The following is a 53,625-nucleotide window of genomic DNA, read 5'->3' as shown; positions in this document are numbered from 1 at the left end:
GCGGGGCAAGTCACGTAGCCGGCGCCGCGATTCATCGACACCGCCGCCGCTGATCAAGGTGAACGGCACGGCTTCCAGTACCTTCTGCAAGATGGCGTCAATCGGTGGTTTATCGGCGGATTCGGCCATGGGTCCACGGTACGCAGGGACCCCTCGAGCGGTGCGAGCGTGGTGGGCCGCCGGTGCGCTGGCCGCGGTCGGATACGGGCTGTTCCTGGTGGTCACCGCGCTCCGCCTTCCGGCCGGGGCCAATCTCACCGGTCAGTTCTACGCCCAACCTGCGGTCAAGGCGTCGATGGCTGTTCTACTGGCTGTCGCAGCCCTGTTTCACCCGATAGCGCGGGAGCGGCGCTGGCTGGTCGCCGCCCTGCTGCTATCTGCGGCGGGCGACTTCTTTCTGGCCATCCCGTGGTGGAAGCCGGCGTTCGTCTGCGGGCTGGGTTCATTTCTGCTGGCACATCTGTGCTTCGTCGGTGCGCTGTGGCCGCTGCGAAGCAGACCCGGCTGGGGGAAGCTGCTGCTGATCGGGGCGCTCGGGATCGGGTTCATCGGCATGCTGATCCGGTTCTGGCCCACATTGGTGACCGAGGGCATGACGGTCCCGGTCATCACCTATATGTCGGTGCTGGCCGCGATGGTTTCGATGGCGCTGCTGGCGCAGCTGCCGACGGTATGGACGGCGGTCGGTGCACTGCTCTTCGCGGTGTCCGACGGCATGATCGGGGTGGGCCGTTTCATCCTGGAATCCGAGGCTTTGGAACTACCGATCTGGTGGGCATACGCCGCCGCCGTGGTTCTGATCACCGCCGGGCTGTTTTTCGGCCGCAACGGCGACTCTCGGGCTGTCCGACCAGCGACTTCGGCCGGCTGACGGTTTTTGTCAGACACCCCGGATAGCGTCGAGACAACGACAACCTACGGGGGAATTGAATTGACCGACAACACCAAGACTCTGATCGCCGCACTGCTGGACCGGTCCGGGTCGATGCAGGACATCGCCGGCGACATGCGCGGCGGTTTCGACTCGTTCATCGCCAAGGAGACCGGACAGCCCGGCACCACCTTGGTGACACTGGCGCAGTTCGACGATCGCTACGACGTCGTCTACACCGACCGGCCCATCGCCGCGGTGCCGGCGTTGAGCCTGGAGCCACGGGGGATGACCGCCCTGCTCGACGCGATCGGGCGGTTCATCACCGAGGTGGGTGCAGGCCTGGCTGCACTGCCCGAAGAGGATCGGCCCGCAGCGGTCACGGTACTGGTGATGACCGACGGGCACGAGAACGCCAGCCGCGAGTGGACTGGTGATGCGGTGCGGGCCCTGATCGCGCAGCAGGAATCGGTGTACGGCTGGGACTTCGTGTTCCTGGGCGCCAACATGGACGCCGTTGAGGTCGGCACAAATCTCGGCTTCGCCCCTGGCAAGTCCCTGACCTACGACGCTGACGGCGACGCCGTGGGCGGCGCCTGGGATGCCGTGGCCAGTTACAGCGCCCGCAAGCGGTCCGCCGGTGTGGCAGCAGCGCCGTCGATAGTCTTCGAGGACGCCGAGCGCCGCGGGGCGCGTAAGAAGCGGTAAACACATCGGGCGGGAGCAGGTGAGCACAGCGGGCCGGCGGGCTGCCGAACACGAACCAATCGCCCGGGTGCTGCCCATGCTCTCGGTGCCGCACCTGGACCGGGAGTTCGACTACCTGGTGCCTGCGGAGTTGTCCGACGACGCCCAGCCCGGCGTTCGCGTCCGGGTCCGCTTCCACGGTCGGCTCGTCGATGCGTTCCTGCTGGAGCGTCGCTCCGATACCGACCATGTGGGCCAGCTGGGCTGGCTGGACCGGGTCATCTCCGCGCAACCGGTCCTGACTTCCGAGGTTCGCCGATTGGTCGACGCGGTTGCGGCCCGCTACGCCGGTACCCGTCCGGACGTGTTGCGACTGGCCATCCCGCCCCGGCATGCCGGGGCCGAGAAGGCTCCACCTGCTGTCCCGTTGCTGCCGGTGGTCACCCCTGTCGACCCGGCGGGCTGGGCCCGGTACGGCTGGGGTGAGGCCTTCCTGGATGCGCTGCGCGATGGCCGCGCCGCCCGCGCGGTGTGGCAGGCGCTTCCCGGGGAGAACTGGTGTATGCGACTCGCCGAAGCGGCTGCGGCAGCGATTACCGGTGGGCATGGGGTGCTCGTGGTCGTGCCCGACCAACGCGATGTCGACGCGCTGTCGCGGGCTGCGGTGGGGCTTATCGACGAGTCCGCTGTTGTGGCACTGGCTGCCGGGCTGGGCCCCTCGGCCCGGTACCGGCGCTGGCTGTCGGTGCTGCGGGGGCAAGCCCGGCTGGTGATCGGAACCCGCAGCGCGGTATTCGCCCCGGTGGACCGACTCGGCCTGGTGATGGTGTGGGACGACGGCGACGACACCCTCGCCGAACCCCGCGCCCCCTACCCGCACGCCCGTGAGGTGGCCATGCTGCGGGCGCATCAGGTGCGCTGCGGCGCAGTTATCGGGGGATACGCCCGGACCGCGGAGGGTCAGGCCCTGGTGTCGGGCGGGTGGGCTCACGACCTGGTGGCGCCCCGCCCGGTGGTGCGGGCGCGGGCTCCGCGGGTGATGGCCCTCGAAGACGGCGGACATGCCCAGGAGCGGGATCCGGCCGCACGCACCGCGCGGCTACCGTCGATGGCAATGCGTGCTGCTCGCTCGGCGTTGGAGCGTGACACCCCCGTACTCGTCCAGGTACCGCGCCGCGGCTACCTGCCGTCGGTGGCATGTGCCCGGTGCCGCACCATCGCGCGATGCCGGCACTGTATGGGACCGCTATCGCTGTCGGACCGCAACGCTGACGGTGCGGTCTGCCGGTGGTGCGCCCGGATCGACGCGGCGCTACGGTGCCGACGCTGCGGCGCCGACGCGATCCGCGCCGTCGTCGTCGGAGCCCGACGCACCGCCGAAGAGTTGGGCCGGGCCTTCCCCGGCACACCGGTGATCACCTCCGCGGGCGACTCGGTTCACGACGAAATCGGCCCCGGCCCGGCTCTGGTGGTGGCCACCCCGGGTGCCGAGCCGCGAGCACCCGCCGGGTATGGGGCGGCGCTGCTGCTCGACGGGTGGTCGCTGCTCGGCCGTCAAGACCTCCGGGCCGGCGAGGATGCGTTGCGCCGCTGGATGGCCGCTGCCGCCCAGGTGCACTGCCGCGCCGAGGGCGGCGTGGTCGCCGTGGTGGCCGAATCGAGCATCCCCACCGTGCAGGCTCTCATCAAATGGGATCCGGTGGGCCATGCCGAAGCTGAACTCTCCGGGCGCAGCGCCGTCGGTCTTCCGCCCGCGGTGCACATGGCAGCCGTCGACGGGGCCTCCGATGCCGTCGCCGCGCTGATCGCCCAGGCCGCCCTGCCCGAAAACGCCGAGGTGCTCGGCCCGGTGGACCTGCCGCCCGGAGTGCGCCGCCCACCGGCCACCGCGGCCAGCGACCCCGCCATCCGGATGCTCATCAGGGTGCCCCGCGACGAGGGTCTGGTCCTGGCCGGCGCGCTGCGCGACGCGACCGCCGTGCACAGCGCCCGGCACGACCATGAGGCGGTTCGGGTGCAGATCGACCCATTGCACATCGGATGATGCATCGGCTTAGGCTCACAGCACCGGGTCTGTACGCGGGGTGGGAGGTCTGATGAGAAGGTTCGGGCGCATGCTCGCGCGGATTCTCCCGGTCTTCCTCGTCGCTCTCGGGCTGCTGTGGCCGGCGCTGTTCGCCGGTGGATCCCAGGGTGCGCCGGTCGACGACCCGGTCACCATCACTTCACTGCGCGCCGACTTCACCGTCGACCGCGCCGGGCTGATGCAGGCAACCGAGACGGTGACCGCCGAGTTTCCCAGTGGCCGTCACGGTATCTTCCGGTTCTGGGACATCAGCAACCCCAACGACACCCGTATCCGGCAGATACCGGACATCATCGACATCTCGCTGGACGGGCAGTTGGTGCCCTACGAACTGCTGACCCGGGAAGAAGGCCGAATTGTCGTCGCCAAGATCGGCGATCCGGCCAGCTATCTGATCCCGGGCAGCCATGTCTACCGCATCCGCTACACCGTTCCCGGCGTGCTGGATCCGGGCCGGACCGGTGACACCAAAACCTTCGCCTCCGGCATCGGCGAGAGCGCCCGCGAGACCCCGTCGGCTTTCTTCTGGAATGTGATTGCCCGCTGGAACAACCGCATCGATCAGGCTGACATCAGCGTCACTTTGCCCGGCGCCGTGCCGGGAGCGCAGTGCTCGATCGGCACCGGCGTGGGACAACTCTGCCCCGGCCTGTCGGTCGACGGCAATACCGTGCGGATATCGGCCGCCGACCTGCCGCCGGGCACCCCGGTGACCGTCCGCGCCGGCGTGGACGTTCCGACCCCGCCGCGCGCAACACTGCCGTGGTCGGCGCGCTGGGACCCCGTCCTCGGCCGCTCGGTGCCGGTGGCGCTGTGGCTGCTCGGCCTGACCGCGGCCGCCGGACTCGGCGCCGTGCTGTGGTGGCGCACCACGGTCGAACCCTCACCGGGCTTCCCGTTGCAGTTCGCGCCTCCCGAAGGGCTCGGGCCGGTTCAGTCCGAGTACATCCGAACCGAGGAGGTCCCCACGCACGGCCTGACCGCGACGTTGTTCTACCTCGCCGACCGACGGCTGCTCTCGCTGCACCAGGACAGCCCCGAAAAGTGGACGGTGCGCAGCGTCGGCGAGACAGGTACCTGGGCCGACGTCGACCCGGTGAGCGTGGCCGTGGGGTCCGCCCTGGACCTGACCTATCCCGGGGAGGTGTTCCATGCCAACGGCAGCGTGTCGGCAGGGCGCAAACTCAGCCAGGCCAGACAGGACATGACCACTGCCGTCAAACAGTGGGCCACGGATGGCGGGTTGGTCGTCAAACGCCGTAAGGAACTGCTGCTGCGGTTGTTCAACATCGCCGCGCTGACCCTGGCCGTGGGTGGTTTTGTCCGGTGGTTTTTCCCAATCACTCTGTGGGGCCTACCGTTTGCGGTTTTTTTCTTGTTTTCGGCGGCTGCCTGGAAGTCCGGGGTCGGGGTCCGTCGAACCGCCGCCGGTCGCAAACTCTGGTCGGAGGCCGGCGGATTCCATCGCATGCTGGCCACCGACTCTGCGGAGTCGCGCTTCGACTTCTCCGCCCGTAAGGACCTCTACACCGCCTACATCCCCTTTGCGGTGGCCGGTGGCGCGGCCGCGCTGTGGGCGGCGAAGTACCAGGCGGCCACCGGACAGCCGCCGCCCGACCCCGGGTGGTACCAGTCGTCATCGCGCGGCAACTGGACGTCCTCATCCTCCGGGGGTGCTAGTTTCGACAGCTTCGATTCGGCATTGTCGTCGTCCATCGGCGCCTACACCGCCTCCCAGTCCTCATCGTCGAGCAGCAGCGGCGGCGGCGGAGGTGGCGGTGGCGGCGGCGGCGGAGGTGGAGGAGGCGGTTCATGGTGACCTGGGTGTTGATCCTGGCGCTGCTGCTTGCGGTCGCGGTACTGAGTGGTTTCGTCCTGGGATACAACAAACTTCGCGCCGCCGACGTGCGAGCCGACGAGGCACTCGGCGGGATCGACGTCCAACTCAGCCGCCGGGCCGCCCTAATTCCGAGCCTGGTCAACACCGTCGGCGGATATGCCGCTCACGAGAAGTCGGTGCTGAGTCATATCGCTGACGCGCAAGCCGCCCTGACCGCGGCCACTGCCGGGAAGTCGGTCGCCCGGCGCAGTTCGGCGGAACAGCAGTTCGACTCGGCGGTTGGTCAGGTGCTGGCCCTCGGGCAGACCTACCCGCAGCTGAATTCCTCCACAAACTTCCTCAACCTGCAGCAGAATCTCGCCGACACCGAGGACAAGCTCGCCTTCGCCCGGCAGTACTACAACGACGCCGCGGCCAGCGTGAACCGGTTGCGCAGCACCATCCCGTGGATGTTCGTCGCTGGGATGGCCGGTGTTCAGGAGCGCGAGTTCTATCAGGTGGCCCGGTGAACCGTGGTGGCCCAGTGAATCGGGTGGCCGGTGAACCGGTTGGCCCAGTGACCGGTTGGCCCAGTGAACCTGTTGGCGGGTAGCTGATGCGAATCGTCTTCGCCGGAACCCCCGCTCCGGCGCTGCCATCCCTGCGGCGTCTGATCGACTCGCCGCGCCATGACGTGATCGCCGTGCTCACCCGACCCGACGCCGCGGCCGGCCGGCGGGGTAAGCCGGCGCCCTCCCCGGTGGCGCAACTCGCCCTTGAGGCCGGCATCCCGGTGTTGCGGCCCGCCCGTCCCAATTCCACCGAGTTCGTCGCCGAACTGGCGGAACTTGCCCCGGACTGCGCCGCGGTGGTGGCCTACGGGGCGTTGTTGAGCCCCCAACTGCTGTCCGTCCCGCCGCATGGCTGGGTGAACCTGCACTTCTCCCTGCTGCCGGCGTGGCGCGGCGCTGCGCCCGTTCAGGCGGCGATCGCTGCCGGTGACACCGTCACCGGCGCAACGACTTTCCGTATCGAACCCGCGCTGGACTCCGGACCGGTCTTCGGGGTGCTGACCGAGAGCATCCGCCCCTCCGACACTGCGGCCACCCTCCTTGAGCGGCTGGCGATGGCAGGTGCAGGCCTGTTGGAGGCCACCATGGACGGCATCGCCGATGGGTCGCTGAACGCTGTTCCGCAGTCCGGCGACGGCGTCAGTGCGGCACCGAAAATCACCGTCGAGCAGGCCCGGGTGCGCTGGGATTTACCGGCGCAGGTCATCGAACGCCGAATCCGGGCTAACACCCCCGCACCGGGTGCCTGGACGATGATCGGCGATATGCGCGTCAAACTCGGCCCGGTCAGCATCGCCCCCGATCCCGATCCGCTGGCGCCCGGGGTACTCCACATAGGGCGGACCTCGATTCGGGTGGGTACCGGTTCGCAGCCGATTGTGCTGAATCAGGTCCAACCGCCCGGGAAAAAAGCGATGGCGGCTGCGGACTGGGCTCGCGGTGCGCGGCTACCGGACCAGGTGCGTGCCTTATGAGCAAGCCTCCCCCCGCCGGCAGCGCAGGTCGCGGACAGGACCGGTCCCGGCCGCGGGCGGCACCCGCGCCGCAGGGTCGACGGCGTCCGCCGCGGTCTGAACTCGACCCGGCGCGGCGGGCCGCGTTTGACGTGTTGCGGGCGGTCACCGAGCGGGACGCCTACGCCAACCTGGCGCTGCCCGCGCTGCTGGCCGAACGTGGGATCACGGGCCGGGACGCCGCATTCGCGACCGAACTGACCTACGGCACCTGCCGCTGCCGCGGCTTGCTCGACGCGGTTATCGCCGCCGCAGCCGGTCGATCGGTGGACGAGATCGACCCTGTGCTGCTGGATCTGCTGCGGCTGGGCGCCTATCAGCTGTTGCGGACCAATGTCGCCGAGCATGCCGCGGTGTCGACGACCGTGGAACAGGCGGGAGTCGAATTCGATTCGGCCCGTGCCGGATTCGTCAATGCGGTGCTGCGGGCAATTGCCCGCCGAGACGAGGATTCCTGGGTTGCCGAACTGGCGCCGCCGGCTGCGAGCGACCCCGTGGGTCACGCCGCACTCGTGCACGCCCACCCCCGGTGGATCGCGCAGGCCTTCGCCGACGCGCTCGGTGCCGACGCCGGTGAACTCGACGCCGCCCTGGCCGCCGACGACGCCCGCCCCGGCGTGCACCTCGCCGCCCGGCCCGGGGTGCTGACCGCCGCGGCGCTAGCCGAGTCGGCGGGCGGGCAGGTGGGCCGCTACTCGCCCTACGCGGTGTATCTCAGCGGCGGTGACCCCGGGCAACTGGCCGCGGTGCGCGACGGGCAGGCCCTCGTCCAGGACGAGGGCAGCCAACTGGTGGCCCGGGCGCTCACCACGGCGCCGGTGAGCGGCGAGGACGGCGGCCGCTGGCTGGATCTGTGCGCCGGCCCCGGCGGCAAGACTGCACTCATCGCGGCCATCGCCGCTCAACGGGATGCCACTGTCGTCGCGGTCGAGCCGAATCCACGCCGTGCCGAACTGGTCGAGCGGAACACCGCCGGCCTGCCGGTGCAGGTGCTGCGGGCAGATGGTCGCGAATCCAGCCTTCCCGCAGAGTCTTTCGATCGGGTACTCGTCGACGCGCCGTGCACCGGCCTGGGTGCGTTGCGGCGCAGGCCGGAAGCCCGCTGGCGCCGAACCCCGGCTGACGTGCCGGCACTGACCAAACTGCAGCGCGAACTACTGGCCGCCGCGATCAGGCTGACCCGCCCGGGCGGGGTGGTGTTGTATGCGACCTGCTCTCCGCATCTGGCCGAGACCCTCGGAGTGGTGTCCGACGCGTTGCGGCGGCATCCGGTGACCGCGCTGGACACCCGCCCCCTGTTCAGCCCGGCCGATACTCTCGGCGTCGGTCCGCACGTGCAGTTGTGGCCGCACCGGCACGGCACCGACGCGATGTTCGCCGCCGCGCTGCGTAAGGATCGATAGCACCAAGCTCAGGAGTAGCGGCCGCGCCAGGCGTTCTTTCGGACTTGCCAGATGTCGCCGAGGAACGGCTTGAGGTGCCGCGAGACATCGAAGGTCGACTCATCCCGGAAATCGACCTCGACCGGCATCTCGACGATGCGGGCTCCCATCCGCCGGGCCAGAAAGAGCACCTCGACATCGAAGGCGAATCCGTCGACCGTGGTCTTAGCGAAGACCTTCCGCGCCCAGGTCGCCGTGAAACCCTTGAATCCGCATTGGGTGTCGCGGATGACCGGCAGCAGCAGGCTACGGCGGGTCGCCTGCACCGCTGCGCCGGCCGCCAGCCGGGATACGCTGCGCTCGGTCTCGGCGTAGGCGGTCAGGCTGCGCTTTCCGGTCACCACGTCGGCCACGCCGGCACGCAGCATCGCCAAGGCGGGCTCGACGTGCGACGGGGCGATGTTCATGTCGGCGTCGACGTAGAACCGGTAGTCGCCGGCGGCGGCGAGCATTCCGGAGCGTACGGCCCCGCCTTTGCCCTGGTTTTGCGGCAGCCGGTTGAGCCTGATGCGCGGGTTGCGCGCCGCAGCGGCTTCCACCAGATCCGCGGTGCCGTCGCGGCTGCCGTCGTCGGACACCACCAGTTCCACCGACCCGTCGAACCCGTCCATCCAGACCGACCAGCCCACCAGGGTCGGCGTCAGACGTCGCTCCTCGTTGTAAGCCGGTATCACGATGGACAAGTCCATGGATAGATGGTTCCAGAACTGGTTGCGGCGCATGGGGCGAATCATCACGAGGCTTTACAGTGACAGCCATGGCAACACCGACCAGGCCGATGATCGCCCCGTCGATCCTGTCCGCCGACTTCGCCCGCCTTGCCGAGGAGGTCGCGGCCATCGAAGGCGCGGACTGGGTGCACGTCGATGTGATGGACGCCCACTTCGTACCCAATCTGACCCTCGGCCTGCCCGTGGTGGAAAGCCTGCTGCGGGTCACCGACATTCCGATGGACTGCCACCTGATGATCGACGATCCCGGCCGCTGGGCGCCCGGTTACGCCGAAGCCGGCGCGTACAACGTCACCTTCCACGCCGAAGCCACCGACAACCCCATCGCGGTGGCCCGCGACATCCGCGCCGCCGGTGCCAAGGCGGGCCTGTCGATCAAACCCGGCACTCCGCTGGAGCCCTATCTGGAGGTTCTGCGTGACTTCGACACCTTGCTGGTGATGTCGGTGGAGCCGGGTTTCGGTGGGCAGAGCTTCATCCCGGAGGTGCTCTCGAAGGTCGCCACGGCTCGGCGACTCGTCGACACCGGCGAACTGACGATCCTCATCGAGATCGACGGCGGCATCAACGCCGACACCATCGAGCAGGCCGCCGAGGCCGGGGTGGACTGTTTTGTGGCGGGTTCGTCGGTCTACGGCGCCGGCGACCCTGCCGCCGCGGTGGAGGCACTGCGCCGTCAGGCCGGTGCGGCTTCACCGCATCTGCGGGTATGACCGCACCGGCGCAGATCGCCGCTGCCATGGCACTGGCGGTCGAGCAGGCGCAGACGGTGAAGGGCGGCACCTATCCCAACCCCCCGGTGGGAGCTGTGATTCTGACCCCCGAGGGCGATATCGCCGCAGTGGGAGCGACCGAACCTGCCGGGGGAGCCCACGCCGAGTTGGTGGCGTTGCGGGCGGCCGGCGACCGGGCCGCCGGCGGGACCGCCGTGGTCACCCTCGAGCCGTGCAACCACCATGGGCGCACCCCGCCGTGTGTCGACGCCCTGTTGGGCGCCGGGGTGGCGGCCGTGGTGTACGCGGTGGCCGATCCGAATCCGATCGCCGCCGGGGGAGCACGCCGTCTGCACGCCGCCGGGGTCGCCGTGACTGCGGGACTGCACGCCGGGGAGGTGGCCGGCGGAGTGTTGCGGGAGTGGCTGCACAAACAGCAGACCGGTCTGCCGCACGTCACCTGGAAATTCGCCTCCAGCGTCGACGGGCGCAGCGCTGCGGCGGATGGTTCCTCGAAGTGGATCACCAGTGCGGCTGCTCGCCTGGATCTGCACCGGCGCAGGGCTGCAGCGGATGCCATCGTCGTCGGCACCGGGACGGTGTTCGCAGACAACCCGACGCTGACGGCCCGGCTTGCGGGCGGGGAACCGGCACCCCAGCAGCCACTGCGGGTGGTCGTCGGCCAGCGTGAGGTTCCGCCGGAATCCAATGTGCGCAATGCCGATTCGCCCACCGTCATGCTGCGCACCCGGGACCCCCACGAAGTCATCCACGCCCTAGCCGAGCGCACCGATGTCCTGCTCGAGGGCGGCCCGACCCTGGCCGGGGCTTTCCTGCGCGCCGGGGTGGTGCACCGCATCCTGGCCTACGTCGCCCCGATCCTGCTCGGCGGACCGGTGACGGCGGTTGACGACGTCGGGGTGGCCAGCATCGCCAACGCCTTACGCTGGAGGTACGACGGCGTCGAGCAGATCGGTCCGGACCTTCTGCTGAGCCTGATCCCGGACGGCTGACGCGCTCAGGACTTACCGGAGTGCAGAGACTTGTGCTCGATGATGTCGCGGGAGCCGCCGCCGGCGCCGAGCATCTCCCGGAATGCCTGGACGGTGTAGCCGACGACCGTCGCGTCGGTGCCGGCCCGGGCGGTGGCCGAGCGGGGCAGCGCGAAGAGCGGGCCCATCTCGCCGAAATAGTCCCCGGCCTTTGCGACTTTCAGAATTTCCTCACCGCCGCTTGCCAATTCGCGGACCAGTTCGATCTCGCCCTCGGAAACCATGTAGATCGAATCACCCATGGTGCCCTGTTCGAAGAGGGTCTCGCCGGCACGCAGCGCGACCGTCTCCGGCTCGTGTTCGGTCGCGGACATGTTCGGCACCAGTTCCACCACCCGGTCGGCCAGCGGCAGCATCCTGGTGTCATGGGTGGCCACCACCACCACCCGCTCGCCGGAGGCCAGTTCGCGTATCAGTCGAAGCACCTCCTCGACCTGGATGTAGTCCAGATGGGCGGTCGGCTCGTCGGCGATCAGCAGAGGAGGGTCCAAGGCGATGGCGCGGGCCACCGCCACCCGTTGCTGCTGCCCGCCGCTCATATCGCCGGGGCGGTGGTGCATCCGCGCGGCCAGTCCGACCCGGGACAGCAGTCCCGCGGCGCGGTCCCGGGACTCCTCACGCCCGATGCCGGCAGCGCGAAGCGGCACCATCACGTTCTCGATCGCATTCAGGCTGGGCACCAGGTTGAATGCCTGGAAGACGATGCCGACAGTGTTTCGCCGATATTCCGACAGCCGCTTAGGGTCGAGCCTGGTCAAGTCGATGTCGCCGAACTCGATCTTTCCGGCGGTCGGCTTGAGGATGCCGCCCAGGCAGGACAGCAGCGTCGTCTTCCCGCACCCGCTGGGCCCCAACAGGATTGCCAGCGATCCCTCCGCCACGTCGAGGCTCAACCCGTCGATGGGCCGAACGGTGTCCTCGCCGCTGGCGTATTCCACCACAAGGTCCTTGATTCGAAGATCAGCCACGTCAGGGTCCTCCGAATGCGACTGCCGGGTCAACGACGACGGCGCGCCGCAACCCGGCGAGGCTGGCGAGCACCCCGATGGTAACCGCGACGACGGGGAGCAGGACGAAGGCCATGGTCGGAATGTCGACGCGCATCGGGAACAGCGGTCCCAGCAGCACCGACAGCACTCCGCCCAGCAGTGCTGAGAGCACGGCCACGATGATCGCCTGCATCGCCAGCCCCGCCATGATCGAGCGGGTCGGGACGCCGACGGCCTTGAACACCGCGAAGTCGCGGGTACGTTCGAGCGCGGACATGTAGATCATCGAGCCCACGATCATTCCGGCCACCACCCACAGCAGTCCGGCCATCAGGCTCATCGCCTGCCGGGCCCCGGTCAGCGCGCGCAGCAGGTCGTCGACGGCACCGGTTCGGCCGACCAGCCGGTAACCGCTCGGCGCACGCTCGGGCAACCCGACCACGCCGATCGACGAGATCAGCGACTGGCCGGAGAACAGCAGCGTCTGGGCTCCGCTGACGGTGAGAAAGATATTGGCCTGCCCGGCGAGGGCAGTCGAATCGTCCACCAGACCCACGATCTGCAGATTGCGCGAGCCGATCTCGACGGTGGCGCCGATGGGTTTGCGCATGGTGTCAGACACCGCGGCCTCATGTGTCTCCGACGGCGGACGGCCCTCTTTCACGGCCGGCATACCGGGGCCCTTCTCCGGGGCGCCGAACACGTTCACACTGCGTGCAGAGCCCTTGTTGTCCGGCATGGTGGCGCTGCCGTACACCAGCGGGACGGTGGTTTCGACCCCGGGAAGCTGAAGCTTGGTGGCGGGGAACGCCGCCGAACCCAGGAACGGGCCGGTGGCACCGGACTTGACCAGAAAGCCGTCCAGCCCCAGGGAATCCACGGTCCGGGTGGCCTCAACTCGGAATCCGTTGGCGAGTCCGGTCAAAACCAGTGTCATGGCGAAAACCAACCCGGTGCCGACGATGGCGATCACGAATCGGCGTTTGCGCCACTGCAGGTCGCGCAGCGCCGCGGTCAGCACGTCGTTCCCAGCATGGGGGCGAGGGTACCGACCCGATGAGCTGCTCGCCGTTGGCTTTCACCAATTGGGCGGCGGGCGGTCAACGGCGTGCCGCGTGGCGGGGCTGGGTCGCAAGGTCAACGTCGTCGACGGCCTGCGCGCTGCGGCTACCGAGAAAGAGAGCGATTGCCGCGCCGACCAGACACACGATCATCGTGATGTAGAAGATCGCGCCGTACTGCATGGCGAACGCGGTGCGGTAACGCTCCGCTTCAGCAGCGACTCGGGCCGCCAGGTTGTCCCCGCCCGCCTTCGGCAGCGTGGCCAGAATCTGGTTGAACCGGTACAGACCCCAGGCAGTCAAGGCGGCGACACCGATCAGCATCCCGGTCATGCGGGCCACCACCACCAGCGAGGAGGCGATACCGTGCTGGGCGGCCGGCACGACCCGAAGAGCAGTCGAGGTCAGCGGCCCGATCACCAGTCCGAGGCCGAACCCGGCCAGGGCCAGATCGGTACCGAAGGTCGGCAGCGACAGCGGACCGATCTGGTGGCGGGTGGAGAGCACATCGACTCCCCAGTGAGACACCAGCCAGTAAGCGAACGCGGCGATGAGCATGCCCGCCACCGTCACCGCCCGGTCGCCGATCCGGGTGGCCAGCCAGCCACCGGCGAGGGCGCCGACCGGCAGCGCGATCAGGAAGTGCAACAGCAGAAATGCCGCGCCGGTCTGATCCCTGCCCAGAACACCCTGGCCGAACAATTCGACGTTGACCAGGGTGACCATCAGCGCCGCCCCGGCGCACATCGAGGTGCCCAGCGAGGACAGAAAGGGGCCGAACTTGACTCCGCTGGGCTCGATGAGGCGGGTGCGGGCGAAGCGCTCCCACAGCGCGAACGCGATCGCGGCCACCACGGCGCCGACCACCAGCGGCACCCCGTAACTGGGCAGAATTTGCTTACCGTCCGGGGCGGGGTTGTACAACCCCCAGACAGCCAGGCCCAACGCCAGGGCCAGCAGTAGACCGCCGACGACGTCGACGCGTTCCGGTTCCGCGCTGCGTTCGTGGGCCGGCAGGCTGAAGTGGATCAGCACCATCGCGATGAGGGCCAGCGGCACATTGATCCAGAACACGTCGCGCCAGGTATTGAGCAACCAGACCACGCCGATGCCGTAGAGCGGGCCGAGCACGCTGCCGAGTTCCTGCGCCGCTCCGATACCACCGAGCACCTGCGCCCGGTTGCGCGCCGACCACAGGTCGGCGGCCAAGGCCAGGGTTACCGGCAGTAGCGCGCCGCTGGCGACGCCTTGAATGAACCGGCCGATCACCAGCACCGTGAGGTCGTCTGCCAGTGCGGTGATGACCGAGCCGAGCGCGAAGCCAGCCAGGCTGGCCTGCAGCACCAACTTGCGGCCCAAGCGGTCGGAGAGCCTGCCCAGCAGGGGCATCGCCGCGATATAGCCCAGCAGATACCAGGTGATGATGGGCGTGACCTGCTGGATCTTGTTGATCGGAATACCGACCGACTTCATGATGTCGACCATGATCGTGACGACGACGTAGGTGTCGAGCGCCCCGAGTAGGACCGCAAGGCTGCCGGCGCCGATTGCGATCCGGCGGCTGCGTCGGGCCCGCGGCTCGGAATCGACGGCGGTGGTCCCGGTGCTGGCGTGAGCCGGCGGCATCACACCGCCGGCTTGGTTACGGTGACCGGCTTGTCCCACTCGGACAGCGCCAGCGCCACGGAGTTACCGGCGCTCTGCTCCACCTGAGCCTGCACCAACTGGTGGGGGGCGTCCTTCTCGATCCACACCGTCGCCGGAAGCGGGCCGCCGGCCTTCAACTGGGGGATCAGTTTGTTGACCGCATCAGGACTGGCCTTCCCGGTGATCCGGACGGCCGGCACCCCGCCGATGGTCTCGAAGCTCTCGGCCTTGGCCTCGGCCAGACCGGCCAGCATATTGGCCAGGCCGGTGTCGGGGTTGAGGATCACCGACGGGTCGTAGACGTCGGCGGCCGGGCCCATGTCCAGCCAGTTGTCCGGGGTCAGCGCGGCGTAGAGGGTGCCGTCGACGACCACCAGATCGGCGTCGATATCCGAGCCGCCCATGGTGATCTTGGCGTTGCCCTGCACCGCGGTGCTGGGCACGTTGGTCAGATCCGCGGACAGTGTCTTGATCGGCAGGCCCTCGACCTTGCCGGTCACCGCGATCTCCAAATGGGCGCTTTTGAGGCCCTTGGTCGCGGCCACGGACTGCTCAATCAGCCCGGCGGCCTCCGGCAGCGGCTCGGTGGCCTTCTTGGAGCAGCCTGCGGCGGAGATGGTGAAGACCGCAGCAGCAATCAGGGCTGTGAGAACGGCAATCATTCGGCGCAACGTCGACATGCCTGCATCGTAGAGGGTCGCCCGGGCCGCTCGGCGGTCGCGACGCGGGGGTTGTGTCGTTGTGACGCGGTCGGTATTACTGGGCGCATGAACGCCCACCTGGAATTTCGGGCCGTGCCGGCGGGGACCGGCGACGCGGCTGAGCTGGTGGCTGCCATGGTCGCCGAGATGAGGGAGCTCTACGAGGGCCTCGACCTCGACGCGCCTGACATGCCGAAGGCGGGTCCGGCCGAACTGGGGCCGCCCGGTGGCACGTACCTGGTCGGCTACCGCGACGGCGTCCCGGTGTGCGGCGGCGGCCTCAAACGTCTCCCGGACGGCGCCTGCGAGATCAAGCGAATGTACGTGGTGCCGCAAGCCAGACGATCCGGGGTGGCACGAGCGCTGCTGGCCGCCCTGGAGGACGTAGCCCGCGGGCTGGGCTACCGCATCGCCCGGCTGGACACCGGTTCCCGTCAGCCGCACGCCCAGGCGTTCTACGAGGCCTCCGGCTACCGGCGGGTCGGCAACTTCAACGACAACCCGGCCGCGGCGTTCCACGGCGAGAAGTGGCTGGATTAGGCGCGGAATCAGCCCGTACATTTAGACGCATGTTCACCGGCATCGTGGAGGAACTGGGCGAGGTCGTCGGTACCGAGGACCTCGGTGATTCCGCACGGCTGACCATCCGCGGGCCGGTCGTGACCGGGGATGCGCGCCATGGCGATTCGATCGCCGTCAACGGGGTCTGCCTGACGGTGGTCGACCTGCTTGCCGACGGCCGGTTCACCGCCGACGTGATGGCCGAGACGCTGAGACGATCCAGCCTGGCGGCGCTGTCGGCCGGCAGCGCTGTGAATCTTGAGCGAGCGGCGGCGGTGAACAGCCGATTGGGCGGGCATATCGTCCAGGGCCACGTCGACGGCACCGGGACGGTGATTTCCCGCAACCCGTCGCAGCACTGGGAGGTGGTTCGGATCGCGTTGCCCGCCGCGCTGTCCCGCTACGTGGTGGAGAAGGGGTCGATCACCGTCGACGGTGTGTCACTGACGGTGTCGACGATCGGTGCGGACTGGTTCGAGGTTTCCCTGATCCCCACCACGCTGGCGACGACCAACCTGGGCCATGCTGCGGTGGGCACGCCGGTGAACCTGGAAGTCGACGTCATCGCCAAATATGTGGAGCGGCTGCTGTCGCAGTCCCCTTCGACGGACTAGGACTTTTTCGTCCTGCACTACGACCAGTCGAGGCTGTTGACGGTAGGTCCAGTTCCCCTGAAACCGGTGTCGGTCCCCGACAGGGTCGCCACAGCCGTAGCAGCGGCCGGCACCGGCCGGTATGACCGGGCTGTGGGCGGGTAGCGCGTCACGGTGACCGCGGAGTCATCGCCCCGGGTCGTGCGGTGGCAGCGGTGTCTGCCGCGCCGGTGTCGGCTGGTGCGATACCCGCCGCGGGCAGTCCAGCGATGGACAGGGCGACGAGGACTGCCGCCGCGCCGAGGTGCCGGGAGCACGTTGAGCATCGTCACCGCCTGACTAGGAATCTCGAGCCGGAATGTCCTCCAAAATCACTGCGACGGTGCGGCAGTGGGCTCTGTTTGGATAACCGCCTGCCTGGCGGATAAGGGCCGGTGAAAACGGGTGGTTCATACTGTGGGCAGCACTATGGAACTCCCTGTGGGCCCAGCGGCCCGGCGGGGCAACGGGCAGGCGGCACACGATGACGAGACTGGACACCGTCGAACGCGCGGTTGCCGATATCGCGGCGGGTAAGGCCGTCGTCGTCATCGACGATGAGGATCGCGAGAACGAGGGCGATCTGATCTTCGCCGCCGAAAAGGCCACCCCGGAACTGGTGGCTTTCATGGTTCGCTACACCTCCGGCTATCTGTGCGTGCCCCTCGACGGCGCGATCTGCGACCGGCTCGGCCTGCTGCCGATGTACGCGGTCAACCAGGACAAGCACGGAACCGCCTACACCGTCACCGTGGACGCCAAAGTCGGTGTGGGAACGGGTATCTCGGCATCGGATCGGGCCACCACGATGCGTCTACTGGCCGATCCGTCCAGCATCGCCGAGGATTTCACCAAACCCGGCCACGTGGTGCCGCTGCGGGCCAAGGACGGCGGGGTGCTGCGCCGCCCCGGCCACACCGAGGCCGCCGTCGACCTGGCCCGGATGGCGGGCCTGCAGCCTGCCGGCGCGATCTGCGAGATCGTCAGCCAGAAGGACGAGGGCGCGATGGCCCAGACCGACGAGTTGCGGATCTTCGCCGACGAGCACGCTCTGGCGCTGATTTCGATCGCCGACCTCATCGAGTACCGCCGCAAACACGAGAAGCTTGTCGAGCGAATCGCCGAGGCCCGCATCCCGACCCGACACGGCGAGTTCCGGGCCGTCGGCTACACCAACGTCTACGACAACGTCGAGCACGTCGCACTGGTCCGCGGCGACATCGCCGGTCCCGATAACGATGGCCGCGACGTGTTGGTGCGGGTGCACTCGGAATGCCTGACCGGGGACGTGTTCGGATCCCGCCGCTGCGACTGCGGACCGCAACTGGACGCCGCGATCGAGATGGTTGCCCGGGAGGGCCGTGGAGTGGTTCTCTACATGCGCGGGCACGAAGGCCGTGGCATCGGGTTGATGCACAAACTTCAGGCCTATCAGTTGCAGGACGCCGGCGCGGACACCGTGGACGCCAACCTTGAACTCGGCTTGCCCGCCGACGCCCGCGACTACGGAATCGGCGCGCAGATACTCGTCGACCTCGGGGTGCGGACCATGCGGCTGCTCACCAATAACCCCGCCAAACGGGTCGGGCTGGACGGCTACGGGCTGCAGGTGGTCGAACGGGTGCCGCTGCCGGTGCGGGCCAACGCCGAGAACATCCGCTACCTCAAGACCAAACGCGACCGGATGGGTCACGACCTGTCCGGTCTGGAGGACCTCGATGATCTCGGCGACGCCTTGGGCCTGCCCGGAGACATCGGGGGCGCGCTGTGAGGGGCTCCGGTATCCCCGAGGTGCCCGACATGGATGCCTCCGACGTCCGCCTTGCCATCGTCGCCAGCACCTGGCATCCCCGGATCTGCGACGCCCTGCTGGACGGGGCGTGCCGGGTCGCGCAGGACTGCGGAGTCCCCGCACCCACGGTGATCCGCGTGCACGGTGCCATCGAGATCCCCGTGGTGGCCCAGGAACTGACCCGCAATCACGATGCGGTGGTCGCGCTGGGCGTGGTCATTCGCGGTGAGACACCGCATTTCGACTATGTCTGCGATGCCGTCACGCAGGGACTGACCCGGGTGTCGTTGGACTCGGCCACCCCGGTCGCCAACGGCGTGCTCACCACCGAGAACGAGCAGCAGGCCCTGGACCGGGCCGGTCTGCCCGACTCCGCGGAGGACAAAGGCGCTCAGGCATGCGCCGCGGCGCTGTCCACCGCGCTGACCTTGGGACAGCTCCGCGCATGACGCCGGGCCGGGACAGCGCTGGCCCTGACGGGCGGGGCTCACAACCTGGGGAGTGGGACGCCGAATTCCGGCCGCGGGTGGTACCGCGGGCGGCGATCGCGGTCGCCGGGCTTATCGCGGTCTCCGGAATTGTCCTGTCGGCGTTCAACGACCGCTCATCGGGAGCATTCATGCGCGTTGCCGATCAGGTTGCCTGGGGCGGACTGGCCGTCATTGTGGCCGCAGCCATCGTGGTGGTACTCACCCGGCCGCGGCTGCGGGTCGGCCCGGCCGGCCTCTCGGTTCGAAACGTGCTCGAAGACAGATTGATTCCGTGGCCGGATGTAGTCGATATCTACTTCCCCCGGGGTAAGCGCTGGCCGCGGGTGGAACTGCAGGCCTACGAGTACGTGCCTGTGTTGGCCATCCAGTCCGCCGACGGCGACCGTGCAGTGGACGCGATGGACACCCTGCGTGAACTGATGGCCCGCTACCTGGGCCAACAGCCCCGCGGCGAGGGTGCCTAAACCGCACGTCCTGCGGGTGTGTCGGCGAATCGACACGCACGGTCGCCGGGATGGCACCCGGTACTAACCTGGGACCGTGCCCGATCCCGCGACGTACCGACCCGCGCCGGGATCCATCCCCAACGAGCCCGGGGTCTACCGGTTCTCCGATCCCCACGGCCGGGTCATCTACGTCGGCAAAGCCAAGAACCTGCGCAGTCGGCTGACGTCTTACTTCGCCGATGTGGCCGGCCTGCACCCCCGCACGCGTCAGATGGTCACCACTGCCGCCAAGGTCGAATGGACCGTGGTGACCACCGAGGTGGAGGCACTGCAACTCGAATACAACTGGATCAAGGAGTTCGATCCGCGGTTCAACGTCCGCTACCGCGACGACAAGTCCTACCCGGTGCTCGCGGTGACTCTCAACGAGGAGTTCCCGCGGCTGATGGTCTACCGCGGGCCGCGCCGCAAGGGTGTGCGCTATTTCGGCCCGTACTCCCACGCCTGGGCCATCCGCGAAACCCTCGACCTGCTGACCCGAGTCTTCCCGGCCCGCACGTGTTCGGCGGGAGTGTTCAAGCGGCACAGCCAAATCGAGCGGCCCTGCCTGTTGGGTTACATCGACAAATGTTCGGCCCCTTGCGTGGGCCGGGTGAGCGCGCAACGGCACCGTGAGATCGTCGATGATTTCTGCGACTTTCTCTCCGGCAAGACCGACCGGTTCGCCCGTGGTCTGGAACGTCAGATGACAGCGGCGGCTGGTGAACTCGACTTTGAGCGGGCGGCACGACTGCGTGACGATCTCGGTGCGCTCAAGAGAGCCCTCGAGAAACAGGCCGTGGTGCTCGGCGACGGCACCAACGCCGACGTGGTTGCATTTGCCGACGACGATCTGGAGGCTGCGGTTCAAGTCTTCCACGTCCGGGGCGGACGTGTTCGCGGACAACGCGGTTGGGTCGTCGAAAAGCCGGGTGATCCGGGGGAGTCCACCGAAGCCGCCCTCGTCGAACAGTTCCTCACCCAGTTTTACGGCGCTGAAGCTGAATTGGGCGGACCGCCCGGGACCGAATCGGACGGCGCTGCTGACGAATCCATCAACCCGGTACCTAAGGAAGTGCTGGTGCCATGCTTGCCGCCCAACGCCGAGGAACTGGCCACCTGGCTATCCGCGCTGCGAGGATCGCGGGTAGTGCTGCGGGTGCCGCGCCGTGGTGATAAGCGCGCCCTGGCTGACACAGTGCACCGCAACGCCCGAGAGGCGTTGCAGCTGCACAAGCTGAAGCGGGCCGGCGACTTCACAGCCAGATCAGCTGCGCTGCAAAATATTCAGGAGTCGCTGGGCCTGGCTGAGGCACCCCTGCGTGTCGAGTGCGTCGATATCAGCCATGTGCAGGGCACCGACGTCGTCGGTTCGCTGGTGGTGTTCGAGGACGGACTGCCGCGTAAGTCCGACTACCGGCACTTCGCGATCCGGGAGGCCGCCGGTGCAGGTCGCTCGGACGATGTGGCATCCATCGCCGAGGTAACCCGGCGACGTTTCCTGCGTCATGTCCGCGACTTGAGCGGCGATGGTGACAACGTCGAGGCAGGCAGACGCCGGTTCGCCTACCCACCGAACCTTTTCGTGGTCGACGGCGGTGTGCCGCAGGTGAATGCGGCCCAGTCAGTACTTGATGAACTCGGCGTCACCGACGTCGCGGTGATCGGACTGGCCAAGAGATTGGAGGAGGTGTGGGTGCCGGGCGAACCCGACCCGGTGATCTTGCCACGTAACAGTGAGGGGCTGTATCTGCTGCAGCGTGTACGTGACGAAGCGCACCGGTTTGCGATCTCCTATCACCGCAGCAAGCGGTCCAAACGGATGACCGCCTCGGCGTTGGACACCGTGCGGGGCCTGGGGGAAACCAGGCGTAAGGCTCTGGTGACTCACTTCGGCTCGGTGGCCCGGCTTCGCCAGGCCAGCGTGGCCGAGATCACCGAGGTGCCCGGCATCGGCGCGGCGACTGCCGCCGCGGTTCTCGAGGCGCTGGGCAGTCTGCAAACATCCAGCGCTGAAACCGATCCCGCTGGTTGGGATACGTCAGCGGACTCGGTGGACAATGATGCTCAGCAGGCCCTCCCACCGACAGTCCAGCGACCGACAACCCCATGACAGGCCACCCGATGACAGCCCCCGGCCCAGCCGACGATGTGCCGGCCACCGATGCCTCCGACATCGACGTGCTGTTGGTGACGGGCCTGTCCGGAGCCGGTCGTGGCACCGCCGCGAAGGTGTTGGAAGACCTGGGCTGGTATGTCGCCGACAATCTTCCCCCCGAATTGATTGCCCGCATGGTCGATCTCGGCCTGGCGGCCGGCTCACGGATCACCCAGCTGGCGGTGGTGATGGACGTCCGATCCCGAGGATTCACCGGCGACCTGGACGCGGTCCGCAAAGATCTCGCCGACCGCAACATCACCCCGCTGGTGTTGTTCATGGAGGCCTCCGATGAAATCCTGGTCCGCCGCTACGAGAACAACCGGCGCAGCCACCCGCTGCAGGGCAACCAGACCCTGGCCGAGGGAATCGCCGCCGAACGGGCGATGCTGGCTCCGGTGCGCGCCGGCGCCGATCTGATCATCGACACCTCCACGCTGTCGGTGCCGTCGCTGCGGGCCAGCATCGAAAACGCCTTCGGCGCAGAGACCATCGCGCAGACCGCCGTCACGGTCGAATCCTTCGGCTTCAAATACGGCCTGCCGATGGATGCCGACATGGTGATGGATGTCCGTTTCCTACCCAACCCGCACTGGGTGGACGAACTGCGGCCCCAAACCGGGCAATCCCCGGCAGTACGGGACTACGTTCTGGCACAGCCCGGGGCCACGGAATTCCTGCAGACCTACCATCAGCTGTTGAAGTTGGTGGCTGACGGCTACTTGCGCGAGGGGAAGCGGTATATGACGGTGGCGATCGGATGCACCGGCGGCAAGCACCGCAGCGTCGCCATCGCCGAGGCGTTGGCCGGCTTGCTGAGCGCGAACCGGCAACTCACCGTCCGGGTGTTGCACCGCGATCTGGGGCGCGAGTGAGTGTGAATCCGGAGGGCAGCAGCGCACGCATCGTCGCACTCGGCGGTGGCCACGGGCTGTACGCGACGCTGTCGGCCGCACGCCGTCTGACCCCACATGTGACCGCAGTGGTGACTGTGGCCGACGACGGCGGCTCATCAGGTCGGCTGCGTTCCGAGCTTGACATCATCCCGCCCGGCGATTTGCGAATGGCGTTGGCTGCCTTGGCATCCGATAGCCCGCACGGCCGGTTGTGGGCCACGATCATCCAACACCGGTTCGGCGGCAGCGGCGCCTTGGCCGGCCACCCGATCGGCAACCTGATGTTGGCCGGACTCAACGAGGTGCTCGCCGATCCGGTGGCCGCGCTGGACGAGTTGGGCCGCATCCTGGGCGTCAAGGGCCGGGTGCTGCCGATGTGTCCGCTGGCCCTGCAGATCGAAGCCGACGTGGCCGGGTTGGAAAGCGACCCCCGGATGAGCCGGGTGATCCGCGGTCAGGTCGCGGTGGCCACCACCCCGGGGAAGGTGCGGCGTGTCCGGTTGCTGCCCGGTGATCCGCCGGCCACCCGCCAGGCGGTGGACGCGGTGATGAACGCCGACCTGGTGGTGCTGGGACCGGGATCGTGGTTCACCAGCGTCATTCCGCATGTCCTTGTCCCTGGTCTGGTCGCCGCCCTCAATTCGACTCCGGCCCGGCGGGCCCTGGTGCTGAATCTGGCTGCCGAACCGGGCGAGACCGCCGGTTTCTCGGCCGAACGGCACGTGCATGTGCTGGCCCAGCACGCGCCGGGGTTCAGTGTCAACGACATCATCGTCGATGCTGGTCGGGTGCCGTCTCAGCGGGAACGCGATCAGCTGCGCCGTACCGCGGCGATGCTGCAGGCCGCGGTTTCGTTTGCTGACGTCTCCCGACCTGGTACACCTTTACATGACCCAGCAAAGCTAGCCGCGGCCCTGGAGGCGGTGCGGTCACGGGGAGCGGATGCCCCGACGGCCACCGTGCCTACCGCCGCTCCGCGTGCGCCGGCGCAGGATTCGGCCGGCCAGCTTCGAGATGGACCGAGAGGTGACGACCTGTGGCGATGACAGCTGAGGTGAAAGACGAGCTGAGCCGCCTCGTCGTCAACTCGGTGACCGCCAGGCGGGCGGAGGTGGCGTCCTTGCTCAGGTTCGCCGGTGGGCTGCACATCGTGTCCGGTCGGGTGGTGATCGAAGCCGAAGTCGATATGGGCAGCACCGCCCGACGCCTCCGCAAAGACATTCACGATCTTTACGGCTACAACTCGGTGGTACATGTGCTGTCCGCCAGCGGTATTCGAAAGAGCACCCGTTATCTGTTGCGGGTCGCCAAGGACGGTGAGGCGCTGGCGCGGCAGACCGGTCTACTGGACGTGCGTGGTCGGCCGGTGCGCGGGCTGCCCGCGCAGGTGGTCGGCGGCAGCATCGCCGATGCCGAGGCGGCCTGGCGCGGCGCGTTCCTGGCCCACGGCTCGCTGACCGAACCGGGCCGCTCGTCCGCGTTGGAGGTGAGCTGCCCGGGTCCGGAGGCGGCGCTGGCTCTGGTGGGTGCCGCCCGGCGGCTGGGGGTGAGCGCCAAGGCCCGCGAGGTGCGCGGAACCGACCGCGTCGTTGTCCGCGATGGCGACGCGATCGGCACTCTGCTCACCCGGATGGGCGCCCAGGACACCCGGCTGGTGTGGGAAGAACGACGGATGCGCCGGGAAGTGCGTGCCACGGCCAACCGGCTGGCCAACTTCGACGATGCCAACCTGCGCCGGTCGGCACGGGCAGCCGTCGCCGCGGCTGCGCGGGTGGCGCGCGCGTTGGAGATCCTGGGCGATACGGTGCCCGACCACCTCTCCGCTGCCGGGCGCCTCCGGGTGGAGCACCGGCAGGCCTCGCTGGAGGAGTTGGGCCGGCTGGCTGACCCGCCGATGACCAAAGACGCGGTCGCCGGGCGGATTCGCCGTCTGCTGTCGATGGCCGATCGTAAAGCCAAACAGGACGGCATTCCCGACACCGAGTCCGCCGTCACGCCGGACCTTCTCGACGACGCCTAACCGGACGACGCCTAACCGGACGACGCCTAACCGGACGACGCCTAACTGGTTGGGGGCTCCGGAAGCGGATTCGCCGACATCGCCCAGCGGATCCCGCCTACCAGCACCCGGCCCGCAGCCCGGATCGCGGTGGCCTCCACCGGGGGCAGGTAGGGCAGCCGCAGCGGCAGCCGCGCCCACGCCGGCAACATCGACACCGACGTCGCGGCGATCACCCCATAGGGTCCGCGTGCCAGCAATGGCAGCGGGGGAGTGACCAACAGGAACCGGGCTGCCTCCCGGGCGGACTCGGTGCCGCGCAGTTCCGGGCGGAACGCCGCGATGCGCTCCTTGAGTTCAGCCTCGGTCCGCGGCGGGTCGATCACCCCCAGAGCGGTGGCGACTCGGGCGGTGTCGGCCACATAGGCGTCGCGTCCGGACTGATCAAGTGGGTTTGCGCCGTAGAGCCGGTGAGCCAGCAGGAAACTGTCGATCTCGGCGATGTGCACCCACTCCAACAGGTGCGGGTCGTCGGCGCGGTAGGGCCGGCCGTCCGTGGCGAGGCCATGGACCCGACGGTGGATGCCGCGCACCTTGTCGACCGCCCGCTGGGCATCGCGGGCCGTGCCGAAGGTGGTTACCGCCAGGAACGCACTGGTGCGCTGCAGTCGCCCCCACGGGTCGCCGCGGTAGTCCGAGTGCTCGGCCACCCCCGCCATCGCCAGCGGATGCAGGGACTGCAGCAGCAGGGCGCGCAGTCCGCCGACGAACATCGACGCATCGGCGTGCACCTCGCGGATCGGGCGGTCGGGGGCGAACCAGCGCGGCCCGGGCGCCCCGTGGATCCGCTCCCGGCGCTGCGGACCTTCCGGCCCGGCGACCATGGCGAACAAACCCTGGCCGATTCGTTCGCGAACTTTGCTCACATCCAGTTCCAACGGCAGCGACAACGTCATAGCACGACGGTACGCCGTGGCTGCTAAGCGGTCGCCCGGTTCTCGCCCGCCTCGCTGACGTCGGCACTAGGCTGACCCGAGGCATCGCATGTGCCACAAGACGGACTTGAGGAGATGAACGTGACGATCCGGGTTGGCATCAACGGTTTTGGCCGCATCGGACGCAACTTCTACCGAGCGCTGGAAACCCAGCAGGCCGAGGGCAAGGCTAAGAACATCGAGATCGTGGCGGTCAATGACCTGACCGACATCAACACGCTGGCCCACTTGCTCAAGTTCGACTCCATCCTCGGCCGGTTGCCCAAGGACGTCACGGTCGATGGCGAGAACATCGTCATCGGCGGCGAGAAGGTCAAGGCCATGGCCAACCGGGAGGGCCCGGCTGCCCTCGGGTGGGGAGACCTCGGCGTCGACGTCGTCGTGGAATCCACCGGCCTTTTCACCGACGCAGCCAAAGCCAAGGGCCATCTGGAGGCCGGCGCCAAAAAGGTGATCATCTCCGCCCCGGCCTCCGGCGAGGACATCACCATCGTGATGGGTGTCAACGACGACAAGTACGACGGCAGCCAGAACATCATCTCGAATGCCTCCTGCACTACGAACTGCCTTGGGCCGCTTGCCAAAGTGGTCAACGACGAGTTCGGTATCGTTCAGGGTCTGATGACGACGGTGCACGCCTACACCCAGGATCAGAACCTCCAGGACGCCCCGCACAAAGACCTGCGTCGCGCCCGTGCCGCCGCACTGAACATCGTCCCCACCTCGACCGGCGCCGCCAAAGCCATCGGACTGGTGCTGCCCGAGTTGAAGGGCAAGCTCGACGGCTACGCGCTGCGGGTGCCGATCCCCACCGGCTCAGTGACCGACCTCACCGTGGAACTGAACAAGACCGCGACCGCCGAGGAGATCAACGCCGCACTCAAAGCCGCGGCCGAGGGGTCGATGAAGGGCATCCTGAAGTACTACGACGCCCCGATCGTCTCCAGCGACATCGTCACCGACCCGCACAGCTCGCTCTTCGACTCGCTGCTCACCAAGGTGATCGGCAACCAGGCCAAGGTCGTCTCCTGGTATGACAACGAGTGGGGCTACTCCAACCGGCTGGTCGACCTCATCGGCCTGGTCGGCAAGTCCCTGTAGTCCGAGGAAGATCACAGTGCCGGTCAAGAGTCTCGCCGACTTGCTCGCCGAGGGCGTGGCAGGTCGCGGCGTACTGGTGCGCTGCGACCTCAACGTCCCACTCGACGAGAACGGCTCCGTCACCGATACCGGCCGCATCGACGCCTCGGTGCCCACCCTCAAGGCGCTCTCCGAGGCCGGGGCCAGAGTCATCGTCACCGCCCATCTGGGCCGGCCGAAAGGCGGGCCGGAACCGAAGTACTCGCTGGCGCCGGTGGCCACCGTGCTCGCCGAGAAACTGGGACGGCATGTCCAGTTGGCCGGCGATGTGGTCGGCACCGATGCTCTGGCGCGTGCCGAAGGTCTCACCGACGGCGACGTGCTGCTGCTGGAGAACATCCGCTTCGACCCGCGGGAGACCAGCAAGGACGACACCGAACGCCAAGCGCTGGCGGCGGGCTTAGCCGAACTCGTCGGGGAGGACGGCGCTTTCGTCTCCGACGGCTTCGGTGTGGTGCACCGCAAGCAGGCGTCCGTCTACGACGTCGCTAAGCTGCTGCCCCGCTACGCCGGCACCCTGGTGGCCGCTGAGGTCAAAGTGCTCGAGCAACTTGCCAGAGCCGGCGAACGGCCCTACGCGGTGGTGCTCGGCGGCTCGAAGGTCTCCGACAAGCTGGCGGTCATCGAAAACCTTGCCGGCAAAGCCGACAGCCTGATCATCGGCGGCGGCATGTGCTTCACCTTCCTCGCCGCGCAGGGCCTGTCGGTCGGGACCTCGCTGCTTCAGGAGGAGATGATCGACACCTGCCGACGACTGCTGGAGGAGTACGGAGACGTCATCCACCTGCCGATCGACGTCGTCGTCGCCTCGGAGTTCAAAGCCGATTCGACACCGCAAACCGTTCGGGTGAAGGACATTCCGGCCGACAAGATGGGTCTGGACATCGGACCCGAGTCGGTGGCCCGGTTTACCGCACTGCTGTCCAACGCCCGCACCGTCTTCTGGAACGGGCCGATGGGGGTCTTCGAGTTCGCGGCGTTCGCCGCGGGCACCAAGGGTATTGCGGAGGCCATCATCGCCGCCACCGCCAAGGGGGCCTTCAGCGTGGTCGGCGGCGGCGACTCAGCCGCGGCGGTCCGCCAACTCGGCCTCGCCGAGAACGGCTTCTCCCACATCTCCACCGGAGGTGGGGCGTCGTTGGAATACCTGGAGGGCAAGACGCTCCCAGGCATCGAGATTCTCAGTTAGGACTTGAACAATGTCCCGTAGACCGCTGATCGCGGGCAACTGGAAGATGAACCTCAACCACTTCGAGGCGATCGCCCTGGTGCAGAAGATCGCTTTCGCGCTGCCGGAGAAGTACTTCGACAAGGTCGACGTCACGGTCATCCCGCCGTTCACCGACCTACGGAGCGTCCAGACCCTGGTCGACGGCGATAAGTTGCGCTTGACCTACGGCGCCCAGGACCTCTCGCCCCACGATTCCGGCGCCTACACCGGCGACATCAGTGGAGCCCTCCTGGCCAAGCTGGGCTGCACGTTCGTCGTGGTTGGCCACTCTGAGCGGCGCACCTACCACCACGAGGACGATGCGACGGTGGCCGCCAAGGCCGCCGCGGCGTTCCGCCACGGGCTCATCCCGATCGTCTGCATCGGGGAGCACCTGGAGGTGCGTGAGGCCGGCGAGCATGTCGCCTACAACCTCGCCCAACTTGAAGGGTCGCTGGCCGGGCTCAGTCAGGAGCACCTGGCGCAGGTCGTCATCGCCTACGAACCGGTCTGGGCAATTGGGACCGGTCGGGTGGCAAGTTCCGGTGACGCTCAGGAGGTGTGCGGCGCCATCCGCGCCAAACTGGCCGAACTGGCGTCCCCGCAGGTCGCCGAGGGGATCCGGGTACTTTACGGCGGCTCGATGAATGCCAAGAACGTGGCGGAACTCGTCGCTCAACCGGACGTCGACGGCGGCCTGGTCGGTGGGGCATCGCTGGACGGCGAGCAGTTCGCGACGCTATCGGCGATCGCCGCAGGCGGGCCGCTGCCCTGAGCTTGCCGGACTCACCAGTCCCACCCAGCGGCCGTAATCGCGGGTCGGACCCGGTAGGCTGATGGCCATGTTGCTCGCCCTGCAGATCCTGCTGATCATCACCAGCGTCCTGGTGGTGCTGCTGGTCCTGCTGCACCGGGCCAAGGGCGGTGGCCTGTCCACGCTGTTCGGCGGCGGTGTGCAGTCCAGCCTGTCCGGCTCCACTGTCGTCGAGAAGAACCTGGACCGGCTCACCCTGTTCGTCACCGGCATCTGGGTGGTCGCGATCGTCGGCATCGGCCTGATGATCAAATTCGCCTAGGCTCCCACGGTCGGCATCCACCGTCCCCGATACTCCGTGCCGAGACTGGCGATCACGCGGCGGTGCGGTAATGACGGTAGCCCGGTGCATCGGTGACCCTCCTGCCCGATACTTGACCTTATGGCACAGCCCGCCCACGACGCCTCACCGGCCGCATCAGACACCGACCCCATCGGAGCGGTTCACCGGACCCGGGTCGGGCGGGAGGCAACCGAGCCGATGCGTGAGGACATCCGCCTGCTCGGTGCCATCCTCGGCGACACCGTCCGCGAGCAGAGCGGGCAGGAGGTGTTCGCCTTGGTCGAACGCGCCCGGGTGGAGTCCTTCCGGGTGCGCCGATCCGAGATCGACCGGACCGAGCTTGCCGACTTGTTCCGCGGCATCGACGTCCACCACGCCATTCCGGTGATCCGGGCATTCAGCAATTTCGCGTTGCTGGCCAACGTGGCCGAGGACATCCATCGGGAGCGGCGCCGGGAAATCCATCTCGCTGCCGGAGAACCGCCGCGGGACAGCACCTTGGCCGCGACCTATCGGAAACTCGATGCGGCGGGCCTGGGCGCTGCCGAGGTCTCCGACGCGCTGCGCGGCGCGCTGGTATCGCCGGTCATCACCGCCCATCCCACCGAGACCCGGCGCCGCACCATCTTCGACACCCAGAACCGCATCACCAGGCTGATGCGACTCCGGATGCACGGCCGTACCGAGACCGAGGACGGCCGCTGCATCGAGCAGGAGTTGCGCCGCCAGATCCTCACCCTGTGGCAGACGGCGCTGATCCGGCTGTCCCGGTTGAAGGTTGCCGACGAGATCGAATCCGGCCTGCGGTACTACCCGGCCTCGTTTTTCGAGGTGGTCCCGAAAGTCAACGCGTCGATTCGCGACGCGCTGCGCGGCCGTTGGCCGGATGCCACGCTGCTGCAACGACCGATCGTGCGCCCCGGATCCTGGATCGGCGGTGATCGTGACGGCAACCCGAATGTCACCGCCGAGGTGGTGAAACTGGCTACCGGCAGTGCCGCCTACACCGCGCTTGCTTTCTACTTCGACGAACTGGCTCAGCTGGAACAGGAATTGTCGATGTCGGCCCGCCTTGTGCAGATCGACGCCGAACTCGATGCCCTGGGGGCGTCATGCATCGAGGAGGCGCGGGCCGACGAGCCTTATCGCCGTGCGCTGCGGGTGATCCGCGGACGGCTCACCGGCACTGCCGCCGAAATCCTGGACCGGATGCCCGAACATGTGCTCGACGCCGGGCTGGCGCCCTACCGCAGCGCGCAGCAGATGCAGGCCGACCTGGATGTCATCGACGGCTCGCTGCGGCGCCACGGCAGCGCAGTGTTGGCCGACGACCGGTTGGCGAGGTTGCGCGATGCCCTGGACGCCTTCGGTTTCCACCTGTGCGGTCTGGATATGCGGCAGAACTCCGAAACTCATGAGCAGGTGGTAGCCGAACTGCTGGCATGGGCCGGCGTTGTGCCGGATTACGCCGCACTGTCCGAACCGCAGCGGGTGGCGGTGCTAGTGGCTGAGCTGTCCACCCGCCGGCCACTGATCGGCGACCGCGCCGAACTGTCCGAACTGGCCCGCAAGGAACTGGGCATCGTCGCTGCCGCCGCCGAGGCGGTGCGAGCGCTGGGCGAGGAGGCGGTGCCGACCTACATCATCTCGATGTGCCAGTCGGTGTCGGACATGCTCGAGGCCGCGTTGCTGCTGAAAGAATCTGGGCTGTTGGATCTTTCGCATCACGAACCTGGAGGCAGTGGCTACGCCCCGGTGGGGATCGTGCCGCTGTTCGAGACGATCGACGACCTGCAGCACGGTGCCCGGATCCTGGAGGCCGCCCTGGACGTCCCGATCTACCGCGCCATGGTGCGAGGTCGCGGCGAGACCCAGGAGATCATGCTCGGCTACTCCGACTCCAACAAGGACGGGGGCTACCTGGCGGCGAACTGGGCGCTGTACCGAGCCGAACTGGACTTGGTGGAAACCGCCCGCCGCACCGGAATCCGGTTGCGGCTCTTCCACGGTCGAGGCGGAACGATTGGCCGTGGCGGTGGCCCCAGCTACGACGCGATCCTGGCGCAACCTCCCGGTGCGGTCAACGGCTCGCTGCGGCTGACCGAACAGGGTGAGGTTATCGCTGCCAAGTACGCCGAACCGCGCACCGCGCATCGCAACCTGGAAAGCCTCGTCGCGGCGACGCTGGAGTCCACCCTGCTGGATGTGGAAGGTCTCGGCGACGGAGCGGAGCAGGCCTATCAGGTGCTCGACGACCTCGCGGGCCGGGCGCGAGGTTGCTATGCCGAATTAGTCCACCAAACAACCGGTTTCGTGGAGTATTTCGAACAGTCCACCCCGGTCAGTGAGATCGGCTCGCTGAACATCGGCAGCCGGCCCACCAGCCGTAAGGCGACGGCGTCGATCTCGGATCTACGGGCGATTCCGTGGGTGCTGGCTTGGAGCCAGTCCCGAGTGATGCTCCCAGGGTGGTACGGGACCGGGACCGCACTGCGGGAGTGGGTCGCCGACGGCGATCCCCAGAAACGAGTGGAGGTTTTGCGGGATCTCTACAATCGGTGGCCGTTCTTCCGGACAGTGCTGTCCAATATGGCTCAGGTGTTGGCCAAATCCGATATGGGGCTGGCTGCCCGGTATGCCGAGTTGGTCATCGATTCCGAACTGCGGGACCGGGTGTTCGGCATGATCCGCGCCGAGCATGAGCGGACCATCGAGATGCACAAACTGGTCACCGGACACGAGGACCTGCTGGCCGACAACCCGGCCCTGGCCCGTTCGGTGTTCAACCGGTTTCCGTATCTGGAGCCGCTGAACCACCTGCAGGTCGAGTTGCTGCGGCGCTACCGGGGCGGTGATGATGACGAACTGCTCCGGCGCGGCATTCTGCTGACGATGAGCGGGTTGGCGTCGGCGCTGCGAAACAGCGGCTAGCGGATCACTTTCGCCAGATCGCGTTGATCACCCCACGCACGGCCGATTCGGTGGCCACCACCGGCGACATCGCCGATTCGGCGACATCGACCAGACGTTGCACCCGGCCCATCATTCCCTCCAACTGTTCGAGGTTCTCATTGAGCCGGTGCAGTGTCTGGTTGAAATACTGCAGCGAGGCCTCCATGGTGCCCACTGCCTTATTGAGGCCGACGAGGTTCTGTTCGAGGTCGTCGAGGATGTGGTCCATCTGATCGACGGTCTCATCGGCGTTCAGCGCAGCCTGGGCCAGCGTCCTGATTCGCTCGGCAGGACTGCGCGGCCGTGTCTTCTCGTCCATGGCGTCAGTGTGACAGTTTGCTCGCTGCTGCGGAGTCAAGAAGCCAAAGAGTCCTTTCGGCCCCGCGCGCGCCTGCCGCCGGCCAGTCGTCGGGATCGGCGCCGGCCACGGCGGCGGCCACCGCATCGGCTTTGGCCTCGCCGGAGACCAGCAGCCACACCTGCCGGGACCGGCGCACCGCGGGCAGGGTCAGGGTGATCCGCTGCGGTGGAGGCTTGGGGGAGTTGGTCACCGCCACCACCATCCGGTCAGTCTCTCGGACGGCATCGGTGTGCGGGAACAGGGAATTGATGTGTCCCTCGCCCCCCATCCCGAGCAGGTGGACATCGAAAACCGGGGTGGGTTCTCCGTTTTCGGCGTTCGCGGCCAGCACTGCCGCGTAGGCTCGCGCGGCGGCCTCGATGTCGTCGCCGAATTCGCCGTCAGCCGGCGGCATCGGATGGATGTTGCCGGCCGGGATGGCGATGTTGTTCAGCAGTGCCTCGCGTGCCTGCTTCTCATTGCGGTCGTCGTCATCGTGGGGCACGTAGCGGTCATCGCCCCAGAACAGGTGAACTCGCGCCCAATCGACCGGATGGCCGCCGAGGGCTGTGAGCAACCCGATCCCGGTGCCGCCTCCGGTGAGCACGACCATGGCCCGGCCACGGTCGGCGATAGCCTCCGTGATCGCCTCGGCCAGCCGGTCACCGGTGGCCGCCACCAGCGCGTCGGTGTCCGGATAGGTTGCGACGGTGACGTCCGGCCCGTCGCCGGTATCAGCCACGGTCAGGCCGATCCGGAACCCGGGTACTGCACCTTCTCCAGACCCGCGAGCGCCTCGTGGTAGACCTCATCGGCATCGAGTCGACGCATGTCCTCGGCGAGGCATTCGCGGGTTTCCCGGCGCGCCAACGGAAGTTGGGCGTCGGGACGGCCAGTGCGGCTCAGGGTGGCGGTGGCTCCGTCCTGGGGCCGGCTCAGTGTGATGATCTGGGTGGGTTGGGTCAGTTCGACCTTGAGTTCTCCCACCTCGCGGCGTACCGGACCATCGACACAGCTGGCCAGCCAGCCGGCCAGAATGTCCAGCGCCGGCTCGTCGGCCAGCCCGGATACCACCGCGCCGGTGACCGGCTCATACGGCGGCTGGTCCAACGCGGAGGCCAGCAGCGCCCGCCAGTAGGTGATCCGGCTCCACGCCAGATCGGTGTCGCCCTGGGTGTATCCCTTGATCCGGCTGCGTAGTGCGGCCAGCGGGTTCTCAGAGCGGGTGGCGTCGGTGATCCGGCGAATAGCCAACCGGCCCAGTGGATCCCGCGCCGGAACGTCCGGCGCCGTCCCGGGCCACCAGGCCACCACCGGGGTATCGGGCAGCAGGAAGGGCAGCACCACACTGCTGGCGTGGTTGGCCAGCGGCCCGGAGGTTTTCAGGACCACCACCTCGCCGGCGCCGGCGTCACCGCCCACCCGCAGTTGACCGTCCAGGCGCGCCTCGCCGGCAAGCCGGTCGATGGGAACCACAACGATGATCCGGCAGGGATGCTCGCGACTGGCTCCGACAGCCGCCTCGATGGCGTACTCGAGGATCGTGTCGGTTTCCAGCGAGATGACCAGGGTCAGTACCCGTCCCAGGGTGATCGCGCCACCCTCCTCGCGCAGCGAGGTGATGCGCTTATTGATCTCGTTTGTCGTGGTTTCGGGAAGGTCGACAATCATGGCTAGGGCCGCCTCCATTCCCGACCGGAGCGCTGCAACATCTCGAACGCCGAGTCCGGCCCCCATGAACCCGAGTCGTACGGGTCTGGGCCTTCCGATGCCTTGTCGGATTGCGCCCAGTACTCCAGCACCGGATCGAGGATCTGCCAGGACAGTTCCACCTCGGCGTTGACCGGGAACAGCGACGGCTCACCGAGCAGCACGTCGAGGATCAGCCGCTCATAAGCCTCGGGGGAGTCCTCGGCGAAGGCTGAACCATAGGAGAAGTCCATGTTCACGTCGCGCACTTCCATGGTGCTGCCGGGCACCTTGGAACCGAACCGGATGGTGATGCCCTCATCGGGCTGCACCCTGATCACCAGGGCGTTCTGGCCGAGTTCCTCGGTCATGGTGGTGTCGAACGGCAGATGGGGCGCCCGCTTGAACATCAACGCGATCTCAGTGACCCTGCGCCCCAGACGCTTTCCGGTCCGCAGATAGAACGGAACGCCGGCCCAACGCCGGGTGTCGACGTCGAGGGTGATGGCCGCGAAGGTCTCGGTGGTCGAGGTCTTGGAGAACCCTTCCTCCTCGAGCAGGCCGACCACCTTCTCGCCGCCCTGCCAGCCGCCGACGTACTGCCCGCGCGAGCTGGTCAGGTCCAGCGGCCGCGCCAGCCGGGTGGCCGAGAGCACCTTGAGCTTCTCGGCCTTGACCTCCTCGGGGCCGAAGTTCACCGGCTCCTCCATGGCGGTCAACGCCAGAAGCTGGAGCAAGTGATTCTGGATGACGTCTCGGGCCGCGCCGATTCCGTCGTAGTAGCCGGCGCGACCACCCAGGCCGATGTCCTCGGCCATGGTGATCTGCACACTGTCGATGTAGTGGCTGTTCCAGGTGGGCTCGAAGAGTTCGTTGGCGAAGCGCAGCGCCATGATGTTCTGCACCGTCTCCTTGCCGAGATAGTGGTCGATGCGGAACACCGACTCCTCGGGAAAGACGCTGTTGACGACCTTGTTGAGTTCCTGGGCACTGTGCAGGTCGTGGCCGAAGGGCTTTTCGATCACCACCCGGCTCCAGCGGCCGTCCTGGGGATCGGCAAGGCCGGACCTCTTGAGTTGCTCGCAGACGACCGGGAAGGCATTGGGTGGGATCGACAGATAGAACGCGTGATTGCCGCCGGTGCCGCGTTCGACATCGAGCTTGTCCAGCGCTTCGGCCAGCCGGTTGAACGACGCGTCGTCGTCGAAACTGCCTTGAACGAAACGGATTCCATCGGCCAGCCGGTCCCAGACCTCCTGGCGGAACGGGGTGCGTGCGTGTTTTTTGACCGCCTCGTAGACGATCTTGCCGAAATCCTGGTCCACCCAGTCCCGGCGGGCGAAACCCACCAGGGCGAATGACGGCGGTAGCAGGCCCCGGTTGGCCAGGTCGTAGATGGCCGGGATGAGCTTCTTGCGTGACAAGTCGCCGGTGACCCCGAAGATCACCACACTGCAGGGCCCGGCGATGCGGGGCATCCGTTTGTCGCGTTTGTCGCGCAGCGGATTGCGCCAACCCGGCGGACCGGTAGTCGGTGCCACCCCGTTCTGGGTATCGAGGCTCATTTGACCTCGCTCACTTCTGGGCGTCCAGCTGGGCCTGGGTCGCCTCGAGCAGCTCCTCCCAGGACTTCTCAAACTTCAGCACACCGTCCTCCTCGAGGTGGCGGAAGACGTCGGCGAGGTCGACGCCGGCGGCTTGGAGCTTGTCGAAGACCGCCTGGGATTCGGCTGCGGTCCCCTCGATGGTGTTGCCGCGGACGTCGGCGTGGTCGGCGACGGCCTCCAGCGTCTTCTCCGGCATGGTGTTCACCGTGTCCGGGGCGACGAGTTCGTCGACGTACATGGTGTCGGAGTACTCCGGGTTCTTCACCCCCGTCGAGGCCCACAGCGGCCGCTGCACCCAGGCCCCCGCTTCGGCCAGCGTCGTCCAGCGCCCACCCGATCCGAAAACCTCTTCATAGGCGGCGTAGGCCAGTCGGGCGTTGGCGACGCCGGCCAGGCCGCGCAGTTCCAGAGCCTCCCTGGTGCCGATTTTCTCCAGTCGCGCATCGATCTCGGTGTCCACCCGGGACACGAAGAACGAGGCCACCGAGTGGATGTTGTTCAAATCGTGGCCGGCCGGCCGTGCGGCCTCCAGTCCGGCCAGGTAGGCGTCCATCACAGCGCGGTGGCGTTCCACGGAGAAAATCAGCGTCACGTTGACCGAGATGCCCTCGGCGATCACGGCGGTGATGGCAGGCAGCCCGGCCAGGGTGGCCGGAATCTTGATCAGCAGGTTGGGCCGGTCGACGATCTTCCACAGCTCGATGGCCTGCAGGATGGTCTTGTCGGTGTCGTGCGCCAGCCGGGGATCGACCTCGATGGAGACTCGGCCGTCGACGCCGTTGGAGTCATTCCATTGCGGCCGAAGGATATCGCAGGCCTCGCGTACATCGTCGGTGGTGGCCGTCCGGATAACGGCATCAACGTCAGCGCCGCGTTCGGCCAGTTCGGCGACCTGCGCGTCGTAGGCGGTGCCCTTGGACAGCGCGGCCTGGAAGATCGACGGGTTGGTGGTGACGCCGACGATGCTGCGGGTGTCGATCAGTTCCTGCAGATTTCCCGACCGCAGCCGGTCGCGGGACAGGTCGTCGAGCCAGACGGAGACGCCCGCCTCCGACAGCGCCGCAAGGTTTGGGTTCTGGGCCATGAGATCTCCTGGTGGTGTGGAGGGTTCAGTGGGTGGGTTTCAGTTGTCGAATGCTCGCTCCGCGGCGGCGACCACCGCTTCGGGAGTGAACCCGAATTCGCGGAACAAGGTCTTGTCGTCGGCCGACTCGCCATAGCGCTCGATGGAGATGATCTCGCCGGTATCACCGACGTACTTGTACCAACTCTGCGCGACGCCGGCCTCGACTGCGACCCGGGCTGACACGTCCGGCGGCAGCACATGGTCGCGGTACTCCTGCGACTGGGCCTCGAACCACTCGACGCAGGGCATCGAGACGACGCAGGCCTTGATGTCCTTGCCGGCCAACATCTTTGCCGCCTCGACGGCCAGTTGAACCTCGGATCCGGTGGCGATGATGATCACATCGGCGTCGGCCGATCCGCATTCGCCGAGTACATAACCGCCGCGAGCGACCCCCTCGCTGCTGGTGCCTTCCAGCACCGGCACCCCCTGGCGGGTCAGGATCAGACCGGTCGGGCCGTTACCGCCGGTGCGCTCCAGGATCGCCCGCCAAGCGTAGGCGGTTTCATTGGGGTCGGCCGGGCGCACGACCGATAGCCGGGGGATGGTGCGTAGCGCCGCCAGGTGCTCGATCGGCTGGTGGGTCGGACCGTCCTCGCCGAGTCCGATCGAGTCGTGCGTCCATACGTAGATCGCGGGGATGTTCATCAGGGCAGCCAACCGGACCGCCCCGCGCATATAGTCGGCGAACTGCAGGAACGTACCGCCGTAGGCGCGGGTCGGGCCGTGCAGCACGATCCCGGACAGGATCGCGCCCATGGCGTGCTCGCGGATGCCGAAGTGCAGGGTGCGGCCGTACCAGTCGGCGGTCCAGTCCTCGGTCGAGATCGACGGCGGACCAAAGGATTCCGCGCCCTTCATCGTGGTGTTGTTACTACCGGCCAGGTCAGCCGAACCACCCCACAGTTCGGGTAGCACCGGTCCGATCGCCGAAAGCACCTCACCGGAGGCGGCCCGGGTGGCCACCGCTTTGGAGCCGGGCTCCCAGTGCGGAAGAGCGGCGTCCCATCCGTCGGGCAGCTTTCCGGCCAGCAGCCGATCCAGCAGCGCCTTGCGGTCGGGCTCGCGCAGCGCCCAGGCGTCGAAGCCGGTTTGCCACTCCTGATGTGCGGCCCGGCCGCGGTCCACCAACCGGCGGGTGTGGGTGATCACCTCGTCGGAGACCTCGAAGGTCTTGTCCGGGTCGAAGCCGAGCACCTTCTTGGTGGCGGCCACCTCTTCGGCGCCGAGCGCGGAGCCGTGCACACCGCCGGTGTTCATCTTCGTCGGCGCCGGGTAGCCGATGATGGTTCGCAGCGCGATGAACGACGGTTTGTCGGTGACGGCCTTGGCCCGGGCGATGGCATCCTCGATGCCGGCGACGTTCTCGCCGCCCTCCACCCTCTGTACGTGCCAGCCGTAGGCCTCGTAGCGGGCCGCGGTGTCCTCGGTGAAGGCGATCTTGGTGTCGTGCTCGATGGAGATCTCGTTGTCGTCCCAGATCACGATGAGATTGCCGAGTTGCTGGGTGCCGGCCAGCGAGCACGCCTCGCTGGTCACCCCCTCCTGCATGTCGCCATCGGAGGCGATCACATAGATGTAGTGATCAAACGGGCTGGTGCCGGCGGGCGCATCGGGATCAAACAGGCCGCGCTCGTAGCGGGAGGCCATGGCCATCCCGACCGCCGAGGCCAGGCCCTGGCCGAGCGGTCCGGTGGTGATCTCCACACCCTTGGTGTGCCCGAACTCCGGGTGGCCGGGGGTCTTCGAACCCCAGGTGCGCAGCGCCTCGATATCGGCCAGTTCAAGGCCGAATCCGCCCAGGTAGAGCTGCAGGTACAGGGTCAGGCTGGAGTGCCCGCAGGACAGCACGAAGCGGTCCCGGCCCAGCCATGCGGTGTCGCTGGGATCGTGCCGCATCACCCGCTGGAACAGCGTGTAGGCCGCCGGTGCCAGGCTCATCGCCGTACCCGGATGCCCGTTGCCCACCTTCTGCACCGCGTCGGCGGCCAGCACCCGCACGGTGTCGACGGCACGGGTGTCCAGATCGGTCCAGCCCTCGGGGTGATGCGGCTGGGTCAGCTCGGAGATTTGCTCAAGGGTGGTCACGAAAGGCGCTCCTGGGACGTCTGCTCGGCGGGCTAACCGCTGCTGCTGCACACCCTAGTGCCGGGAATCCACCCTGAAGTACCAAATCGGCAGCGTGGCGGTCTACCATCCTCTGTAGTAGACGCGTGGGGCGGCCCCGCCTGGAACGCCGAGCCGTCCGTGAAGGAGTTGACCGCGTGAGAATGCGCGAAACCCGCCTCCTCGGCGAGGCCGCCGATCCGCAGGTCCGGCGCGCTCCGAGTCGGATCCGCACCACCGTGCTGGGCTACCTGTCCCTGACCAAGCCCCGCGTCGTCGAGTTGCTGTTGGTCACCACGATCCCGGCGATGCTGTTGGCTTCCCGTGGCCTTGTCGATCCGGTGCTGATCTTCAACACCCTCTTCGGGGGAATGTTGGCCGCTGGTGGCGCCAACACGCTGAACTGCGTCGCCGACGCCGATATCGACAAGGTCATGAAACGCACCGCCGGACGGCCGCTGGCCCGGGCGACGGTGCCCCGCAGCCACGCCTTCGTGTTCGGCATCGCCCTGTCGGTGGCCTCGTTCTTCTGGCTGTGGTGGACCACCAACCTGCTGTCGGCGCATCTGGCCGCGGCGACGATCGCCTTCTACGTGCTGGTCTACACCCTGTTGCTCAAGCGGCGGACGTCGCAGAACGTGGTGTGGGGCGGCGCGGCCGGCTGCATGCCGGTGATGATCGGCTGGTCGGCGGTGACCGGCACCATCGGCTGGCAGGCCCTGGTGATGTTCGCGATCATCTTCTTCTGGACGCCGCCGCACACCTGGGCGCTGGCGATGAAATACAAGGCCGACTACGCGGCGGCCGGCGTTCCGATGCTGCCCGTGGTGGCCACCGAACGTCAGGTCACCCGTCAGATCATCATCTACACCTGGCTGACCGTGGCCGCGACCCTGGCATTGATCCCGGCCGCCGGTTGGCTGTACGCCGCGGTGGCCGTGCTGGCCGGGGCCTGGTTCCTGAGCCTGGCACACCGGTTGCACGCCGGGGTGCTGCGCGGTGAGGCGGTCAAGCCGTTGCGGCTCTTCCTGCACTCCAACAACTACCTGGCCGCGGTGTTCTGCGCCTTGGCGGTGGATTCGGTGATCCCGCTGCCGCTGCTGTTCGGCTAGCGGCCCCTCCGTTTGCGCCGAGATTGACGACACGCAGGCGCCTTCGTGTAACTTTCCCGCCTCAGCCCAATCTCGGTGGAGCAGTTCAGGGCAGCAGGACGATCGAGCCGGTGGTCCGGCGCCCCTGCAGGTCCTCATGCGCCCGCTGCGCCTCAGCCAGTGGGTAATGCCCGCCGACCGTGATGGTGATCGACCCGTCGGCGATGGCGTCCATCAGTTCACCGGCCCGCCAGGCGAATTCGTCGGGGGTCCTGATGAAGTGGGCGAGGTTGGGGCGGGTCAGGAAGACCGAACCGGCGGCGTTGAGCCGTTGCGGGTCCACCGGTGGTACCGCCCCACTGCTCGCGCCGAACAACGCCAGGGTGCCCCGCACCGCCAGACTGGCCAGGCTGGCCTCGAAGGTCGACTTGCCGACGCCGTCGTACACGGCGGCAACCCCGCGGCCGTCGGTCAGCGACCGCACCCGGTCGGCGAACTCGGCGGCGTCGTCGGGGTAGTCGAGTACCTCCACGGCCCCCGCCTGGCGGGACGACTCGGCCTTTTCCGGTGTGGAGGCGGTGGTGATGACCCGAGCGCCGAGGCTGGTGGCCCACTGGGTCAGGATCAGTCCCACCCCGCCCGCGCCGGCGTGTACCAGCAGCCAGTCCCGGGGCTGTACCTGGTACACCGACTTGATCAGATAGTGAGCCGTCATACCTTTCAGCAGCGCTGAGGCGATGGCATCGGACTGCACGGCGTCAGGCACGTATGCCACGAAATCTGCTGGCGCGATGGAATATTCGGCGTAGGCACCGGCGGCGTTGGCGGTCACCACCCGATCGCCGACGTTGATCGCGACCACGTCCTCACCGATCTCGGCGACGGTACCGCACACTTCCTGGCCGACGACAAAGGGCAGTTCCCTCGGGTACTGCCCGGAGCGGAAGTACGTGTCGATGTAGTTGACCCCGATGGCGTCGGCCTGAATCAGAACCTCACGCGGACCGGGAGCGGGCATCGCCCGCTCGACGTAGCGCAGAACCTCCGGTCCGCCGGTCTCGACGACTTCGACCACATACATGTCACTATCATCCCCGCTGTGAAGCTGGCCCGGCCCAATATCTTCCATCCGCGCATCGTGTTGGCATCGTGCCGGCAACTCACCGGCGGCGACGGCGACGACGACGGACTGGTGGGCGCACTGCGTCAGCGCGGTTTGCACGCGCGCTGGATGCCCTGGGACGACCCGCAGACCGAGAGCGCCGACCTGGTGATTCTGCGTGCTGCGTGGGACTACGCCGACCGGCGCGAGGAGTTCCTGGCCTGGACCTCGCGGGTGCGCAATCTGCTCAACGCCCCGGCCGCGGTCGCCTGGAACAGCGATAAGCACTACCTGGCCGACCTCGCCGCCGCGGGCATCCCGACGGTGCCGTCGGCGTTCATCGAACCGGGCGAGCCGATTTCGATGCCGACCGGTGAAACCGTGGTGAAGCCGGCCGTCGGCGCCGGATCCATTGACACGCTGCGGTTCGCCGACCCGGCGGCGGCAACCGCGCACGCCGCGACGATGCTGGCGGCCGGCCGCAGTGTCCTGGTGCAGCCCTACGACTGCCGCATCGAGAGCGGCGAGACGGCGCTGGTGTTCCTCGGCGGGGAGGAGTCGCACGCGTTCACCAAAGCGCCGATCCTGCCGCCCGACGGTCGCGGGCCGCGCCTGGACCAATCCGGCACCTTCGCCCAGGAGAACCTTCGCCTCGTCGATGCCGACTTCGAACTGTGGGATCTCGGACATGCCGTCCTCGACGCGGCCGCGTCACGGCTCGGCATTCTGCGCAACGAATTCCTTTATGCTCGTGTTGATCTCATCGGAGGCACCGATGAATCGGGCGGGGATCCGGTGCTGCTGGAACTTGAATTGATCGAGCCGTCACTGGGTTGGCGTCAACTCGACGAAGCCAGCCGTGAGCTACGGCAGCGCAGGTTCGCGCTGCAGGTCGAGGCGGCGTGTGAGCGCCTTGGGTTGGGTCCGCTCTCGCATCGAGGCCCATAGCGCCGCGGTGGCGGCGGTGCAGGCCGCCGCGCCCGCCACGTGCAGCGCGACCAGAACGGCGGGGATCCCCGTGTGGTACTGCACCAGCCCGATCAGACCCTGGGCCACAACCACACCGATGAGCATCGTCAGCCCTCGCTTGACCCGCGCTGGTGAGCCAACCGCCAGCAGGCCGGCGCCCAGGCCGATCAGCAGGCTGAGATAGCTCACCAGCAGGGTGGCGTGGACGTGAGCCAGGGTGACGATCTCGATCTGCAGGCGCGGGACGGGGCGATCCGGACTTTTGTCACCCGCGTGCGGGCCGGCGCCGGTGACCAGGGTGCCGCTCACCAGGGTTGCCGAAAGAGCAAGCGCGCTCAGGAAGGTCAACTGCCGCAGCGGTCTGGGCACCTGCTCGGTGGGGATGCCGTCGTCGGGTTCACCGATCTTGACGTAGAGCAGCGTGGCCACCCAGACCATCGCCATCGAGACCAACAGGTGGATCGCCACCGTCCACCACAGCAGGCCGGTCAGCACCGTGATGCCGCCGATCACCGCCTGTAGCACCGTGGATGCCGGCATCAGCCAGGCGTAGCGGCGCACCTCGCGTCGGCGCCGGGCGCGGGTGACCGCCAGGACGACCGCGATCGCGGTGAGTACCACCACGAAGGTCAACAGGCGGTTGCCGAATTCGACGGCCTGATGGATGCCCGGGACCTCGGCGTGCGGGACCGGGGTGAAGCTCCCCGGGAAGCACTGCGGCCAGGTCGGACAGCCCAGGCCGGAGGCGGTGACCCGAACGATGGAGCCGGTGACCGAGATCAGTGCCTGACTGAGCAGGCCGATGGCCGCGATGATGCGCTGGGTGCGCAGGCTTGGCATCGGAAGCAGGTCCACCAGCCTCAGGAAAATCCGGCGTACGCCCACCCCATGATCCTAGCGATCAGGTGAACCGGAACCAGCGCAAGGCCGCGGCCGCGCACACCGCACCCCATACCGCCAGCACCGCAAGACCGAACCAGTCCACCGACACCGACCCGGACGGACTGACGGCCTGGGACAGCGCTTCGGTCAGTGCCCCCGAAGGGGTGAGTCTGGCGACCCACGACAGTGCCTTGGGAACCGTTCCGGACTCCAGCGTGAGTGCACCCAGGCCGGCGAAGACAAACCACAGCAGATTGGCCACCGCCAGCACGATCTCGGCGCGCAGGGTCCCGCCGAGCAGCAGACCCATCGCCACGAAGGTTGCTGTGCCCAGCGCGATGATGGCGGCACCCAACAGCAGGCCCGCCGGCGGAGGGCGCCACCCCAGAGCCAGTCCGATCCCGCCGAGCAGGATCGCCTGCAGGAACACCACGCTCACCACGGCCAGCACTTTGCCTGCGATGACACCCCACACCGGCAGGGCGGTGGCGCCGAGGCGCTTCAAGGCGCCGTAGCGGCGGTCGAAGGCCACCGCGATGGCTTGGCCGGTGAAGGCGGTGGAGATCACCGCCAACGCCATGATCGCCGGGATGAACACAGCGACCCGGGGTTCTCCGAAGGAACCCAGTGGAAGAAGCGTCAACCCAATGAGCAAGGTGACCGGGATGAACATGGTCAGTAGCAGCTGTTCGCCGTTGCGCAGCAACAGTTTCAGGTCCAACGCGTACTGTGCGGCCAGCATCCGGCCTATGCTATTGGGCCGCGGGTCGGGGGTGAAGGTCCCGGCGGGGAACAGATCGGTCATGACCGCAAGTCCCTGCCGGTCAACTCCAGGAACACGTCCTCGAGGCTGCGCTGCTCGACGCGCATGTCGGTGGTCAGGATGTTCATTCGGGCGCACCAGGCCGTCACCGTCGCCAGTACCTGTGGGTCGATGGTTCCTTCCACCAGGTATTCGCCGGGGGAGTGCTCACGGGCCCGGTAGCCCTCGGGCAGCGCCGACAACAGCAGTGAGAGGTCGAGTTTGCGTGGGGCGGAGAACCGGAGTTGATCCTCGGCGCCGCTGCGCATCAACTCCGCGGGTGTCCCGGAGGCCACCGTCGAACCGTGGTCGATGATCACGATCCGGTCGGCGAGTTCCTCGGCTTCCTTGAGTTGGTGGGTGGTCAGCACCACCGTCGCCCCGTCGCGGCGCAGCGCGTCGATGAGTTCCCAGACCACCACCCGTGCGTGGGCGTCCATCCCGGAGGTGGGTTCATCCAGGAACACCAACTCCGGTCGGCCGACGATCGCGCAGGCCAGCGAGAGTCGCTGCTGCTGTCCGCCGGACAGCCGCCGGTAGGTGGTGCGTGCGGCGTCGGTCAAGCCCAGGGTGTCCAACAGCCAGGCCGGATCCAGGGGATTGGCGGAGTAGGAGGCCACCAGATTGAGCATCTCCCCGGCGCGGGCGGCGGGGTAGCCGCCGCCGCCCTGCAGCATCACCCCGATCCGCTCGCGGACCTGCGCATTGTCGGCGACCGGGTCCAGGCCGAGCACTTCGATGCGGCCGGCATCGGGCCGGACGAAACCCTCGCACATCTCGACGGTCGTGGTCTTACCGGCGCCGTTGGGCCCGAGCAGGGCAAGCACTTCGGCGCGCGCGACGTCGAGATCCAGGGCGGAGACCGCCACGGTGGATCCGTAGCGTTTCGACACCCCACGCAACCGCACGGGATTGGGGGAGCCAGGACTCACGGGGAATCAGCGTAGGCGTCGGGTGCCGGGGTGGCCGCCGGTGGTGGGTCCGGCGCCCGGACCGGGCCTTCATCGGGGGTGCGGTCGGGGACCTTCGCGAGGTCCTGTCCGCTGTAGACCTCGTCGGTGCCGGGCACGTAACGCCAGGGCAACCGGTTGCGGGTGAGCCAGATGAGGACGAGCACAATCAACGCGCTGGCCAGTGTGGCGTCAAGAATCTGGAACAGCGCGAAGCGGTCGCCGTTGGCGGTGGGTCCGAAGATCCCCACGATGAGGGTGACGATGATGGCGGCGATCCGGAATCCGGGCCGGGTGACCCAGGCCGCCAGCGGGATGATGGCCCACAGCAGGTACCACGGCTGCACGACCGGGAAGAGCAGCACGGTGGCGCCCAGCGCGACGCCCAGACCGCCGACCGGATGCAACCGCCCGCGCAGCACTGCCAGCAGCAGCCAGCTGACCATGATGGCGATGATCATCACGCCGATGGCGCGGGTCAGTGCGAGCACGGCCGTGGTGTGGTCGCCGAGCCCGAGCAGGATGCCGACCTGGCCGGTGGCCAGGGCCAGCAGGGTGGGCGGCGACATCCAGCTGCGGACGACGTTGGCGGTGCCCAGGGTGAACAGCCATCCGAAGCCCAGACCGCTGGCCCAGCCGATAAAGACCATCACCGCCAGTGACAGCGACGCGGTGAGCACCCCAGCGGACAGGAACGCCGTCACGGTGCTGCCCCAGCGGTGCGCCAGCGCCATCGCGACGAAGCCCAGGGCGAGCAGGCCCGGAAGCTTGACCTGGGAGGCCAATGTGATCAGTACGGTTCCGGCCACCAACAGGCCCAGCGGTGCCCACTGCGCCCACTGCGTGCGCGACCGTGGCCACAGCACCGGCTTCGGCAGCAGCGGGGAAACGTTGTCGATTCCACGCAGCGCCAATTCAGTGCCTGTCAGCATCAGCCCGAGCATCAGCGCTTCGTTGTGGATACCGGCCACCAGATGCATCAGTAGCAGCGGGTTGGCCGCACCCAGCCACAACGCGGCGACCTCTGCGACACCGCAGCGACGCGCCAATCGTGGTGTGGCCCAAACAATGAGGCCGACCCCGACCAGCACGACCAGTCGGTGGCACAACACGGCGCCGACGATGTTCTCCCCGGTCAGCGTGGAGATGCCGCGGCCGATCCACAGGAACAACGGTCCGTAGGGGGCCGGGGTCTCGCGCCACAGGCTCGGCACCGAGAGGGTGAAGACGTGGTCAAGACCCAGCCCCGGCGCGGGACCCACCTGGTAGGGGTTGAGTCCGATCCGGGCTATCTGGCTCTGGGCCAGATAGGAATAGACGTCCTTGCTGTACATCGGCGGTGCGATCAGCAGCGGGACCATCCACACCAGAAGTGTCCGGTCCAGCTGGCTGCGCGACATTCGCCGCGGCCCCAGAACGAAGCGGCCCAGCATCAGCCAGGCCAGTGCCATCATCACCGCGCCGGTGGTCGTCATGGTCAGCGAGACCGTCTGGATGCGCGACGGCAAATTGAGCAGTCGCACCCCGAAGGTGGGGTCCTGCACCACGGGTCGGGCGCCGGCGCCCAGCGCGCCGATCCCCATCAGGACGGTTCCGGTAGCACCGAACAGCCGGGTCCGGTTCATCGCCCGCAGCTCAGCGGCGTTGAGCGGTGAGCCCTCGGTCCGCTCTTCCCCATGCCAGCTGGCGATGGAGGAGTACAGGGAGTGCCGGCGGGCAGCCACAGCTGAACTCTATCCGCCCTGCTGCCGTGTTCTGAGCCGCCGCGACCCCGGGCGCCAACGGCGCGCCGAATAGGTAAGCCTGCCCTTGCTAGACCCGGCTGGGGAATTCCGTAACACTGTTGTTGTGAAAATCTTGCCCGACGAGTCGCCCGTATCCGGGGGTTCGGCGCAGGACGGCCAGACGCGGCGGGAGATCGTGCGACTGCTGTTGGAGTCCGGGTCGATCACCGCTGCCGACGTCGGGCGCAAACTCGGCATCTCCGCCGCCGGCGTCCGCCGCCATCTCGACGTCCTGGTCGACGGCGGCGACGCCGAATCCCAGCCGGCGGCAGCCTGGCAGCATGTCGGACGGGGTCGGCCCGCCAAGCGTTACCGGCTCACCGCGGCCGGGCGGGCGAAACTCGAACACGCCTACGACGATCTGGCGTCGGCGGCCATGCGGCACCTTCGGGAGATCGGTGGCGACCAGGCGGTCCAGACGTTCGCCCGCCGCCGTATCGACAGCATCCTGGCCGGGGTGACACCCGTGGACTCCGACGACGACAAGTCCCTCGAGGATGCCGCCGATCGGCTGGCCGAGGCGCTGACCCAAGCCGGCTACGCCACCACCGCGACGCGGGTGGGGGGGCCGATCAAGGGCATCGAGATCTGCCAGCATCACTGCCCGGTTTCCCACGTGGCAGAGGAGTTCCCGGAATTGTGTGAGGCCGAGAAGCAGGCCATCGCCGAGGTTCTCGGGACTCACGTGCAGCGACTGGCTTCCATCGTCAACGGCGACTGCGCCTGTACAACTCATGTGCCACTGACAACTCATGTGCCACTGGCCCAAAGCATCATCCTCAACCACGACAACCGACAAGGAGCGTCGTCATGACGACTTCACCTGACCTGCAGCCACTCACCCAAGAGGAGACCATCGCCTCGCTGGGCCGGTACGGCTACGGCTGGTCCGACAGCGATGTGGCCGGCGCCAGCGCCAAGCGAGGTCTCTCCGAAGCTGTCGTCCGTGACATCTCGGCGAAGAAGAGCGAGCCGGAGTGGATGCTTGACATCCGCCTCAAGGCGCTGCGCACCTTCGAGAAGAAGCCGATGCCCAACTGGGGTTCGGACCTCGACGGCATCGACTTCGACAACATCAAGTACTTCGTGCGCTCCACCGAAAAGCAGGCCACCACCTGGGAAGAACTCCCGGAGGAGATCAAGAACACCTACGACCGCCTCGGCATCCCGGAGGCCGAGAAGCAGCGCCTGGTCAGTGGTGTGGCAGCACAGTACGAGTCCGAGGTGGTCTACCACCAGATCCGGGAAGATCTGGAGGCTCAGGGGGTCATCTTCCTGGACACCGACACCGGTCTGAAGGAGCATCCGGAGCTTTTCAAGCAGTACTTCGGCACCGTCATTCCGGCTGGGGACAACAAGTTCTCGGCGCTGAACACCGCGGTCTGGTCGGGCGGCTCGTTCATCTACGTGCCACCGGGCGTGCATGTCGATATCCCGTTGCAGGCCTACTTCCGGATCAACACCGAGAACATGGGCCAGTTCGAGCGGACCCTGATCATCGCCGACGAGGGCTCCTACATCCACTACGTGGAAGGCTGCACCGCTCCGATCTACAAGAGCGACTCGTTGCACTCGGCGGTCGTGGAGATCATCGTCAAGCCCGGTGCCCGGGTGCGGTACACGACCATCCAGAACTGGTCGAACAACGTCTACAACCTCGTCACCAAGCGCGCCCGTGCAGAAGCCGGGGCCACCATGGAGTGGGTGGACGGCAACATCGGGTCCAAGGTCACCATGAAGTATCCCGCGGTGTGGATGACCGGTGAGCACGCCAAGGGCGAGGTCCTGTCGATTGCCTTCGCCGGGGAGGGGCAGCACCAGGACACCGGCGCCAAAATGTTGCACCTGGCCCCGAACACCTCGAGCAACATCGTCTCAAAGTCGGTGGCGCGCGGTGGCGGCCGCGCCTCCTACCGCGGACTGGTCCAGGTGAACAAAGGCGCCCACGGATCACGCTCCAGCGTGAAATGTGATGCTCTGCTGGTCGATACGATCAGCCGCAGCGACACCTATCCCTACGTCGACATCCGCGAGGACGACGTCACGATGGGCCATGAAGCGACGGTGTCCAAGGTCAGCGAAGATCAGCTGTTCTACCTCATGAGTCGCGGACTGACCGAGGACGAGGCGATGGCCATGGTGGTGCGCGGGTTCGTCGAGCCGATTGCCAAGGAACTGCCTATGGAGTACGCGCTGGAACTCAATCGGCTGATCGAACTGCAGATGGAAGGCGCGGTCGGCTGATGGGGCGAGCGACGCGACGGGAGATCCGATGACAGTGCTGGCCGTCAATAAGGGCGAGCAGTTCTGCTCGTTCGACGTCAACGCCTTCGAGGTACCCGGCGGCCGCGACGAGTTGTGGCGGTTTACCCCGCTGCGGCGGCTGCGCGGGCTACACGACGGTGGCGCGCCGGCCACTGGGCGGGCGTTGATCGCCGTCTCCGAGCAGGCCGGAGTGACGGTTGAAACCGTCCAGCGTGGCGATGAACGGCTTGGCAATGGTGGGGTGCCGGCCGACCGGGTTGCGGCCCAAGCATTCTCATCGTTCGATGCCGCCACCATCGTCTCCGTCGGCGGCGGCGCGCACACCCAGATGCCGGTCGAGATCACGATCACCGGGCCCGGGGTGGACAAAGTGGCCTACGGCCATCTGCAGATTCGCGCCGAGGAACTCGCCGACGCGGTTGTGGTCATCGACCTGCGCGGTAGCGGAACTTACGCCGACAACGTGGAATTCGTCCTGGCCGACGCCGCTCGGTTGACCGTGGTTTGGATCGCCGACTGGGCCGACGACATGGTGCACGTCAACGCCCAGCACGCCCGCCTCGGCAAGGACGCAGTATTGCGTCACGTCGCGGTCACCCTCGGCGGCGAGGTCGTTCGGATGACCGCCACCGTGCGCTACGAGGCCCCCGGCGGCGATGCTGAACTGCTCGGGCTGTACTTCGCCGACACCGGTCAGCACCTGGAGTCCCGACTCCTCGTCGACCACAGCCAACCCAACTGCCGTTCGAATGTGCTCTACAAGGGTGCGCTGCAAGGGGATCCGGCATCCAAGAAGCCCGACGCACACACCGTTTGGGTGGGCGACGTGCTGATCCGCGCCGAGGCCACCGGTACCGACACCTTCGAGGTGAACCGCAACCTGGTGCTCACCGACGGCGCCCGGGCGGACTCGGTTCCCAACCTGGAGATCGAAACCGGCGAAATCGTCGGCGCCGGGCATGCCAGCGCCACCGGCCGATTCGACGATGAGCAGATGTTCTACCTGCAAGCCCGCGGTATCCCCGAGGAGCAGGCCCGCCGCCTGGTGGTACGCGGATTCTTCGGCGAAATCATCTCAAAGATCGCCGTTCCGGCGATCAGGGACCGGCTGACCGACGCCATCGAACACGAACTGGCCATCACCGAAACGAGAACGGATTCATGAGCAGCATCGGTACATCAGCACTGGAGATCAAAGACCTGCACGTCAGCGTCGACACCCCGGAGGGCGGCGAGAAAGAGATCCTCAAGGGCGTCGACCTCACTGTGAGGTCGGGGGAGACCCATGCCGTCATGGGCCCCAACGGGTCCGGCAAGTCGACTCTGTCCTATGCCATTGCCGGGCACCCGAAATACACCATCACCTCAGGGTCGATCACCCTGGACGGGCAGGACGTCCTGGAGATGACCGTTGATGAACGTGCCCGCGCCGGCCTGTTCCTGGCCATGCAGTACCCGGTCGAGGTTCCCGGTGTCTCGATGTCGAATTTCCTGCGCACCGCAGTGACCGCGGTGCGGGGAGAGGCGCCGAAGTTGCGCCATTGGGTCAAAGAAGTCAAATCCGCGATGGGCGATCTGAACATCGACCCGCAGTTCGCCGAGCGCAGCGTCAACGAAGGCTTCTCCGGTGGAGAGAAGAAGCGCCACGAGATCCTGCAGTTGGGACTGCTCAAACCCAAGATCGCCATCCTCGATGAGACCGACTCCGGCCTCGACGTCGACGCACTGCGCGTCGTCAGCGACGGCGTCAACCGGTTCGCCGAGGCCGAGCACGCCGGTGTGCTGCTCATCACCCACTACACCCGGATCCTGCGTTATATCCACCCGCAGTTCGTGCACGTCTTCGTCGATGGGCGGATCGTGGAGTCCGGCGGCCCAGAACTCGCCGACGAGCTCGAGGAGAATGGCTACGTACGGTTTACCCGCGCTGCGGCATCGTCCTAGGCGATCGTCAATGACGGCGACAGTCGACTTCGGCCTCGATGTCGACCGGGTCAGGGCCGACTTCCCGATCCTGGCTCGGGTCATGCGCGGCGGCCAGCGGCTGGCATACCTGGACTCGGGCGCGACATCGCAGAAGCCGCTGGCTGTGCTCGACGCCGAACGTCACTTCCTGAGCACGTCCAACGGGGCGGTGCACCGGGGGGCCCACCAGCTGATGGAGGAGGCCACCGACGCCTTCGAAGACGGCCGGGCTGACATCGCCGCCTTCGTCGGAGCGGCCCCAGCTCAGTTGGTGTTCACCAAGAACGCGACCGAAGCGCTCAATCTGGTGTCCTACGTGTTGGGCGACAGCCGATTCGACCGAGCGGTCGGTCCGGGGGACGTGATCGTCACCACCGAACTCGAACACCACGCCAATCTGATCCCGTGGCAAGAACTGGCCCGACGGACCGGCGCCACCCTGCGCTGGTACGGCATCACCGACGACGGTCACCTGGACCTCGACTCGCTGGACCTCGACGAGCGGGTCAAAGTGGTTGCCTTCAGCCATCATTCGAACGTGACCGGGACGGCCGGGCCGGTAGCCGAACTGGTGAGGCGCGCCAAGGCGGTGGGGGCGCTGACGGTGTTGGACGCCTGCCAGTCGGTTCCGCATCAGCCCGTTGACTTCCCGGCACTCGACGTCGACTTCGCCGCGTTCTCCGGTCACAAGATGCTCGGCCCGACCGGCATCGGAGCGTTGTACGGTCGATCCGATCTGCTGGCCGTGTTGCCCCCGTTCCTCACCGGCGGGTCCATGATCGAGACGGTGACCATGGAGTCGGCCACCTATGCCCCGCCGCCGCAGCGTTTCGAGGCCGGCACCCAGATGATCTCGCAAGTGGTTGGGTTGGCTGCGGCATCAAGGTATCTCGCCCAGATCGGGATGGCCGCGGTCCAAACCCATGAGCATCGACTGGTGGCCGCCACGCTGGCGGGTCTGGCCGATATTTCGCAGGTCCGCATCATCGGACCGGCCGATCCCACGGTTCGGCGCTCCCCGGTCGCGTTCGTCGTCGACGGGGTGCATGCCCACGACGTCGGCCAGGTCCTCGACGACGATGGGGTGGCGGTGCGGGTGGGCCACCACTGCGCCGCACCCCTGCACCGTCGGATGGGGGTAACGGCCACCGTGCGTGCATCTTTCGCCGTGTACAACACCCTCGACGAGGTGGACCGACTCATCTCCGGCGTGCGCCGGGCGATCGACTTTTTCGGGGACGGTCCCCGGTGAGACTGGAACAGATTTACCAGGACGTCATCCTGGACCATTACAAGCACCCCCATCACCGCGGCCTGCGGGAACCGTTCTCCGCCGAGGTGCACCACGTCAACCCGACCTGTGGGGACGAGGTGACCCTTCGGGTGTCGTTGTCAGACGACCGCGAGCAGGTCACCGACGTGTCCTACGACGGTCAGGGGTGCTCAATCAGCCAGGCCGCCACCTCGGTGCTTGCCGATCAGGTGATTGGCCAGTCGGTCGGCGACGCACTGAAGACTGTCGAGGCGTTCAACGAGATGATCACCTCGCGAGGCGGCATCGAGGGCGACGAGGACGTGCTCGGCGATGGCATCGCCTTCGCCGGGGTGTCGAAATACCCTGCCCGGGTGAAATGTGCGCTGCTGGGGTGGCTGGCGTTCAAGGCCGCGGTAGCAGACGCGACAGCACCAGGTGACGCCCTGGCGCGGGTTTCCCTGAAATGCACAACCAGCGAGGAGAATCGATGACAGAGACCGCCTCTCAAGAGCTCTTGGCCGACCTCGAAGAGGCCATGCGCGACGTGGTGGATCCTGAGTTGGGCATCAACGTCGTCGACCTGGGCCTGGTCTACGGACTCAACGTCGAGCAGGTGGACTCCGGCGCCGTCGCCGTCATCGACATGACGCTGACCTCGGCGGCCTGCCCCCTCACCGACGTCATCGAGGATCAGACACTCAGCGCCCTGGTCGGATCCGGCCTGGTCAACGAGGTCAAGATCAACTGGGTGTGGAACCCGCCGTGGGGGCCGGACAAAATCACCGACGACGGCCGCGAGCAATTGCGCGCGCTGGGGTTCACTGTTTAGGCGACCTGCACGCCCGGACTACTGGGAACAGAACGGCCGTCTGGAACGTTTGCGCTGTCATGGCTACCCGTGACCTCACCGCACAAGACTTCAACGACACCATCACCGGCAACGACCTCGTGCTGGTCGATTTCTGGGCGTCCTGGTGCGGTCCGTGCCGCGCCTTCGCCCCGACCTTCACCAAGGCCTCCGAGGCCAACCCGGACATCGTGTTCGCCAAAGTCGACACCGAGGCCGAGGAGCAGCTGGCCGCCGCCGCCGAAATCCGCGCCATCCCGACCCTGATGGCCTTCAAGAAAGGCCACCTGGTGTTCAACCAGGCCGGTGCGCTTCCGCCGGCCGCTCTGGACGACCTCATCGCGCAAGTGCGCGCGTTCGATGTCGACAACGCCATCGGCGAGCAGTCCAGCGACCGCTCCGATCTCTAAGCGGTCCCGGCACGCGATAGCGTGCAACGGTGAGCCCGACCGACTTCGGCCCCTTTGTCCACCTGGATCGCCCGCAACCCCATGTCGCCCTGGTGACGCTCAACCGCCCGGAGCGGATGAATTCCATGGCCTTCGACGTCATGGTTCCGCTCAAGGCGGCTCTTGACGAGCTGACCGCCGACAACGACATCCGTGTGGTGATTCTCACCGGCGCCGGCCGGGGCTTCTCATCGGGGGCCGACCACAAGTCGGCCGGATCGGTGCCCCATGTCCAAGGCCTGACCCGGCCGACCTATGCGTTGCGGTCGATGGAACTGCTCGACGAAGTCATCCTGGCAATGCGCCGACTGCACCAGCCGATCATCGCCGCGGTCAACGGCGCTGCGATCGGTGGTGGGCTGTGTCTGGCACTGGCCGCCGACATCCGGGTCGCTTCGGCCGGTGCCTACTTCCGCGCGGCCGGCATCAACAACGGCCTGACGGCTTCCGAACTCGGCCTTTCCTACTTGTTGCCGCGAGCTATCGGCAGCTCCCGGGCGTTCGAGATCATGCTGACCGGCCGCGACGTCGACGCTGCTGAAGCCGAACGGATCGGCCTGGTGTCCCGCCAGGTTCCGGCCGCCGACTTGCTGCCGACCTGCTA

Annotated in this window: 51 protein-coding genes and 1 pseudogene; 34 read left to right on the top strand and 18 right to left on the bottom strand. The window is 67.5% G+C overall.

Annotated features, from left to right (window positions below):
- Positions 1-129 (bottom strand): annotated as a pseudogene (locus ADBZ5N_RS02160) (alpha/beta hydrolase); the annotation flags it as partial.
- Between ADBZ5N_RS02160 and ADBZ5N_RS02155 the strand changes: the two are divergent.
- The 7 genes from ADBZ5N_RS02155 (at position 92) to ADBZ5N_RS02125 (ending at position 8,451) form a co-directional block, all read left to right on the top strand.
- The gene (locus ADBZ5N_RS02155; protein ID WP_526255843.1) at positions 92-871 is read left to right on the top strand and encodes a lysoplasmalogenase family protein; all 780 of its coding nucleotides are present in this window, start codon (positions 92-94) and stop codon (positions 869-871) included. The pseudogene ADBZ5N_RS02160 and the gene ADBZ5N_RS02155 overlap by 38 nt on opposite strands.
- Positions 872-931: 60 nt before the next feature.
- Entirely contained in the window at positions 932-1,579 is a 648-nt protein-coding gene (locus ADBZ5N_RS02150; RefSeq protein WP_526255842.1) for a VWA domain-containing protein, read from the top strand.
- Between the two features lie 76 nt (positions 1,580-1,655).
- Positions 1,656-3,602: a primosomal protein N' gene (locus ADBZ5N_RS02145; RefSeq protein ID WP_526255847.1), complete on the top strand. Its 1,947-nt coding sequence runs from the start codon at positions 1,656-1,658 to the stop codon at positions 3,600-3,602.
- A 52-nt stretch (positions 3,603-3,654) separates the two neighbouring features.
- Positions 3,655-5,463 carry a DUF2207 family protein gene (locus ADBZ5N_RS02140; protein WP_526255841.1) on the top strand — a complete coding sequence of 603 codons (1,809 nt, stop codon included), beginning with the start codon at positions 3,655-3,657 and terminating at the stop codon, positions 5,461-5,463.
- Entirely contained in the window at positions 5,457-5,993 is a 537-nt protein-coding gene (locus ADBZ5N_RS02135) for a LemA family protein (RefSeq protein WP_526255840.1), read from the top strand. Before ADBZ5N_RS02140 ends, ADBZ5N_RS02135 begins: the two co-directional genes overlap by 7 nt.
- Positions 5,994-6,079: 86 nt before the next feature.
- Positions 6,080-7,009 (top strand): methionyl-tRNA formyltransferase, encoded by a 930-nt coding sequence (gene fmt / locus ADBZ5N_RS02130; protein WP_526255839.1) that lies wholly within the window; start codon positions 6,080-6,082, stop codon positions 7,007-7,009.
- Positions 7,006-8,451 (top strand): transcription antitermination factor NusB, encoded by a 1,446-nt coding sequence (locus ADBZ5N_RS02125; RefSeq protein ID WP_526255838.1) that lies wholly within the window; start codon positions 7,006-7,008, stop codon positions 8,449-8,451. Before fmt ends, ADBZ5N_RS02125 begins: the two co-directional genes overlap by 4 nt.
- An 8-nt stretch (positions 8,452-8,459) precedes the next feature.
- Here ADBZ5N_RS02125 and ADBZ5N_RS02120 read toward each other — a convergent pair whose 3' ends face one another.
- The gene (locus ADBZ5N_RS02120) at positions 8,460-9,224 is read right to left on the bottom strand and encodes a glycosyltransferase (RefSeq protein WP_526255837.1); all 765 of its coding nucleotides are present in this window, start codon (positions 9,222-9,224) and stop codon (positions 8,460-8,462) included.
- Between the two features lie 23 nt (positions 9,225-9,247).
- Here ADBZ5N_RS02120 and rpe point away from each other — a divergent pair, with 23 nt between their 5' ends.
- On the top strand, positions 9,248-9,934 hold the full coding sequence (gene rpe / locus ADBZ5N_RS02115; protein WP_526255836.1) for a ribulose-phosphate 3-epimerase: 687 nt from the start codon (positions 9,248-9,250) through the stop codon (positions 9,932-9,934).
- Positions 9,931-10,947 carry a bifunctional diaminohydroxyphosphoribosylaminopyrimidine deaminase/5-amino-6-(5-phosphoribosylamino)uracil reductase RibD gene (ribD, locus tag ADBZ5N_RS02110; protein WP_526255835.1) on the top strand — a complete coding sequence of 339 codons (1,017 nt, stop codon included), beginning with the start codon at positions 9,931-9,933 and terminating at the stop codon, positions 10,945-10,947. The genes rpe and ribD overlap by 4 nt, the downstream gene beginning before the upstream one ends.
- Positions 10,948-10,952: 5 nt before the next feature.
- Here ribD and ADBZ5N_RS02105 read toward each other — a convergent pair whose 3' ends face one another.
- The 4 genes from ADBZ5N_RS02105 to ADBZ5N_RS02090 all read right to left on the bottom strand — a co-directional run bounded on the left by ADBZ5N_RS02105 (position 10,953) and on the right by ADBZ5N_RS02090 (position 15,363).
- Positions 10,953-11,954: an ABC transporter ATP-binding protein gene (locus ADBZ5N_RS02105; protein ID WP_526255834.1), complete on the bottom strand. Its 1,002-nt coding sequence runs from the start codon at positions 11,952-11,954 to the stop codon at positions 10,953-10,955.
- A gap of 1 nt (position 11,955) precedes the next feature.
- Positions 11,956-12,996: an ABC transporter permease gene (locus ADBZ5N_RS02100; protein ID WP_526255833.1), complete on the bottom strand. Its 1,041-nt coding sequence runs from the start codon at positions 12,994-12,996 to the stop codon at positions 11,956-11,958.
- Between the two features lie 79 nt (positions 12,997-13,075).
- Positions 13,076-14,662: an MFS transporter gene (locus ADBZ5N_RS02095; RefSeq protein ID WP_526255846.1), complete on the bottom strand. Its 1,587-nt coding sequence runs from the start codon at positions 14,660-14,662 to the stop codon at positions 13,076-13,078.
- Positions 14,662-15,363 (bottom strand): LppX_LprAFG lipoprotein, encoded by a 702-nt coding sequence (locus tag ADBZ5N_RS02090; protein WP_526255832.1) that lies wholly within the window; start codon positions 15,361-15,363, stop codon positions 14,662-14,664. Before ADBZ5N_RS02090 ends, ADBZ5N_RS02095 begins: the two co-directional genes overlap by 1 nt.
- Before the next feature lie 87 nt (positions 15,364-15,450).
- Here ADBZ5N_RS02090 and ADBZ5N_RS02085 point away from each other — a divergent pair, with 87 nt between their 5' ends.
- From ADBZ5N_RS02085 to whiA, 9 genes are all read left to right on the top strand, one after another.
- Positions 15,451-15,924 (top strand): GNAT family N-acetyltransferase, encoded by a 474-nt coding sequence (locus ADBZ5N_RS02085; protein WP_526255831.1) that lies wholly within the window; start codon positions 15,451-15,453, stop codon positions 15,922-15,924.
- 29 nt (positions 15,925-15,953) lie between these two features.
- A complete protein-coding gene (locus tag ADBZ5N_RS02080) occupies positions 15,954-16,559 on the top strand; it encodes a riboflavin synthase (protein ID WP_526255830.1) in 606 nt (201 codons plus the stop codon).
- A gap of 502 nt (positions 16,560-17,061) precedes the next feature.
- Positions 17,062-18,348 carry a bifunctional 3,4-dihydroxy-2-butanone-4-phosphate synthase/GTP cyclohydrolase II gene (locus tag ADBZ5N_RS02075; protein ID WP_526255829.1) on the top strand — a complete coding sequence of 429 codons (1,287 nt, stop codon included), beginning with the start codon at positions 17,062-17,064 and terminating at the stop codon, positions 18,346-18,348.
- Positions 18,349-18,377: 29 nt separating this feature from the next.
- A complete protein-coding gene (ribH, locus tag ADBZ5N_RS02070) occupies positions 18,378-18,818 on the top strand; it encodes a 6,7-dimethyl-8-ribityllumazine synthase (protein ID WP_526255845.1) in 441 nt (146 codons plus the stop codon).
- A complete protein-coding gene (locus ADBZ5N_RS02065) occupies positions 18,815-19,324 on the top strand; it encodes a PH domain-containing protein (protein ID WP_526255828.1) in 510 nt (169 codons plus the stop codon). Before ribH ends, ADBZ5N_RS02065 begins: the two co-directional genes overlap by 4 nt.
- Before the next feature lie 76 nt (positions 19,325-19,400).
- Positions 19,401-21,458, top strand: a complete 2,058-nt coding sequence (uvrC, locus tag ADBZ5N_RS02060) for an excinuclease ABC subunit UvrC (RefSeq protein WP_526255827.1) — start codon at positions 19,401-19,403, stop codon at positions 21,456-21,458.
- 11 nt (positions 21,459-21,469) lie between these two features.
- Positions 21,470-22,378 carry an RNase adapter RapZ gene (gene rapZ / locus ADBZ5N_RS02055; RefSeq protein WP_526255826.1) on the top strand — a complete coding sequence of 303 codons (909 nt, stop codon included), beginning with the start codon at positions 21,470-21,472 and terminating at the stop codon, positions 22,376-22,378.
- A gap of 29 nt (positions 22,379-22,407) precedes the next feature.
- A complete protein-coding gene (gene yvcK / locus ADBZ5N_RS02050; RefSeq protein WP_526255844.1) occupies positions 22,408-23,445 on the top strand; it encodes a uridine diphosphate-N-acetylglucosamine-binding protein YvcK in 1,038 nt (345 codons plus the stop codon).
- On the top strand, positions 23,436-24,419 hold the full coding sequence (whiA, locus tag ADBZ5N_RS02045) for a DNA-binding protein WhiA (RefSeq protein WP_526255825.1): 984 nt from the start codon (positions 23,436-23,438) through the stop codon (positions 24,417-24,419). Before yvcK ends, whiA begins: the two co-directional genes overlap by 10 nt.
- Positions 24,420-24,460: 41 nt before the next feature.
- Here whiA and ADBZ5N_RS02040 read toward each other — a convergent pair whose 3' ends face one another.
- Entirely contained in the window at positions 24,461-25,354 is an 894-nt protein-coding gene (locus tag ADBZ5N_RS02040; RefSeq protein WP_526255824.1) for an oxygenase MpaB family protein, read from the bottom strand.
- Positions 25,355-25,474: 120 nt separating this feature from the next.
- Here ADBZ5N_RS02040 and gap point away from each other — a divergent pair, with 120 nt between their 5' ends.
- The 5 genes from gap to ppc all read left to right on the top strand — a co-directional run bounded on the left by gap (position 25,475) and on the right by ppc (position 31,771).
- Positions 25,475-26,494: a type I glyceraldehyde-3-phosphate dehydrogenase gene (gene gap, locus ADBZ5N_RS02035; protein WP_526255823.1), complete on the top strand. Its 1,020-nt coding sequence runs from the start codon at positions 25,475-25,477 to the stop codon at positions 26,492-26,494.
- 16 nt (positions 26,495-26,510) lie between these two features.
- The gene (locus ADBZ5N_RS02030; protein WP_526255822.1) at positions 26,511-27,722 is read left to right on the top strand and encodes a phosphoglycerate kinase; all 1,212 of its coding nucleotides are present in this window, start codon (positions 26,511-26,513) and stop codon (positions 27,720-27,722) included.
- Between the two features lie 10 nt (positions 27,723-27,732).
- Positions 27,733-28,518 carry a triose-phosphate isomerase gene (tpiA, locus tag ADBZ5N_RS02025; protein ID WP_526255821.1) on the top strand — a complete coding sequence of 262 codons (786 nt, stop codon included), beginning with the start codon at positions 27,733-27,735 and terminating at the stop codon, positions 28,516-28,518.
- Positions 28,519-28,585: 67 nt separating this feature from the next.
- On the top strand, positions 28,586-28,819 hold the full coding sequence (gene secG, locus ADBZ5N_RS02020) for a preprotein translocase subunit SecG (RefSeq protein WP_526255820.1): 234 nt from the start codon (positions 28,586-28,588) through the stop codon (positions 28,817-28,819).
- 120 nt (positions 28,820-28,939) lie between these two features.
- Positions 28,940-31,771 (top strand): phosphoenolpyruvate carboxylase, encoded by a 2,832-nt coding sequence (gene ppc, locus ADBZ5N_RS02015; RefSeq protein WP_526255819.1) that lies wholly within the window; start codon positions 28,940-28,942, stop codon positions 31,769-31,771.
- 4 nt (positions 31,772-31,775) lie between these two features.
- On the opposite strand, the gene ADBZ5N_RS02010 is transcribed toward ppc, so the two are convergent.
- The 6 genes from ADBZ5N_RS02010 to tkt are packed head-to-tail and all read right to left on the bottom strand — an operon-like array spanning position 31,776 to position 38,642.
- Entirely contained in the window at positions 31,776-32,111 is a 336-nt protein-coding gene (locus ADBZ5N_RS02010) for an ATPase (RefSeq protein ID WP_526255818.1), read from the bottom strand.
- A 4-nt stretch (positions 32,112-32,115) separates the two neighbouring features.
- Positions 32,116-32,874, bottom strand: a complete 759-nt coding sequence (pgl, locus tag ADBZ5N_RS02005; RefSeq protein WP_526255817.1) for a 6-phosphogluconolactonase — start codon at positions 32,872-32,874, stop codon at positions 32,116-32,118.
- A 2-nt stretch (positions 32,875-32,876) separates the two neighbouring features.
- Positions 32,877-33,803 carry a glucose-6-phosphate dehydrogenase assembly protein OpcA gene (gene opcA, locus ADBZ5N_RS02000; protein WP_526255816.1) on the bottom strand — a complete coding sequence of 309 codons (927 nt, stop codon included), beginning with the start codon at positions 33,801-33,803 and terminating at the stop codon, positions 32,877-32,879.
- A gap of 2 nt (positions 33,804-33,805) precedes the next feature.
- Positions 33,806-35,386: a glucose-6-phosphate dehydrogenase gene (gene zwf, locus ADBZ5N_RS01995; protein WP_526255815.1), complete on the bottom strand. Its 1,581-nt coding sequence runs from the start codon at positions 35,384-35,386 to the stop codon at positions 33,806-33,808.
- Between the two features lie 10 nt (positions 35,387-35,396).
- Positions 35,397-36,512 carry a transaldolase gene (gene tal / locus ADBZ5N_RS01990; protein ID WP_526255814.1) on the bottom strand — a complete coding sequence of 372 codons (1,116 nt, stop codon included), beginning with the start codon at positions 36,510-36,512 and terminating at the stop codon, positions 35,397-35,399.
- A gap of 39 nt (positions 36,513-36,551) precedes the next feature.
- Positions 36,552-38,642, bottom strand: coding sequence for a transketolase (gene tkt / locus ADBZ5N_RS01985; RefSeq protein WP_526255813.1), 2,091 nt, complete (start codon positions 38,640-38,642; stop codon positions 36,552-36,554).
- 176 nt (positions 38,643-38,818) lie between these two features.
- Here tkt and ADBZ5N_RS01980 point away from each other — a divergent pair, with 176 nt between their 5' ends.
- Positions 38,819-39,772 carry a heme o synthase gene (locus ADBZ5N_RS01980; RefSeq protein WP_526255812.1) on the top strand — a complete coding sequence of 318 codons (954 nt, stop codon included), beginning with the start codon at positions 38,819-38,821 and terminating at the stop codon, positions 39,770-39,772.
- Positions 39,773-39,857: 85 nt separating this feature from the next.
- Here ADBZ5N_RS01980 and ADBZ5N_RS01975 read toward each other — a convergent pair whose 3' ends face one another.
- Positions 39,858-40,832, bottom strand: a complete 975-nt coding sequence (locus tag ADBZ5N_RS01975; protein WP_526255811.1) for a quinone oxidoreductase family protein — start codon at positions 40,830-40,832, stop codon at positions 39,858-39,860.
- Between the two features lie 18 nt (positions 40,833-40,850).
- On the opposite strand from ADBZ5N_RS01975, the gene ADBZ5N_RS01970 reads away from it, so the two are divergent.
- Positions 40,851-41,801, top strand: a complete 951-nt coding sequence (locus ADBZ5N_RS01970) for an ATP-grasp domain-containing protein (protein WP_526255810.1) — start codon at positions 40,851-40,853, stop codon at positions 41,799-41,801.
- On the opposite strand, the gene ADBZ5N_RS01965 is transcribed toward ADBZ5N_RS01970, so the two are convergent.
- The 4 genes from ADBZ5N_RS01965 to mptB are packed head-to-tail and all read right to left on the bottom strand — an operon-like array spanning position 41,718 to position 46,180.
- Positions 41,718-42,707: a COX15/CtaA family protein gene (locus tag ADBZ5N_RS01965; protein ID WP_526255809.1), complete on the bottom strand. Its 990-nt coding sequence runs from the start codon at positions 42,705-42,707 to the stop codon at positions 41,718-41,720. The genes ADBZ5N_RS01970 and ADBZ5N_RS01965 overlap by 84 nt on opposite strands.
- A 16-nt stretch (positions 42,708-42,723) precedes the next feature.
- Positions 42,724-43,509 (bottom strand): ABC transporter permease, encoded by a 786-nt coding sequence (locus ADBZ5N_RS01960; protein ID WP_526255808.1) that lies wholly within the window; start codon positions 43,507-43,509, stop codon positions 42,724-42,726.
- Positions 43,506-44,438: an ABC transporter ATP-binding protein gene (locus tag ADBZ5N_RS01955; RefSeq protein ID WP_526255807.1), complete on the bottom strand. Its 933-nt coding sequence runs from the start codon at positions 44,436-44,438 to the stop codon at positions 43,506-43,508. Before ADBZ5N_RS01955 ends, ADBZ5N_RS01960 begins: the two co-directional genes overlap by 4 nt.
- The gene (mptB, locus tag ADBZ5N_RS01950) at positions 44,435-46,180 is read right to left on the bottom strand and encodes a polyprenol phosphomannose-dependent alpha 1,6 mannosyltransferase MptB (protein WP_526255806.1); all 1,746 of its coding nucleotides are present in this window, start codon (positions 46,178-46,180) and stop codon (positions 44,435-44,437) included. The genes ADBZ5N_RS01955 and mptB overlap by 4 nt, the downstream gene beginning before the upstream one ends.
- A gap of 124 nt (positions 46,181-46,304) precedes the next feature.
- On the opposite strand from mptB, the gene ADBZ5N_RS01945 reads away from it, so the two are divergent.
- The 9 genes from ADBZ5N_RS01945 to ADBZ5N_RS01905 all read left to right on the top strand — a co-directional run.
- The gene (locus tag ADBZ5N_RS01945) at positions 46,305-47,054 is read left to right on the top strand and encodes a helix-turn-helix transcriptional regulator (protein ID WP_526255805.1); all 750 of its coding nucleotides are present in this window, start codon (positions 46,305-46,307) and stop codon (positions 47,052-47,054) included.
- Complete coding sequence (sufB, locus tag ADBZ5N_RS01940; RefSeq protein ID WP_526255804.1) at positions 47,051-48,484, top strand: Fe-S cluster assembly protein SufB; 1,434 nt, start codon at positions 47,051-47,053, stop codon at positions 48,482-48,484. The genes ADBZ5N_RS01945 and sufB overlap by 4 nt, the downstream gene beginning before the upstream one ends.
- A 28-nt stretch (positions 48,485-48,512) precedes the next feature.
- The gene (sufD, locus tag ADBZ5N_RS01935; RefSeq protein ID WP_526255803.1) at positions 48,513-49,670 is read left to right on the top strand and encodes a Fe-S cluster assembly protein SufD; all 1,158 of its coding nucleotides are present in this window, start codon (positions 48,513-48,515) and stop codon (positions 49,668-49,670) included.
- A complete protein-coding gene (gene sufC, locus ADBZ5N_RS01930) occupies positions 49,667-50,449 on the top strand; it encodes a Fe-S cluster assembly ATPase SufC (protein ID WP_526255802.1) in 783 nt (260 codons plus the stop codon). The genes sufD and sufC overlap by 4 nt, the downstream gene beginning before the upstream one ends.
- A 10-nt stretch (positions 50,450-50,459) precedes the next feature.
- Complete coding sequence (locus ADBZ5N_RS01925; RefSeq protein ID WP_526255801.1) at positions 50,460-51,722, top strand: SufS family cysteine desulfurase; 1,263 nt, start codon at positions 50,460-50,462, stop codon at positions 51,720-51,722.
- Positions 51,719-52,216: a Fe-S cluster assembly sulfur transfer protein SufU gene (gene sufU / locus ADBZ5N_RS01920; RefSeq protein WP_526255800.1), complete on the top strand. Its 498-nt coding sequence runs from the start codon at positions 51,719-51,721 to the stop codon at positions 52,214-52,216. Before ADBZ5N_RS01925 ends, sufU begins: the two co-directional genes overlap by 4 nt.
- A complete protein-coding gene (locus ADBZ5N_RS01915; protein WP_526255799.1) occupies positions 52,213-52,554 on the top strand; it encodes a metal-sulfur cluster assembly factor in 342 nt (113 codons plus the stop codon). The genes sufU and ADBZ5N_RS01915 overlap by 4 nt, the downstream gene beginning before the upstream one ends.
- Before the next feature lie 59 nt (positions 52,555-52,613).
- Positions 52,614-52,982 (top strand): thioredoxin, encoded by a 369-nt coding sequence (trxA, locus tag ADBZ5N_RS01910; protein WP_526255798.1) that lies wholly within the window; start codon positions 52,614-52,616, stop codon positions 52,980-52,982.
- 29 nt (positions 52,983-53,011) lie between these two features.
- A partial coding sequence (locus tag ADBZ5N_RS01905) for an enoyl-CoA hydratase (RefSeq protein ID WP_526255797.1) occupies positions 53,012-53,625 on the top strand: 614 nt, incomplete at its 3' end.

Origin of the sequence: Mycobacterium sp. (genome assembly GCF_044370595.1) — a bacterium.
Classification (GTDB): Bacteria; Actinomycetota; Actinomycetes; order Mycobacteriales; family Mycobacteriaceae; genus Mycobacterium.
This window is presented reverse-complemented; position numbering and strand designations above follow the sequence as displayed.

Bases quoted from the DNA above. Each gene is read 5' to 3' on its own strand.
- ADBZ5N_RS01925 (WP_526255801.1), top strand. From the start codon at position 50,460: ATGACGGCGACAGTCGACTTCGGCCTCGATGTCGACCGGGTCAGGGCC.
- ADBZ5N_RS02075 (WP_526255829.1), top strand. From the start codon at position 17,062: ATGACGAGACTGGACACCGTCGAACGCGCGGTTGCCGATATCGCGGCG.
- ADBZ5N_RS02140 (WP_526255841.1), top strand. From the start codon at position 3,655: ATGAGAAGGTTCGGGCGCATGCTCGCGCGGATTCTCCCGGTCTTCCTC.
- ADBZ5N_RS01915 (WP_526255799.1), top strand. From the start codon at position 52,213: ATGACAGAGACCGCCTCTCAAGAGCTCTTGGCCGACCTCGAAGAGGCC.
- tpiA (WP_526255821.1), top strand. From the start codon at position 27,733: ATGTCCCGTAGACCGCTGATCGCGGGCAACTGGAAGATGAACCTCAAC.
- ADBZ5N_RS02010 (WP_526255818.1), bottom strand. From the start codon at position 32,111: ATGGACGAGAAGACACGGCCGCGCAGTCCTGCCGAGCGAATCAGGACG.
- sufD (WP_526255803.1), top strand. From the start codon at position 48,513: ATGACAGTGCTGGCCGTCAATAAGGGCGAGCAGTTCTGCTCGTTCGAC.
- ADBZ5N_RS01960 (WP_526255808.1), bottom strand. From the start codon at position 43,509: ATGACCGATCTGTTCCCCGCCGGGACCTTCACCCCCGACCCGCGGCCC.
- ADBZ5N_RS02145 (WP_526255847.1), top strand. From the start codon at position 1,656: ATGCTCTCGGTGCCGCACCTGGACCGGGAGTTCGACTACCTGGTGCCT.
- ADBZ5N_RS02125 (WP_526255838.1), top strand. From the start codon at position 7,006: ATGAGCAAGCCTCCCCCCGCCGGCAGCGCAGGTCGCGGACAGGACCGG.
- rapZ (WP_526255826.1), top strand. From the start codon at position 21,470: ATGACAGCCCCCGGCCCAGCCGACGATGTGCCGGCCACCGATGCCTCC.
- secG (WP_526255820.1), top strand. From the start codon at position 28,586: ATGTTGCTCGCCCTGCAGATCCTGCTGATCATCACCAGCGTCCTGGTG.
- ADBZ5N_RS02040 (WP_526255824.1), bottom strand. From the start codon at position 25,354: ATGACGTTGTCGCTGCCGTTGGAACTGGATGTGAGCAAAGTTCGCGAA.
- ppc (WP_526255819.1), top strand. From the start codon at position 28,940: ATGGCACAGCCCGCCCACGACGCCTCACCGGCCGCATCAGACACCGAC.
- rpe (WP_526255836.1), top strand. From the start codon at position 9,248: ATGGCAACACCGACCAGGCCGATGATCGCCCCGTCGATCCTGTCCGCC.
- ADBZ5N_RS02085 (WP_526255831.1), top strand. From the start codon at position 15,451: ATGAACGCCCACCTGGAATTTCGGGCCGTGCCGGCGGGGACCGGCGAC.
- ADBZ5N_RS01975 (WP_526255811.1), bottom strand. From the start codon at position 40,832: ATGTATGTGGTCGAAGTCGTCGAGACCGGCGGACCGGAGGTTCTGCGC.
- ADBZ5N_RS02120 (WP_526255837.1), bottom strand. From the start codon at position 9,224: ATGATTCGCCCCATGCGCCGCAACCAGTTCTGGAACCATCTATCCATG.
- sufC (WP_526255802.1), top strand. From the start codon at position 49,667: ATGAGCAGCATCGGTACATCAGCACTGGAGATCAAAGACCTGCACGTC.
- sufB (WP_526255804.1), top strand. From the start codon at position 47,051: ATGACGACTTCACCTGACCTGCAGCCACTCACCCAAGAGGAGACCATC.
- fmt (WP_526255839.1), top strand. From the start codon at position 6,080: ATGCGAATCGTCTTCGCCGGAACCCCCGCTCCGGCGCTGCCATCCCTG.
- ADBZ5N_RS02095 (WP_526255846.1), bottom strand. From the start codon at position 14,662: ATGCCGCCGGCTCACGCCAGCACCGGGACCACCGCCGTCGATTCCGAG.
- ADBZ5N_RS02080 (WP_526255830.1), top strand. From the start codon at position 15,954: ATGTTCACCGGCATCGTGGAGGAACTGGGCGAGGTCGTCGGTACCGAG.
- ADBZ5N_RS02065 (WP_526255828.1), top strand. From the start codon at position 18,815: ATGACGCCGGGCCGGGACAGCGCTGGCCCTGACGGGCGGGGCTCACAA.
- ADBZ5N_RS02135 (WP_526255840.1), top strand. From the start codon at position 5,457: ATGGTGACCTGGGTGTTGATCCTGGCGCTGCTGCTTGCGGTCGCGGTA.
- tal (WP_526255814.1), bottom strand. From the start codon at position 36,512: ATGGCCCAGAACCCAAACCTTGCGGCGCTGTCGGAGGCGGGCGTCTCC.
- ribH (WP_526255845.1), top strand. From the start codon at position 18,378: ATGGATGCCTCCGACGTCCGCCTTGCCATCGTCGCCAGCACCTGGCAT.
- trxA (WP_526255798.1), top strand. From the start codon at position 52,614: ATGGCTACCCGTGACCTCACCGCACAAGACTTCAACGACACCATCACC.
- ADBZ5N_RS02155 (WP_526255843.1), top strand. From the start codon at position 92: ATGGCGTCAATCGGTGGTTTATCGGCGGATTCGGCCATGGGTCCACGG.
- zwf (WP_526255815.1), bottom strand. From the start codon at position 35,386: ATGAGCCTCGATACCCAGAACGGGGTGGCACCGACTACCGGTCCGCCG.
- ADBZ5N_RS02090 (WP_526255832.1), bottom strand. From the start codon at position 15,363: ATGTCGACGTTGCGCCGAATGATTGCCGTTCTCACAGCCCTGATTGCT.
- opcA (WP_526255816.1), bottom strand. From the start codon at position 33,803: ATGATTGTCGACCTTCCCGAAACCACGACAAACGAGATCAATAAGCGC.
- ribD (WP_526255835.1), top strand. From the start codon at position 9,931: ATGACCGCACCGGCGCAGATCGCCGCTGCCATGGCACTGGCGGTCGAG.